General features: G+C 37.8%; 54 protein-coding genes, 1 tRNA gene and 3 rRNA genes. 9 read left to right on the top strand and 49 right to left on the bottom strand.

The genetic code is table 11. The features are described 5' to 3' along the window. The first annotated feature begins 47 nt into the window (after window positions 1-47). Both BN1225_RS07005 and BN1225_RS07000 read left to right on the top strand, forming a co-directional pair. The gene (locus tag BN1225_RS07005) at window positions 48-488 is read left to right on the top strand and encodes a hypothetical protein (RefSeq protein WP_041139118.1); all 441 of its coding nucleotides are present in this window, start codon (window positions 48-50) and stop codon (window positions 486-488) included. Between the two features lie 3 nt (window positions 489-491). Further along, window positions 492-3,653, top strand: a complete 3,162-nt coding sequence (locus tag BN1225_RS07000; protein WP_041139117.1) for a DEAD/DEAH box helicase — start codon at window positions 492-494, stop codon at window positions 3,651-3,653. A gap of 69 nt (window positions 3,654-3,722) precedes the next feature. On the opposite strand, the gene BN1225_RS06995 is transcribed toward BN1225_RS07000, so the two are convergent. The 3 genes from BN1225_RS06995 to BN1225_RS06985 all read right to left on the bottom strand — a co-directional run bounded on the left by BN1225_RS06995 (window position 3,723) and on the right by BN1225_RS06985 (window position 6,570). Beyond that, window positions 3,723-4,307 (bottom strand): HD domain-containing protein, encoded by a 585-nt coding sequence (locus BN1225_RS06995; protein WP_041139116.1) that lies wholly within the window; start codon window positions 4,305-4,307, stop codon window positions 3,723-3,725. A gap of 96 nt (window positions 4,308-4,403) precedes the next feature. Next, window positions 4,404-6,212 (bottom strand): translation elongation factor 4, encoded by a 1,809-nt coding sequence (gene lepA / locus BN1225_RS06990; protein WP_082029306.1) that lies wholly within the window; start codon window positions 6,210-6,212, stop codon window positions 4,404-4,406. A 58-nt stretch (window positions 6,213-6,270) separates the two neighbouring features. Continuing rightward, the gene (locus tag BN1225_RS06985) at window positions 6,271-6,570 is read right to left on the bottom strand and encodes a single stranded DNA-binding domain-containing protein (protein WP_041139115.1); all 300 of its coding nucleotides are present in this window, start codon (window positions 6,568-6,570) and stop codon (window positions 6,271-6,273) included. A gap of 166 nt (window positions 6,571-6,736) precedes the next feature. Here BN1225_RS06985 and BN1225_RS06980 point away from each other — a divergent pair, with 166 nt between their 5' ends. From BN1225_RS06980 to BN1225_RS06970, 3 genes are read left to right on the top strand one after another with little or no spacing between them, the layout of a single operon-like run. Beyond that, a complete protein-coding gene (locus tag BN1225_RS06980) occupies window positions 6,737-7,807 on the top strand; it encodes a hypothetical protein (RefSeq protein ID WP_041139114.1) in 1,071 nt (356 codons plus the stop codon). Continuing rightward, window positions 7,740-9,107 (top strand): spore germination protein, encoded by a 1,368-nt coding sequence (locus tag BN1225_RS06975; protein ID WP_041139113.1) that lies wholly within the window; start codon window positions 7,740-7,742, stop codon window positions 9,105-9,107. The genes BN1225_RS06980 and BN1225_RS06975 overlap by 68 nt, the downstream gene beginning before the upstream one ends. Continuing rightward, complete coding sequence (locus BN1225_RS06970) at window positions 9,104-10,180, top strand: Ger(x)C family spore germination protein (RefSeq protein ID WP_041139112.1); 1,077 nt, start codon at window positions 9,104-9,106, stop codon at window positions 10,178-10,180. The genes BN1225_RS06975 and BN1225_RS06970 overlap by 4 nt, the downstream gene beginning before the upstream one ends. Before the next feature lie 91 nt (window positions 10,181-10,271). On the opposite strand, the gene rbr is transcribed toward BN1225_RS06970, so the two are convergent. From rbr to rimP, 18 genes are all read right to left on the bottom strand, one after another. Then, window positions 10,272-10,865 carry a rubrerythrin gene (gene rbr / locus BN1225_RS06965; RefSeq protein WP_197066549.1) on the bottom strand — a complete coding sequence of 198 codons (594 nt, stop codon included), beginning with the start codon at window positions 10,863-10,865 and terminating at the stop codon, window positions 10,272-10,274. A 115-nt stretch (window positions 10,866-10,980) separates the two neighbouring features. Then, window positions 10,981-11,304, bottom strand: a complete 324-nt coding sequence (gene acpS, locus BN1225_RS06960; protein ID WP_041139111.1) for a holo-ACP synthase — start codon at window positions 11,302-11,304, stop codon at window positions 10,981-10,983. Further along, window positions 11,304-11,969 (bottom strand): hypothetical protein, encoded by a 666-nt coding sequence (locus BN1225_RS14955; RefSeq protein ID WP_041139110.1) that lies wholly within the window; start codon window positions 11,967-11,969, stop codon window positions 11,304-11,306. The genes acpS and BN1225_RS14955 overlap by 1 nt, the downstream gene beginning before the upstream one ends. Before the next feature lies 1 nt (window position 11,970). Beyond that, complete coding sequence (ytpR, locus tag BN1225_RS06950) at window positions 11,971-12,588, bottom strand: YtpR family tRNA-binding protein (RefSeq protein WP_041139109.1); 618 nt, start codon at window positions 12,586-12,588, stop codon at window positions 11,971-11,973. 8 nt (window positions 12,589-12,596) lie between these two features. Next, window positions 12,597-12,917 carry a thioredoxin family protein gene (locus BN1225_RS06945; protein ID WP_041139108.1) on the bottom strand — a complete coding sequence of 107 codons (321 nt, stop codon included), beginning with the start codon at window positions 12,915-12,917 and terminating at the stop codon, window positions 12,597-12,599. Between the two features lie 10 nt (window positions 12,918-12,927). Further along, on the bottom strand, window positions 12,928-13,563 hold the full coding sequence (gene trmB, locus BN1225_RS06940; protein ID WP_041139107.1) for a tRNA (guanosine(46)-N7)-methyltransferase TrmB: 636 nt from the start codon (window positions 13,561-13,563) through the stop codon (window positions 12,928-12,930). Between the two features lie 64 nt (window positions 13,564-13,627). After that, window positions 13,628-14,344, bottom strand: coding sequence for a pseudouridine synthase (locus BN1225_RS06935; RefSeq protein ID WP_041139106.1), 717 nt, complete (start codon window positions 14,342-14,344; stop codon window positions 13,628-13,630). 6 nt (window positions 14,345-14,350) lie between these two features. Next, the gene (locus BN1225_RS06930) at window positions 14,351-14,815 is read right to left on the bottom strand and encodes a hypothetical protein (RefSeq protein ID WP_041139105.1); all 465 of its coding nucleotides are present in this window, start codon (window positions 14,813-14,815) and stop codon (window positions 14,351-14,353) included. A 52-nt stretch (window positions 14,816-14,867) separates the two neighbouring features. Further along, window positions 14,868-15,020 carry a DUF1540 domain-containing protein gene (locus BN1225_RS14340; protein ID WP_074434808.1) on the bottom strand — a complete coding sequence of 51 codons (153 nt, stop codon included), beginning with the start codon at window positions 15,018-15,020 and terminating at the stop codon, window positions 14,868-14,870. 34 nt (window positions 15,021-15,054) lie between these two features. Then, window positions 15,055-15,255 carry a sporulation protein Cse60 gene (locus BN1225_RS06925; RefSeq protein WP_041139104.1) on the bottom strand — a complete coding sequence of 67 codons (201 nt, stop codon included), beginning with the start codon at window positions 15,253-15,255 and terminating at the stop codon, window positions 15,055-15,057. Between the two features lie 78 nt (window positions 15,256-15,333). After that, a complete protein-coding gene (locus BN1225_RS06920; RefSeq protein WP_041139103.1) occupies window positions 15,334-16,209 on the bottom strand; it encodes an aldose 1-epimerase family protein in 876 nt (291 codons plus the stop codon). A gap of 9 nt (window positions 16,210-16,218) precedes the next feature. Next, the gene (gene nagA, locus BN1225_RS06915) at window positions 16,219-17,355 is read right to left on the bottom strand and encodes an N-acetylglucosamine-6-phosphate deacetylase (protein WP_041139102.1); all 1,137 of its coding nucleotides are present in this window, start codon (window positions 17,353-17,355) and stop codon (window positions 16,219-16,221) included. A 98-nt stretch (window positions 17,356-17,453) separates the two neighbouring features. After that, entirely contained in the window at window positions 17,454-17,807 is a 354-nt protein-coding gene (gene rbfA / locus BN1225_RS06910) for a 30S ribosome-binding factor RbfA (protein WP_041139101.1), read from the bottom strand. Between the two features lie 12 nt (window positions 17,808-17,819). Beyond that, on the bottom strand, window positions 17,820-19,682 hold the full coding sequence (gene infB, locus BN1225_RS06905; protein ID WP_041139100.1) for a translation initiation factor IF-2: 1,863 nt from the start codon (window positions 19,680-19,682) through the stop codon (window positions 17,820-17,822). Between the two features lie 8 nt (window positions 19,683-19,690). Next, window positions 19,691-19,990: a L7Ae/L30e/S12e/Gadd45 family ribosomal protein gene (locus tag BN1225_RS06900; protein ID WP_041139099.1), complete on the bottom strand. Its 300-nt coding sequence runs from the start codon at window positions 19,988-19,990 to the stop codon at window positions 19,691-19,693. Further along, window positions 19,980-20,234, bottom strand: a complete 255-nt coding sequence (rnpM, locus tag BN1225_RS06895) for an RNase P modulator RnpM (protein ID WP_041139098.1) — start codon at window positions 20,232-20,234, stop codon at window positions 19,980-19,982. The genes BN1225_RS06900 and rnpM overlap by 11 nt, the downstream gene beginning before the upstream one ends. A gap of 11 nt (window positions 20,235-20,245) precedes the next feature. Next, window positions 20,246-21,628: a transcription termination factor NusA gene (gene nusA, locus BN1225_RS06890; RefSeq protein ID WP_041139097.1), complete on the bottom strand. Its 1,383-nt coding sequence runs from the start codon at window positions 21,626-21,628 to the stop codon at window positions 20,246-20,248. A gap of 16 nt (window positions 21,629-21,644) precedes the next feature. Then, window positions 21,645-22,112: a ribosome maturation factor RimP gene (gene rimP / locus BN1225_RS06885; protein ID WP_041139096.1), complete on the bottom strand. Its 468-nt coding sequence runs from the start codon at window positions 22,110-22,112 to the stop codon at window positions 21,645-21,647. A gap of 337 nt (window positions 22,113-22,449) precedes the next feature. On the opposite strand from rimP, the gene BN1225_RS14950 reads away from it, so the two are divergent. Then, window positions 22,450-23,091, top strand: coding sequence for a hypothetical protein (locus tag BN1225_RS14950; protein WP_041139095.1), 642 nt, complete (start codon window positions 22,450-22,452; stop codon window positions 23,089-23,091). A 29-nt stretch (window positions 23,092-23,120) separates the two neighbouring features. Here BN1225_RS14950 and BN1225_RS06875 read toward each other — a convergent pair whose 3' ends face one another. The 23 genes from BN1225_RS06875 to BN1225_RS06765 all read right to left on the bottom strand — a co-directional run bounded on the left by BN1225_RS06875 (window position 23,121) and on the right by BN1225_RS06765 (window position 47,288). Beyond that, the gene (locus BN1225_RS06875; RefSeq protein WP_052466432.1) at window positions 23,121-23,708 is read right to left on the bottom strand and encodes a P-loop nucleotide/nucleoside kinase family protein; all 588 of its coding nucleotides are present in this window, start codon (window positions 23,706-23,708) and stop codon (window positions 23,121-23,123) included. 12 nt (window positions 23,709-23,720) lie between these two features. Next, window positions 23,721-28,028 carry a PolC-type DNA polymerase III gene (locus BN1225_RS06870; protein WP_041139094.1) on the bottom strand — a complete coding sequence of 1,436 codons (4,308 nt, stop codon included), beginning with the start codon at window positions 28,026-28,028 and terminating at the stop codon, window positions 23,721-23,723. 39 nt (window positions 28,029-28,067) lie between these two features. Further along, window positions 28,068-29,156, bottom strand: a complete 1,089-nt coding sequence (locus BN1225_RS06865) for a M50 family metallopeptidase (protein WP_041139093.1) — start codon at window positions 29,154-29,156, stop codon at window positions 28,068-28,070. Continuing rightward, a complete protein-coding gene (locus tag BN1225_RS06860; protein WP_041139092.1) occupies window positions 29,156-30,307 on the bottom strand; it encodes a 1-deoxy-D-xylulose-5-phosphate reductoisomerase in 1,152 nt (383 codons plus the stop codon). The genes BN1225_RS06865 and BN1225_RS06860 overlap by 1 nt, the downstream gene beginning before the upstream one ends. Before the next feature lie 10 nt (window positions 30,308-30,317). Continuing rightward, window positions 30,318-31,100: a phosphatidate cytidylyltransferase gene (locus BN1225_RS06855; RefSeq protein WP_041139091.1), complete on the bottom strand. Its 783-nt coding sequence runs from the start codon at window positions 31,098-31,100 to the stop codon at window positions 30,318-30,320. After that, window positions 31,100-31,846, bottom strand: a complete 747-nt coding sequence (locus BN1225_RS06850) for an isoprenyl transferase (RefSeq protein WP_041139090.1) — start codon at window positions 31,844-31,846, stop codon at window positions 31,100-31,102. Before BN1225_RS06850 ends, BN1225_RS06855 begins: the two co-directional genes overlap by 1 nt. Before the next feature lie 77 nt (window positions 31,847-31,923). Next, window positions 31,924-32,472: a ribosome recycling factor gene (gene frr / locus BN1225_RS06845; RefSeq protein ID WP_041139089.1), complete on the bottom strand. Its 549-nt coding sequence runs from the start codon at window positions 32,470-32,472 to the stop codon at window positions 31,924-31,926. 1 nt (window position 32,473) lies between these two features. Then, window positions 32,474-33,190, bottom strand: coding sequence for a UMP kinase (gene pyrH / locus BN1225_RS06840; protein WP_041139088.1), 717 nt, complete (start codon window positions 33,188-33,190; stop codon window positions 32,474-32,476). A gap of 290 nt (window positions 33,191-33,480) precedes the next feature. Further along, window positions 33,481-34,368: a translation elongation factor Ts gene (gene tsf / locus BN1225_RS06835; RefSeq protein WP_041139087.1), complete on the bottom strand. Its 888-nt coding sequence runs from the start codon at window positions 34,366-34,368 to the stop codon at window positions 33,481-33,483. 67 nt (window positions 34,369-34,435) lie between these two features. After that, on the bottom strand, window positions 34,436-35,311 hold the full coding sequence (rpsB, locus tag BN1225_RS06830) for a 30S ribosomal protein S2 (RefSeq protein ID WP_041139086.1): 876 nt from the start codon (window positions 35,309-35,311) through the stop codon (window positions 34,436-34,438). 132 nt (window positions 35,312-35,443) lie between these two features. After that, entirely contained in the window at window positions 35,444-36,373 is a 930-nt protein-coding gene (gene xerA, locus BN1225_RS06825) for a site-specific tyrosine recombinase/integron integrase (RefSeq protein ID WP_082029305.1), read from the bottom strand. Continuing rightward, the gene (gene trmFO, locus BN1225_RS06820) at window positions 36,354-37,664 is read right to left on the bottom strand and encodes a methylenetetrahydrofolate--tRNA-(uracil(54)-C(5))-methyltransferase (FADH(2)-oxidizing) TrmFO (protein ID WP_041139084.1); all 1,311 of its coding nucleotides are present in this window, start codon (window positions 37,662-37,664) and stop codon (window positions 36,354-36,356) included. The genes xerA and trmFO overlap by 20 nt, the downstream gene beginning before the upstream one ends. Before the next feature lie 53 nt (window positions 37,665-37,717). Then, entirely contained in the window at window positions 37,718-39,820 is a 2,103-nt protein-coding gene (gene topA / locus BN1225_RS06815) for a type I DNA topoisomerase (protein ID WP_041139083.1), read from the bottom strand. Window positions 39,821-39,889: 69 nt separating this feature from the next. Then, window positions 39,890-40,636 carry a DNA-processing protein DprA gene (gene dprA / locus BN1225_RS06810; protein ID WP_041139082.1) on the bottom strand — a complete coding sequence of 249 codons (747 nt, stop codon included), beginning with the start codon at window positions 40,634-40,636 and terminating at the stop codon, window positions 39,890-39,892. Window positions 40,637-40,694: 58 nt separating this feature from the next. Further along, a complete protein-coding gene (locus BN1225_RS06805) occupies window positions 40,695-41,321 on the bottom strand; it encodes a ribonuclease HII (protein WP_052466430.1) in 627 nt (208 codons plus the stop codon). After that, window positions 41,305-42,177 carry a ribosome biogenesis GTPase YlqF gene (gene ylqF / locus BN1225_RS06800; RefSeq protein ID WP_041139081.1) on the bottom strand — a complete coding sequence of 291 codons (873 nt, stop codon included), beginning with the start codon at window positions 42,175-42,177 and terminating at the stop codon, window positions 41,305-41,307. The genes BN1225_RS06805 and ylqF overlap by 17 nt, the downstream gene beginning before the upstream one ends. Window positions 42,178-42,191: 14 nt before the next feature. Continuing rightward, window positions 42,192-42,749 carry a signal peptidase I gene (lepB, locus tag BN1225_RS06795; RefSeq protein WP_041139080.1) on the bottom strand — a complete coding sequence of 186 codons (558 nt, stop codon included), beginning with the start codon at window positions 42,747-42,749 and terminating at the stop codon, window positions 42,192-42,194. A gap of 62 nt (window positions 42,750-42,811) precedes the next feature. Beyond that, window positions 42,812-43,162 carry a 50S ribosomal protein L19 gene (gene rplS / locus BN1225_RS06790; protein WP_041139079.1) on the bottom strand — a complete coding sequence of 117 codons (351 nt, stop codon included), beginning with the start codon at window positions 43,160-43,162 and terminating at the stop codon, window positions 42,812-42,814. A 103-nt stretch (window positions 43,163-43,265) separates the two neighbouring features. Then, window positions 43,266-43,991, bottom strand: coding sequence for a tRNA (guanosine(37)-N1)-methyltransferase TrmD (gene trmD / locus BN1225_RS06785; RefSeq protein WP_041139078.1), 726 nt, complete (start codon window positions 43,989-43,991; stop codon window positions 43,266-43,268). 1 nt (window position 43,992) lies between these two features. After that, entirely contained in the window at window positions 43,993-44,493 is a 501-nt protein-coding gene (gene rimM / locus BN1225_RS06780) for a ribosome maturation factor RimM (RefSeq protein ID WP_041139077.1), read from the bottom strand. Window positions 44,494-44,528: 35 nt separating this feature from the next. Next, window positions 44,529-44,777, bottom strand: coding sequence for a KH domain-containing protein (locus BN1225_RS06775; RefSeq protein WP_041139634.1), 249 nt, complete (start codon window positions 44,775-44,777; stop codon window positions 44,529-44,531). A gap of 2 nt (window positions 44,778-44,779) precedes the next feature. Further along, window positions 44,780-45,052: a 30S ribosomal protein S16 gene (gene rpsP / locus BN1225_RS06770; protein ID WP_041139076.1), complete on the bottom strand. Its 273-nt coding sequence runs from the start codon at window positions 45,050-45,052 to the stop codon at window positions 44,780-44,782. A gap of 88 nt (window positions 45,053-45,140) precedes the next feature. Further along, window positions 45,141-47,288, bottom strand: a complete 2,148-nt coding sequence (locus BN1225_RS06765) for a Tex family protein (RefSeq protein ID WP_041139075.1) — start codon at window positions 47,286-47,288, stop codon at window positions 45,141-45,143. A 127-nt stretch (window positions 47,289-47,415) separates the two neighbouring features. Between BN1225_RS06765 and pepV the strand changes: the two genes are divergently transcribed. Then, on the top strand, window positions 47,416-48,783 hold the full coding sequence (pepV, locus tag BN1225_RS06760; protein WP_041139074.1) for a dipeptidase PepV: 1,368 nt from the start codon (window positions 47,416-47,418) through the stop codon (window positions 48,781-48,783). A 24-nt stretch (window positions 48,784-48,807) separates the two neighbouring features. On the opposite strand, the gene metA is transcribed toward pepV, so the two are convergent. Beyond that, complete coding sequence (metA, locus tag BN1225_RS06755) at window positions 48,808-49,749, bottom strand: homoserine O-acetyltransferase MetA (RefSeq protein ID WP_041139073.1); 942 nt, start codon at window positions 49,747-49,749, stop codon at window positions 48,808-48,810. A 127-nt stretch (window positions 49,750-49,876) separates the two neighbouring features. Here metA and BN1225_RS06750 point away from each other — a divergent pair. After that, window positions 49,877-49,963, top strand: a tRNA-Leu gene (locus BN1225_RS06750). A gap of 75 nt (window positions 49,964-50,038) precedes the next feature. On the opposite strand, the gene nagB is transcribed toward BN1225_RS06750, so the two are convergent. After that, window positions 50,039-50,770 (bottom strand): glucosamine-6-phosphate deaminase, encoded by a 732-nt coding sequence (nagB, locus tag BN1225_RS06745; protein ID WP_041139072.1) that lies wholly within the window; start codon window positions 50,768-50,770, stop codon window positions 50,039-50,041. A 154-nt stretch (window positions 50,771-50,924) separates the two neighbouring features. On the opposite strand from nagB, the gene ptsP reads away from it, so the two are divergent. Further along, a complete protein-coding gene (ptsP, locus tag BN1225_RS06740; protein WP_041139071.1) occupies window positions 50,925-52,631 on the top strand; it encodes a phosphoenolpyruvate--protein phosphotransferase in 1,707 nt (568 codons plus the stop codon). A 281-nt stretch (window positions 52,632-52,912) separates the two neighbouring features. Here the strand turns inward: ptsP and rrf are convergent. The 3 genes from rrf to BN1225_RS06725 form a co-directional block, all read right to left on the bottom strand. Beyond that, window positions 52,913-53,021: ribosomal RNA gene (gene rrf, locus BN1225_RS06735) — 5S ribosomal RNA — on the bottom strand. Between the two features lie 48 nt (window positions 53,022-53,069). Further along, window positions 53,070-55,978, bottom strand: a 23S ribosomal RNA gene (locus BN1225_RS06730). Window positions 55,979-56,144: 166 nt separating this feature from the next. Next, a 16S ribosomal RNA gene (locus BN1225_RS06725) occupies window positions 56,145-57,670 on the bottom strand. Together the 16S, 23S and 5S rRNA genes form the textbook arrangement of a ribosomal RNA operon. Between the last annotated feature and the right edge of the window lies 1 nt (window position 57,671).

Here is a 57,671-nt window from a genome sequence, read left to right as displayed (position 1 = left end):
ACTAATTTATTTAAAGATACGATATAATAAAGAAATGAGGTGATTTCATGAAAAAGAAAATTTACTTAATTTTATGTGCCTTTTTAGTGCTGATAAGTGTTGGCTGTACGCATAAACAAACCTATCCGCGCTTTACATTGAAACTCTTTTATTATGACAGTTGTTCAAGATGTACAGCGTTTAAAAATAGTGCCTTGCCGGCAATACGTGCTGCTTTTGACAATAATTTTGATATTGAATATTATAATTTAGACGATGATAACGGACAGGCAGTCTATCAGGATATCGTTGATCAATTGATCGATTTTGATCAAGAATACTATGGGGAAACACCGCTTGTTGTGATCGATGAAGCCTTTGCCATATTGGGATATAACGGCAGTAAGGAAGATCAGGAACTGATCAAAGAAATCAAACGGGCATTAAATAATGAACCATTAGGGAATTATTATTCGATGGGTCGATATCAATTTAAAAAAGGGGAATAGATTATGCTGATTACGGAAAGAAAAATATACATGCTGGCTGCTCGTCCCAGTCATTTAGAAGATGGCTTGGAACTGCAAAAAAAGGAACATGTTACAAATCTGCATTTTAAAAATAAAGAAAAATCGATTCAGGCAGATGTAGTGGATCATGTTCCCTATCACACGACGATTCGCTTTAATCAGCAAAACGGCATCGCTTCTTATTCTTGTGAATGTGAAGAATCTAAATATTTAAACGGTGCCTGCAAGCATATCATTGCCACTTTAAAGCAAGCTCAAGAACTTATTGAGGAATCCCGACGCAGTCAAGTTGAAATGGATCGTACCTTAAATGAGATTTTAAATTGTTTTGCTGATCCTATTTTAAGTGAAACCATCGTTAAGCAGCCTATTAAAGTGGAAATCCATTTACAGTTAAATAAACACAGCGGACGTCCGATTGGTCTATTTTCATTAAAAGTCGGGTTAGACAAAATGTATGTGGTAAAAAATATACGTGAATTCCTGCAAGCATTTGAATTCAATGAAGAGATCGAATACGGAAAAAACTTTACCCTTTATCCGGAATACCATGAACTCCCCCAAGGATTAAAAAACTTCTTTAAAACATTAGAAGATATCCAAGAAGAAGGTCATGATCATTTTAGAACGCCTAAAGAATTATTAGTAAATGAACACTATTTAAAAAAACTCATTCGCTCTTTGATGCATCAGACCATTTTTATTGATCCAATAGATGAAGCAAGCTATCAGGTTTTCGTTACCGACGATCTGTTTTCCGGATTAGTAACGATTCATGATAAGAAAAATGTGACTCAGCTTGATTTAAGCGAATTTAAAAAGGTTCTGCCAATAACTTCAGATTATCATTATGTCTTATATGACTATCAAATTTATCATTTGCAGAAAAGTCATTTGAATACGTATATGCCTTTTTTCAGAGCTGCCTCTTTAGAACAAAGCATTATTGAATTCAAAGGAAAACATCGTCAAGAGTTTATAGCGAAAGTCGTCCCTTTTCTGCCTAAAAATGTAGAACAGCCTGATTCTTTAAAAGAATCTTATATCCAGTTACCGCTTGTGGCTTCTTTATATTTGGATAAAGTCGATCAGGCGATTATTGCGACTCCGATCTTTCGTTATGGCAGCTTTGAATTTAATCCGATCAAGAATAAAGAAGAGATTGTATTAAATGATAAAATCTTGATTCGGGAAATAAAAAAAGAAGAGGAATTAATCAATATACTAGATAACGCTAAATTCAAAGTTCAGCCGGAAACCTTGTATATCGATCAAGAAGACGATGTAATTGATTTTGTTGAAAAGTATTTGCCAATCCTTAAAGCGAATATGGAAATCTTTTATTCTGACAGTTTCAAATCAATCGTTAAGCGAAGAAGTCTTTCTTCTTCTATTCGTTACAACGAGTCCTCACAACTGTTTGAAATTCGTTTTAATTACGAAGATATCCATTTCAGTGAATTAAAAGAGATTATGCGCAGTTACAAACTTAAACAGAAATATTATCGTTTGTTAGATGGTAGTTTTTTATCATTGGATGATAAGCAGACGCAAGAGTTTATCGATACCCTTTCTTATCTTGACATCTCTTTAGATCATTTAAAACAATCGAAGATCTCTCTGACATTATCGGAAGCATTATTCTTAAACAGTACAGTTGAAATCGATGATCACGATGAATATTTTGATCGTTTGATTGAAACAGTCAGCAGTCAGCAGTTAGTAGATATTCAAGTTCCCGCTCAATTACGCGATATCATGCGTGATTACCAAATCAATGGATTCCGTTGGTTAAAAACATTGAACCAATATCATTTAGGCGGTGTTTTAGCGGATGATATGGGACTTGGGAAAACGTTGCAGGCGATTGCTTTTTTAGATGATGAGGCAAAGCAAGACCCATTACCTAACCTGGTGGTCTGCCCTACGTCTCTTGTTTATAACTGGGAAGATGAGATCAAGCGTTTCGCTCCCGATCTTCGCTATTTGATTGTTTCGGGCAATGTTGCGGCCCGTAAAGAACTGATTCATCAGCTTTCTGATTATCAAGTCATTATCACTAGCTATCCATTATTGCGAAAAGATATCAGCTACTATCAGGATGTTCAATTTAATCACTGTTTCTTAGATGAAGCACAGTATATTAAAAATCCGTCGTCCCTAAATGCAAAGACCGTGAAACTTTTAAGGGCCAAAACACGTTATGCTTTAACGGGAACCCCGATGGAAAATTCATTAGATGAATTATGGTCGATCTTTGATTTCGTCATGCCGGGTATGCTTCTATCCCACTATAAATTCAGAGAGACCTATGAAATTCCGATTATTAAAGATGAAAATAAAGCGGTCAAGAAGAAATTGATTAAGCGTATTAAGCCATTTATTTTAAGACGTATGAAATCAGATGTATTAACCGAATTACCAGATAAGATAGAGTCTAAGTACACGATTGATCTCTCCACAGAACAAAAAGAACTTTATTTAGCGACATTAGAGGAAACTCGCCAATCGATCAATAAAGAGATTGCTGAAGATGGATTGGAAAAAAGTCATATCAAGATTTTTGCCGCTTTAACGCGTCTGCGTCAACTATGCAACCACCCTTCTTTATTCATTCAAAATTATTATGGTGGCAGCGGAAAACTCGATGCTTTAAATGAAATCATTGATGAAGCGATTGAAAATCATCATAAAATCCTGATCTTTTCACAGTTTACTTCTATGCTTCATATTATCGAGGATCAGCTCAAGGTCAAAGAAATCAGTTATGGCTATCTTGATGGCAGCACCCCTATGGAAGTGCGTGGAAAGTACGTCAAAGAATTTAATGACGGGGATATTCCCATCTTCCTTGTTTCTTTAAAAGCAGGCGGAACCGGATTAAACTTAACCGGTGCAAATATTGTCATTCATGTTGACCCTTGGTGGAATCCTGCCGTTGAACAACAAGCAACCGATCGTGCTTATCGTATTGGACAAACCAAAAATGTTCAAGTTATTAAGCTCGTGACAAAGGGAACCATTGAAGAAAAGATTTATGAACTCCAGCAAAGAAAACTCTCACTCATTGATTCCATCATTCAGCCGGGAGAAACTTTTATTTCAAAATTATCCCAAGATGAAATTATGGATCTCTTTAAATAAACAAAACCCCCACAATGATATATGTCCTAAATTCTATGGGCATATCATGATGTGGAGGTTTTTTATTGTTTATTTTTTCCCTTCAAGAAAGTAAGTGGCTTCCATATCTGCTGTTGATAAAGCAAAAGATAGTGGAAACATTTCAAATGAAGCCCCTACATTACGAGGTTCTTCGTTTCCCGCAAATCCCATATGATAGCGAATCGCAAAAGCTTCTTCGCGAGTTAAACGCATATATCCGGTAATGATATAGACAGATTTTTCTCCGTGTCCGTAGGGAATGGTATCTTCATAATCATAAGAAGGCACCTGCTGCCATTTTCCATTGGCATCTTTTACATTTCTAAATCCTTTTTTATAGCAGTTGATTTTGCAGAGATCATGCAAAAGTGCAACAATCGCCATGGTTTCTTCACTGCACTGAAGTCCGTAAGTCTCTTTTACTCGGGGGCGCTGTAAATAATCTGCTAAACAATCATAGACATTTAAACTATGCTCAACAAGTCCTCCGGGATATGCACCATGAAAACGTGTTGATGCAGGCGCCTCAAAGAAATCACAGTGAGCAGATAAAAGAAATTCCAATAGCTTTTCGCTCCCGGGACGATGTATATATTGTTTATAAATTGATACAAATCTTTCTTTAAAATCCATAATTCTTCTCCTCTTATAATTAAAGGATACCAAACTTACAAAAGATGTCAAGAATTAGCCAAGTAATTCTTATGAAAAAAAGAGAACCAAGTTCTCTTATTTATCATCTACGGATAAAACCGCCATGAATGCCTCTTGTGGAATCTCTACACTTCCAACCGCTTTCATACGTTTTTTTCCTTCTTTTTGTTTTTCCAACAATTTCTTTTTACGTGTAATATCGCCACCATAACATTTAGCTAATACATTTTTGCGCAATGCTTTGATTGTCGTTCTTGCAATGATCTTTCCTTGAATAGCCGCTTGAATAGGCACCTCAAACATCTGCTTAGGTATAATTTCCTTTAACTTCTCGCAAATAATTTTACCGCGGTCATAAGCAAACTCACGATGTACAATGGAAGACAACGCATCTACCGCTTCCCCATTTAAAAGAATATCCATCTTGACTAACTTACTTTCTTTATAGCCGCAAAGTTCATAGTCAAATGAAGCATACCCCTTAGAGCAGGATTTCAGTCGGTCAAAGAAATCATACACAATCTCTGCCAAAGGAATTTCGTATAATAAAGTCATACGTGTTTCATCGGTATATTGAATATCGATATAATCTCCTCGTTTATTTTGACACAATTCCATAATCGGTCCTACATAATCACTTGGCGTCATAATGGTTGCTTTGACATAAGGTTCTTCTAATCGACTGATTTTCTGAACATCCGGCAGCATCGATGGATTATCAACCGTTGTCATTGTTCCATCGGTTAAATAGGCATGGTAAACAACCGATGGTGCTGTCGCAATTAATTCCAGACCGAATTCTCTTTCCAATCTTTCCTGAATAACGTCCATATGCAATAATCCAAGGAACCCGCATCTAAAACCAAATCCCAATGCCTGTGAAGTTTCCGGATCAAATACTAAGGCAGAATCGCTTAACTGCATCTTTTCCAAAGCTTCACGCAAATCATTATATTTACTGTTATCGATTGGATACAAACCACAATATACCATTGGATTTAATTTACGATATCCCGGTAATGGTTCCGCACATTCATTTCCCACAACCGTCACCGTATCCCCGACATTAATGTCATGAATAGACTTGATTGCCGCTGAGAACCAACCCACTTCTCCAGTCACCAGTTCTTCTTTTTTTATTTCCGCAGGAGTATGTACCCCAACTTCAACGATTTCATACTCCGCATTCGATGCCATAAAACGCACCTTATCCCCAACCTTGATCTTTCCTTCAACAATACGTACCAATACGATAACCCCACGGTAAGCATCATAGTAAGAATCAAAAATCAAGGCTTTTGTCGGATGATCGACACTTCCGCCTGGTGGCGGCACTAACTTTACAATGGCCTCCAGCACTTGTTCCACATTCAAATTATTTTTAGCCGAAATCAAAGGAGCATGTTCGGCTGGCAATCCCACTACTTCTTCAATCTCTTTGATGACACGTTCAGGATCTGCACTAGGCAAATCGATCTTATTGATTACCGGAATAATTTCCAAGTCATTATCTATCGCCAAATAAACATTCGCCAGCGTCTGTGCTTCTACTCCTTGAGCAGCATCTACCACCAATACAGCCCCTTCACACGCCGCTAATGAACGTGACACTTCATAAGTAAAATCGACATGACCCGGAGTATCTATCAAATGCAGCAAATAGGTTTCATTATCCGAAGCCGTATATTGTAATTGAACAGCATTTAGTTTAATTGTAATGCCGCGTTCTCTTTCTAATTCCATGCTGTCGAGCAGCTGTGCCTTCATATCTCTGGTAGCCACAGCTCCGGTTAACTGTAAAATACAATCCGCTAAGGTCGACTTCCCATGATCGATATGGGCAATGATCGAAAAATTACGAATCTTTGACTGATCTATTTTCATCTTAACACCCACTTTCAGATGTTAATTATACCAAATCTTTTTATTAAACACAATAATCCTAATTATGAATCATACTATCTAAATATTTAATTTTCTCTGCCATCACATACATCTGATCGTTATGCTTTTCCAGTCTGCCTTTGAGACTGAGCCAATGGCAGTCTTGCAAAAGTGCCAGCAGCCGATCGGCTTCTCCCTTCCAAAGCAGACAGTCAATCAGATCTTTTTCATAAATCCCGTCATTATTGATAAATGCTTTTTCTACCTCAACGGTTATATGTAAATATTTTTTTCCATTCAGCTGTATGAATCCATCCTCACTCTTATATGTTCCAATGATAATTACTTCATTAATCATTTTCATCACCTCAACATCACTTTAGCAAAGATTCCATGATTCGACAAACCGGATATTTTTAATATTTATAATGAATTTATTCTTTCATTTAAACAAACTCTATTCAAATTTAAAAATATGGTATTTTTTCTAAATAAAAGTTAACAATTATTAAAGGTGATATAAAATGAATAAAATTAAAAACATCAATAAAAATTATATAGTGGCAGCGGTACTATCCAACCATTTTTTTATAACGAAGTACTTGCTTTATAACTTATATACCCATGCAACCATTTACAGTTTCATGTATCTTTTTATCATATGCTTGATTATCACAGCATTAAGCCCCATTCTTTATCACTATACTAAAAAGAACTTTTTAAACAAAAGATCCCCTTTGGTGGCTTGGATTCTAAGTGTTTACTTACTTATTTCCAGTATTTTGTCACTGATGACTTTAGGCAACTTCGTCAGTATACACTGGCTCAACGCAACAAATCAAACATTGATTATCGGGTCAATTTTAATGCTGATTCTGTTTATTGCCTTTGTGGACAATAAAGCAGTTTACAAAACATTATCTCTATTGTTTTTAGTACTGCTTGCTATTTTATTAATCTATGGTATATCTAAATATCAGTTTTTATCCATCCGTCAAATCACCACCTATATTTCTTTGTCTAAGATAAATTTTGAGGTCATTATATATTCTGCTTTTATTATCCTGGAAACCTTCTTTATATTCTTTATTCCTAATGTGGAAGAAGCTCCTTTGACAAAAAAGAATTATTATACGTATATCGGGTTTATGATTTTTGTTATTTTATTTGAGGGTATTATAGAGTTAAATGAATTTAATGGCATCATCCAATATGTTACCTACCCTTTCTTTGAAAGTTTTAATATTATTTACTTTGGTCAATATATCGGTTATCTTAACTTCCCGGTCCTGTTTATCTATGTCATCGGCTGTTTCAGTAAAATAGCCCTTAATCTTAAAGTATTGCAAAAAAATTTAGGCAGAAGCAAATGGAACGGTATCTTCATTGCGCTTTGTTTTATCGTCCCTGTGGCCTTACTAAGGAATGCCAATGATTATGCCGACATCCGCTTATTCTTTGTTATTCCCGCTCTTACTGCCCTATTTTTAGCTATATTGCTTTACAATCTGAAAGGAGGATTATTTAATGGAAGAAATACAAATTCTGCAAGAGCACTATCAAAAAAGCGCCGACGTCAAGTTCAAGGTCAATAAAAACTATGCCTTGATCTACTGTGAAGGACTAAGCAACGTCAAAGAAGTCGAAGAAGAACTGCTGCGACGTATTAATCGTCATATTAAATTCAATCCTACTCATCTGACTTCTTCATTGCTTACTATTGAAGAAATCAAAGATACTTCTTTTGAAAAACTAGATGATCTTGTCTACAGCGGAATGTGTCTGCTTTATTATCATCGTCAATACTACAGCATCAATGTCATCAATGTGCCAAAACGTACCCCCGATCAATCGATTATCGATATTACCATTACCGGACCACGTGACAGCTTGATAGAGAACTTGGAAACAAATGTTGCTTTAATCCGTAAACGTTTAAAAAGCTCAGATCTGCATTATGAAAAATATACCTTAGGGAAACATTCAAAGACGCAAGTCGGTCTCTTATATGTGGAAGATAAATGTGATCAAAAAGTGATCGACCACATTACTCAGCAATTAGAAACCATTAAAGATGAAGATATCGTCAGTACCGGGCAGTTTCGTAATCTGATGTTCAGCAAAAAGAAAAAAATGCTGTTCCCTCGTATGACCAATACCACACGTCCAGATTATTGTGTTTATAGTTTGCTGGCAGGGAAATTCATCTTGATCTTAGATAACTTCAACAGTGCCAATATCGGACCTGCAACCTTACCGTTATTTATTGATTTTTCAGATGATGTCAACAATCACTATCTGACTACTTTTATTACACGGGCCCTTTATATTGCCAGTGCTTTTATCGCTATCTATTTAATGCCCTTTATCTTAGCGATCTATTCTTATCATCCGCAGGAGCTCTCCTTTTTATGGTTATCCAATATCCTAAGCATACAAAAAGGATTGATTATGCCCATCTATCTTGAAATTATTTTCGCAACTTTTCTGTTTGAATTGTTTCGTGTAGCAGGAACCCGTTTTCCTGCCGGTATCTCTACTACCCTCCTTGTAATCGGCAGCGTACTCTTAGGTCAAAATATTACGTCGAGTGGATTTATCGGATATGATATCATGTTCCTTTCTGCACTCTCCATTATTTGCAACTACTCCATTTCCAACAGTATTTCATTTAACAGTATGATTACCCTGTTCAAAGGATTCGCCTTCTTATGTTCATTATTTTTAGGATTATATGGTTTCATGATTGCCTTTATTACGATCACTATTTATATATGTCAGCTCAAATCGTTTGGCAAAGATATGCTGGATGGTGAAATTGCCATCAGTCTGAAATCCTTTACCAATTTATTTAAGTCTGCCAACTATGACAAGAAGGTGGAGAAAACAAGATGAAAAAAATACTCTGCTGTTGTTTACTGATCTTTAGTTTATGTGGCTGTGCCGCTGATATGAAAGATATGTATAACTTAGCTTTCCCGACATCAATGGCATTAGATTTTAAAGAAGATCAGTTTGAAGTCACACTTCAAATTATTAATGCCAACTCTCTGTCCAAACCGGAATTAGAATCTTCAATCAATAAAGGTGAAATTCTTATTACTTCAGCACAAGGCGGTTCAATCAGTGATGCTATTCAGAAGTTGGAAAATAAATTGCGTATGGAAATTGTTTTAACCAATATCAACACCGTCTTTCTAACAGAGAAGATGACGGCTAAAGAGCCTTTTGATGCTTTCTTAAATTACTTATTAATCAATCCGGAATTACGTCTTACAACCAGTATGTTTATTAATGATGGGGATATGAAAGATATTTTTGAAGTTAAACATAATATCACCAGTTCGCCCTACTTTTCCTTAGTCGCCTATACTTCACAGGATCGAATGAGTTCTTTGGAACTTCCCGATAAAGCCTTATCCATCTTGAAAAATTACTACAATAATACGGAAGTATCCATTATTCCAAATATGGATACCGATAAGGATTCTACCCTATTTAGCGATGGGGAAAGTAATGAACAACTGCGCTATGATATCAATCGGCTGACCTTGTTAGACTGCCAGACCTTTACTACCTTTGATATTGAAGAGGTACAAGGATTGGAATATTTAACAAACAAAGAAAGCAAGAATGCTGTAGAAATGATCAAACAGGAAAACAGCACTATCAACTTCTTAATCGAAGGAATCAAGAAATCAACATTCTATAAAGAGGGCATGTTTCATGTACGTCTGGATACCATTATCTCCATTGGAGCCAGTGAACTGGATATGGACGAACAAGAAATCGTCAATCTAATAACCGACCATATTAAGACATCGGTGACAGAAACCTATGCAACCTTATTGGATCATCAGATTGATTACCTGCGCCTTCAAAACCTTAATGAAGATCCACTCACGATAGATAAGATTGCTTTTGATGTCAATGTCTCATTACAAACAAAAACTAATTATTTAAAATAGAAAAAAGAACTGCGGATTAAATCATTCGCAGTTCTTTTTCAATAAGAAAATGCAAGCTTTTATTCTTGTGCCTGCATTTTAATAGATTATTTTATTTTGTATAAGGGGCTAATTCAATTCTGATAAAATACCCTTGATCGTGATCACATACCGGGCAGCGTTCCGGAACAGCGGTTCCTTCATAAATGAACCCACAGTTTAAGCACATCCAACGACAGGTGACATTCGATACATATAATTGATTTTTTTCCAATAAAGCCGCTATTTCCAGAAAACGATCTCCATGTGTTTTTTCAATATCCGCAATATTTTTAAAATCCTGAGCTACTTTTAAGAACCCTTCTTGTTTTGCAATCTCAGAAAAGTTTTGATAGACATCCTGATATTCTTCATATTCGTTGTGATGTGCACTCTTTAAAAGTGAAATCACATCATCAGATAAATCAATAGGATATCCGCCATCAATAAAAATTGTTTCACCGGCGAGCTGCTGTAAGTGGTTATAAAAAATTTCAGCATGTTCTTTTTCTTGATTGGCTGTAAATAAAAATACATCCGCTATCATATGCTGTTTTTGTTTTACTGCAATGCCGGCAGCAAATGTGTAACGATTTCTTGCCTGTGATTCACCAGCAAATGCACGCATTAAATTATCTTTTGTTTGACTTGTTTTAAAATCGACCATAATCATTCTCCTTTGCTCATATATTATGAACAGGATCACAAAAAATATTCTCTGATATCCTTAAATTAGGCTGATTTTAATTTTCCGTTAAAAAATCAGGATCAACAGACCCTGATTATAATATCACAACAAATGCGACCGCATATTCTTTTTCATGAGAGATTGAAATTTTAGCATTGACGCCATTAAGATATGGCTTCCCCAATTCGTCATTCAACACTTCGATCTGCTGAAAACTGATCGGACCAATGCCCGTTCCCAAAGCCTTTGAATAAGCTTCTTTGGCAGCAAACCGCCCGCCTAGAAACTCTGCCTTTTGCTGATCTGTTTTCTTTTGCTCAAACAGCTCTCTTTCACTTGGCGTTAAAATACGTTCGATAAAATGGCGGTTATGAATATTTAATCGTTTTAAATCAACGATGTCTACCCCAATTTCCATTATTCTTTCAACTTTTTCTTTTCGTAAAGACTCATCAGTTCATCTAAGGTCATCTCATCATTGATTTCATCAATCAATGTTTTTTCTTCTCCCTGAACACCGGAAAAATCTAACTGAAATTCTCCCGTTCTTGCCTCAATGATCTTCAACTGGTTTTCTTCTTCTTTAATAATATTGGCTAGATTGCGTAAATTTTCAGTTACTGAATCCGGCTTTTTATTTTCTGTTTTTTCTTTGCTTTTTTTAACGATGACTTTTTTAGTGGACAGTTCTTCATCGACTTCGATCTGCTCTTCTTGAGCCCCGTAAAAAGGTGAAATTACCGGTACTAATTGTTCTTTATAATTTGTTGTACGCTTTTTCTTTATCTTTTTAACTGCTGGACGATACTCAGATTCCGCTTCTTCTTTTTTTCCAGTCATCGGTGATATAATCTCTGACATACTGTAAAACGGCGTCACTGCTGTATCAATCTTAGGTTTTTTAATCTGAACTTTTTCAACCGGTTTTGCTTTTTTAGCTTCTGCTTTCACTTCTTCTTGTTCTTCATTGTAAATTAATGGTGAACTGAATTTTTCCTTACGGCGCTGTTCGATGACCGGATCAATACGTTCTTCGATTGCTTCTTCTTTTTTGAATTTTTTCATCAAATCTTTTAACGCCATTCTATTTTCCTCCCGTATATTGTTTTAAAAAGGATTGTCCTACCCGATAACACTCATCCAATACCAAAATACCTCTGACCTGCGGAGCATTGGGCAATAATAATTCTCTTGCTGAACACAACATCCCGTTTGACTTCACTTTACGTAAAGTTGAAGGGACAATCAACAGACCATTAGGCATCATTGTTCCTGGTGTAGCAACCACCACTTTTTGATGAAGGGCAACATTAGGTGCACCGCAAACGATTTGTGTTGTTTCTGCTCCCAGATCCACCTGACAGATATGTAAATGATCTGAATCCGGATGATTTTCAATAGCGACAACTTGACCGACAATCAAACGTTCCTGATCATCTTTTTCCACTTGAATTTCTTTAGTCGGATCGAGTAACAGATTAATTCGACTTATCATTTCATCGGTGATCTCAACCTGTCCATCTTTTAAACCTGATAAATGCTTTGAAGCATTGAAGATATTTAACCCGATCATTTCACCTTTTTGATCATAAAGATAGCAAATATCATCAATACGTTCAGCATGATCTGTTTGTCCGTTTTGAAAACGGCAAAGCAGGATATCCCCTACTTCTGCTTTATTGTAAAATGCATGTAATATCATGGTCACACCTACTTTACTGAATCAATAAAATTCTGAATTTCCTGTTTTGTCTTTCTTAATTTACTTACAAAACGTCCGGTTTCAATTCCCTTGTCATAAGCCACAAATGATGGAATCCCCATAATATCCAAATCCTTGCACAAATCAATAAATTGATCACGGTCTACTTTATAAAACTTAAATTCAGGATTATCTAACACGATTTGACCGATAAATGGTTTCACAAAAACACAATCCGGACACCATCCTGCCGTAAACATAAAAATACTCTTTTCCTGTGTTGCTTTTTCAAAATCTTCTAAACTTAAAATATCCATTAAATTTTCCATTGTCTTTCTCCTATCTAAAATTAGCTTGTATTTTGTAAATCGGTCCAAAAGGACTGAATTTTCTTTCATATTCTGTCATGATATTGTCTTCATAGCCATCTGCATGATGTAAATCTAAACAAATATCTTTAAAATCCATTGGATACTGATTCATTGAAACAAGAGAGAATTCAAATAATCCTCGGTTGTCCGTTTTAAATTCAATATCGCCACCCTCTTTTAATAATAACTCATAGATTCTCAAATAGCTTCTATAGGTTAAGCGACGCTTATCATGCTTTGATTTTGGCCATGGATCACTGAAATTCAAATAGATCTTCTCAATCGAATGAGCGGGAAACAGCTCTTGCAGATGAGCCGCATCAAAACACATCAATCGCAGATTCGGGAGTGGTTCCTCATCGATTAGTTTTTTTAGAGCTGCCACAAGCACACTATCATATTTTTCAATACCAATAAAATTGATCTGGGGGTATCGTTTCGCCATTTCAATAATAAAATCGCCTTTCCCCATCCCAATTTCGATGCGCAGCGGCTGATCCTGAGTAAAAATATTTTTTAAATCGAAAGGTTCATCTGTTTTAAGAACGATCTCTCGATGATTTTCTATTAATTCTTTTGCTTTTGGATTATTTCTTAAACGCATGTTTTCCTCCTCATAATTCTTTTTCCATTATAGCACATATCTGCTTAGAATAAATTGCAAATTCTTATTTTACATCGATTTTCATAAGATTTTCCAATTCATCATTTGTTAATTCGCGATATTGTCCTTCTTCTAACTGAGGATCTAATATTAACTGTTTCATTTTTATTCTTTTTAAATACGTCACTGTTTTACCAACAGCTTCAAACATACGTTTAACCTGATGAAACTTTCCTTCAAAGATTTCGATTTCGACTTCGCTTTCTTCGTCATTTGCCGACACAATCTTCAAGTTTGCCGGCAGTGCCGTAAAATCACCAAGATTAATTCCCTGTTTAAAGACCGCTATATCTGTTTCATCCACTCTTGCATCGATTTTTGCATAATAGATTTTCGAGATATGTTTCTTAGGGGATAAGATATGATGTGCCAACTGTCCGTCATTGGTTAAAAGCAGCAGCCCAACGGTATCAATATCCAATCTTCCGACCGGAAACAATTCATAATGCTCATATCCTTCGATCAAATCAATCACTGTAGGATGCACCTGATCCATCGTCGCACTGATATATCCTTGTGGCTTATTGAGCATTAAATAGACAAAACGACGATACTGAATTTCTTCATTATCCAATAAAATAATATCCTTTATTTCATCAACCTGGTAATCATCTTTTTTAATTATCTCACCGTTGACTTGTATATGTCCCTTACGAATTAACTGTTTCATTTCCTTACGGCTTCCCACTCCGCAGTGAGCTAATAATTTATCTAAACGCATCTTGTTTTAAATTCCTTTGCTTAATTTTATATATTCCTGATGAAGCTTACCTTGACTATCTTCAAACTCAACCAAAACACGAACTTCCACTTCCTCTTTTCTAGTTATTCCTGACAAATGAACCCCTTTATAGGTGAGCGTTTCTGCCTTAGTATAGGAATCCAAATTAACCGGATCATCATAAACCCCAATGCTGGGATAATAGTCTGACAGACTGTCATCTTTACAGACAATACGAACATTTTCCAAACGTTGAGTTACATTTCCGATAATTAAATCATAACGATAATGTTCATCCACCTTATTCATCACTAAGGTCATATCGTAATACAAAGATTCATCTTGAAATTCATTTTGATTGTCAATGGCTTCAACAAACTGGTTATAATCAGCAAGTGACACTTGGGGGACTTCTTTTTTACAACCGCTTAGCATGAAGCAGCAGAGTATTAATATCCATATTTTTTTCATTATAACCACCTATATAAATTATATCAAAAAAAAGGGCTTAACGCCCTATATTTTATAATTCTTTCTTTCTGAATGTTGCACATTCAGTTTGTTCACAACAATGTGCTTCTTTACAATTACAATTGTGAACTGCGATTTCTTCTGCTTCACATTTACAATCGCTGTTGTAAACACATTCTTTAGCTGTACAGTTAATTCTGTTCATGTTGTTCACCTCCACACAGATTAGTTTGGGCGTTCTAATCTTCATTATTCATGCATTTGTAAATTAACATTGCCGAATAGGAGTAAATCGTTTCTTCTTCCTCTTTATTGTCTAAAAAGGCAGTTTGGTATTCAACCGATAATAAATCTTCATCCTGAATTGTTTCTAAAAATTCATTGATTTCATCTTCTAAATCCAATTCATGACAGCAGTCAAACATCTTTACTTTTATCATTTGCATCACCGCTGGTATCATACCAATAAAATATAAAAAAATAAGTCGGATTTACGACTTATTTTCATCATTTTTTAATTATTGTGTAATTTCGATCTTGAAGCAGCATTCAAATGTTTCATTAACAGGCAGTTTTACAATATCTTCCTTATCTTTTAATTCACCAGTAAACCCTGCTTCATCCGCATGAGAACGCCATGGTTCTAATGCAAGTAATCCGCCAACCTGACGGGTTGCCCAAATTCCTAAAAAGTTAAAGTTTTCCATGTGCAAAGTGACTGCTTTATTATGATTAATCGATTTTAAAGCCACGGATTTCGATTTAAAATCCGTTACTACTACAGCATCATCTTTAAACATTTCCTGTCTGACAAAAAAGCGTCTTTCATTTTCTAATAATGGCTGAGTTTTTCCGTTATAGACAGAATTTTCAACATCCAATAAACGACGGCTAACTGTTTCCGGCTGTTCAAATTCAACATAATAGTCATTGCTTGATTCATTTTCATACATCGGACAAGCAAATGCCGGATGCCCGCCGATACCAAAATAGATGGTTTTATCATCTTTATTCTCTACTTTGATATGACAGCTCAATGTATTCATTTCTAATGTATACGTTACAGTTAATTTAAAGCTGTAAGGATAAACATCTCCGAATTTTTCATTATCTAACGTTAAGACAACGTGATCTTCTCCAGTTTCCTCTACAGTAAACTCATTATGACGAGCAAAACCATGCTGTGTTAAATGATATTCTTTTCCTTCCGCACGATACGTATCATTGATGACCTTTCCGACGATTGGAAAAAGAATCGGAGCACTGTTTGCCCAATATGCCTTATCTCTTTTCCACATATAATTCATTTGGTCAGATAGGCCAACCATTTTATGAATTTCTGCTCCCTTGGGATGAATAGCGACTTCTAAAAAATCATTTTTTAATGTTATCATAAGTTTCTCCTAATAGATTAATTTACCATTTACAAAGGCATGTTTCAAACGGACTTGTTCATCAAAAATGATGATATCCGCTAATTTTCCGACCGCAATACTTCCCAACTGATCATCTACTTTAATAGATTTCGCCGGATTTAAAGAAGCTAATCGCACGGCTTTAATGATGTCAATATGGAAATAGTCCATTGCATTTTTAACTGCGTCATTCATGCATAAGATACTTCCCGCTAACGTCCCATCTTTTAAGCGAGCAGTCCCGTTTTCAACAGTAACGCCTTGTCCCCCTAATTGATAAGTTCCCGGTTCCTTCATGCAGGCTTCCATCGAATCGGTAATCAATGTCAGATAATCCTCTCCTTTAGCATGATATAAAATACGTGCTGCCGGTGCTGAAACGTGATGTCCATCTAAAATCAGCTCTGCATACGTCTGTTCACTGTCCAACGCCAATCCTACAATACCCGGATTACGATGATTCAATGGTGTCATAGCATTATACGTATGGGTAAAATGATCAGCACCTAAGTCAAGCAGTTTCTTCCCTTCGTCATAGGTTGCTCCGGTATGTCCCAAAGAAACGGTAATGCCTTTTTCTAATAAATATTGAGTTAAAGCTGCTGATCCGGGCATTTCCGGCGCCAATGACAATAATTTAACCACTGCACTGTATTCCCCTGTCATCTTATCAAACATTTCAATAGAAGGATCTACGATATATTCTCCTGGCTGAGCGCCTTTATGCAAGATATTAAAGAATGGTCCTTCCATATGTGTCCCAATGATTCTGGCTCCATTCACTTTATCTTTATTTTCAGCAATGTTTTTAATGGCTGCATAAGTGCTTTCCTGAGATTGTGTCATCGTTGTTGGCAAGAAGCCCGTAACCCCTGTTTTTACATTGGATACTGACAGATTATCTAAATCTTCAAAAGTGGCATTCATCGCGTCACTTCCATTTTTTCCATGCGTATGCACATCGATAAATCCCGGTGAAACAAAGTTCCCCTGTGCATCAATGATGGTGGCTGTTGGATCTGTCTCCGTTGTAATGTTAGTGATCATCTCATCTTGAATCCATAAATTCTTTTCGACGATCTGATCATTTAAAATAATTTTCCCGTTAACAATACAATATTTCAATTTTATCACCTCGTGCTTATTATAACAAAAAACCTATTGTTAGTGTGAACAAAATGCTTGTTTCCATAAAAAAAAACTATCCGAAAATCGGATAGTCTCTATTCATTTGGCTCATTCGTATGAATCTCTTTAATGATCTTTTCAATTTTATTCCCATAATCTAATGATGTATCCAATAAGAAATGTAATTCCGGTACACGACGGATCGTTAAACGCTTCGCCAACAAGGTACGAATAAACCCTTTTGAACGATTGAGTGCTTCTAATCCATCACGCGTATCATAATCTTTTCCTAAAAAGGTTACATAGATTTTAGCGATTGAAAGATCACGTGTCACATCGACTGCAGTGATTGTGCAAAATCCAATCTTCGGATCTTTCACTTCCATTTGCAGGATCTGTGTTAATTCTCTTTGAATGATCCCATTTAATTTTTCTTTCTTTAAAACCATAAAAGCCTCCAACTATCTTGCGACTTCTTGCATTTCAAATCCTTCGACAATATCGTTTTCTTTGATATCATTGTAGTTTTCGATTGTCAGACCGCATTCATACCCTTGTGCTACTTCTTTTGCATCGTTTTGGTAACGTTTTAAAGAACCTAGTTTACCAGTATAAATCACAATACCGTCTCTGATCAAACGAACGCCGCAATCTCTGCGCATCACACCATCTGTCACATAACATCCAGCTACCGATCCGACTTTAGATACTTTGATAACTTGTCTGATTTCTGCCTGTCCGATGATGACTTCTTCGATCTCCGGTGCAAGCATTCCCTGCATTGCCGCTTCAATTTCTTCTACCATTTTATAAATGATGTTGTGTAAACGAATTTCTACGCCTTCTTCTTCCGCTTTCTTACGTACATTTGCTTCCGGTCTAACGTTAAATCCATAAATAATTGCCTGTGAAGCACTCGCTAAAAGGATATCAGATTCAGAAATACTTCCGACAGTTGAACGAATAACATTTACTCGAATGCCGTCAATATTGATTTTTTCCAATGATGATTTCACAGCTTCAGCCGTTCCCTGAACATCAGATTTTACAATGATGTTTAAGTCTTGAACAGCACCTTCATTGATCTTAGAGAATAAATCATCCAATGATAAAGCACTTGTTGTTTTTCTATCTTTATCTTGTTTTAATTTACTTCTTTCTTCACCAACATGACGTGACATTTTTTCAGTTTCAAATGCCATAAACTTATCCCCGGCAACCGGCACTTCATTTAAACCTGTAATTTCAACCGGTGTTGAAGGTCCTGCTTCCGTAATTTCTTTTCCTTTATCGTTCAGCATCTGACGCACACGTCCATAAGCGGCCCCTACAACGATTGGATCTCCCGTTCTTAACGTTCCGTTTTGTACAAGTAAAGTCGCGACAGGACCACGTCCTCTATCTAGTTTACCCTCAACAACAGTTCCATATGCATAACGTTTTGGATTCGCTTTTAAATCTGCCATTTCTGAAACAACCAAGATCGTTTCCAGTAAATCTTCAATTCCCATGTTCATTTTCGCTGAGATTTCACAATATACAGTATCTCCGCCCCATTCTTCAGGCGTTAATCCTAAATCTGCCATTTGTGATTTGATATTGTCAGGGTTTGCTCCTGGTTTATCGATTTTATTGACCGCGACAATGATGGGAACCCCAGCTGCTTTGGCATGGTCAACCGCTTCTCTTGTTTGAGGCATGACACCATCATCAGCGGCTACAACAATAATAACGATATCCGTCACCTGAGCTCCACGTGCACGCATCGCCGTGAACGCTTCATGTCCCGGTGTATCCAAGAAAGTAATTTTCTTATCATTGATCAACACTTGGTAAGCCCCGATATGCTGTGTAATTCCACCAAATTCACCGTCGACAACACTTGTTTTACGAATCGTATCCAACAAAGTTGTTTTTCCATGGTCAACATGTCCCATGATCGTTACAACCGGCGGACGATTCATTAAATCCTTTTCATCATCAACAATTTCAATTTCTTCAAAGTTAACTTCACTGACTTCGATATGTTTCTTGATTTCATAACCATATTCCATACATACCAATTCAACGTTTTCATCATCCAATGAAGAATTGATCGTTACCATTTTCCCTAACATAAATAAAACTTTAATAACATTTGCAGGGGTTTGATTGATTTTTTCAGCTAATTCACCAACCGTAATGCCTTCCTCATAAACAACGATTCCGTCTCCTACCTTCACTTCTTCTTTTTTATTTGGCACGTTCGAAATCAATGTTTTCTTTTTAGGAGCCATTTTTTTACCAGAACGATTTGGTCTCTTATTTTTATTCATCTTTGCCATATAACCACCTACCCTATCTTTTCTTTTAATTTTTCAGCAAATTTCTTATCCAGCACAGCGATTGCCATACGATTGCTTTTACCGATGGCATTCGATAATTCTGTACTATCACCTATTATTATATACTCAATTTTGTAATGTGTACACTTATCTATTAAACGTTTCTTCGTGTTATCACTAGCATCTTCAGCAATAATAACCAATTTCGCTGATTTATCCCGAATACTTAACAATACGCCTTCACCACTGGCGAGGTTTCTCGAACGCATTATCAAACCAATATAATGAAGAACATCTTTATTCAACATTCTTCAGTAATTCCTCATAGATCGCTTCTGATACTTTCGTTTCCAATGAGCGATCTAAAGACCCTTTTTTCTTTGCCAGTTCAATCGCTTCTTTTGATTTTTTCAGATAAGCACCACGGCCGTTTTGCTTTCCTGTATAATCAATAAAAACTTCATTTTCTTTGTTTTTAACGATTCGGATCAATTCCTTTTTAGGACATTGTTCTCCCGTCGCTACACATTTTCTCAGTGGGATTTTTTTCATCTAAAACCCTCCTAATCTTCATCGTAATATTTATCAAATTCATCGTAATCGATTTCTTCGTCATATTTACTGTATTCATCATCAAAGTAATCATCTTCATCGTCTTCTTCAACTACCGGTTTCTTTGTTTCCTGTACAGGTGCCACTGGTGTTTCTTCTACGATTTCCTCAACGACCGCTTCTGCCGGCATTGCTTCAATCACATCTTCATTTACATCGGATTCTTCCGCAATTTCCTCTATTACTTCTTCTGCCGCTTCCACTTCTTCCACAGTCGTTTCCGCCAACATTTCTTCTTCGATATCTTTATATTCTTCATGTTTAACTTCTTCTAAAGAATATAACCCTTCACTAATAGCATCACTCAATGATTTAATATCAATCTTCCATCCTGTTAAACGTGCCGCTAAACGAGCATTCTGACCACGTTTCCCAATGGCTAAAGACAATTGATTATCCGGCACTACAACAAACGCAGACTTATCTTCTTCATTGATACTGACATTAATGACATTAGACGGAGCTAAAGCATTGGAAATGAAGGTTGCCGGATCTTTTGAATATTCCACAATATCAATCATTTCTCCGTGCAGCTCTTCAACGATGTTTTTAACACGGGTTCCTTTTGGACCAACACATGACCCGATTGGATCAATATCGTCTGCTTTTGTATAAACGGCAATCTTGCTTCTCTCTCCAGCTTCTCTTGAAACTGAGAAAATCTCCACGATACCTTCATAAATTTCAGGGACTTCCATTTCAAATAAACGCTTAACTAACCCGGGTTCCGTTCTTGAAACAACGATATGCGTTCCTTTTGTTCCATGATCGACTTCGGAAACATATACTTTTAAATGTTGTCCTTCAATCAGTTTTTCACCTGGAATCTGCTGATTCGCCGCTAAGAAAGCTCCTGTTTTGCCTATGTTGACAATCGCAAAACGATCTTCTACACGATCCACGATTCCGGTAATAATTTCATCTTTCTTATCAATAAACTCATTATATAAACTTTCTTTTTCTGCTTCTCTAATCTTTTGACGCAAGATCTGTTTAGTCTGCACCGCCGCTAAGCGTCCAAAGATATCCGGCGATACGGCATTTTCAACCACATCACCAATTTTATAATTAGGATTGATTTCATGAGCTTCTTCCAATGAAAGTTCGATATCTTCATCTTCGACTTCTTCCACCACCGTTTTAATCTCATGCAATGAAATCTTCGCTGTTTTAGGATCGATATCCACACGAACGATTGAATCCGGACTTAAATAGTTTTTCTTATAAGATTTTTCTAAAGCTTCTTTTAATGCATCTAATACGATTTCTTTTTTAATACCACGTTCATTCTCTAATATTTCTAAAGCTTCAATAAACTTTTTATTCCCAGCCATTTTGTTTTATTCCTCCTTAAAATTTGACAGCCAATCGAATAAACTTAATACGATCATAATCTATTTCAATACGTTTCTTAATATTTTTCACTAGGTATTCTAAATGAATGATCTGATCGTTGACTTCTAATATTGTCCCATACACTTCGTCTAAACCTGCCATTGGCATCGCTAGTTTAATATAAACATATTTACCAATCGAATGGCTGATCTGTTCCAAGTTCTTTAACGGCTTTTCCGCTCCCGGTGAAGACACTTCTAAATAGTATTCACCTTTAATTGGGTCTGATTCATCAAGAAGCGCACTGATTTGTTCTGATACGTTGACACATGTTTCCATATCTAATGCACCGTTTATTTTTTCAATAAAGATTCTTAAATACCATTCATTATTTTCTTTTTCATAAACGATTTCATCTTCATAGCACTGTGCTTCATTTAAAATCGGTTTAATCATATCAGAAATCTGTTGAATTAATTCCATTTTATCTCCCTTTCCAATAATAAAGAGTGGGTCCCCCCACTCTTTTAGATTCGTTGCTTTAGTATCTAAATGACATTTTCATTATAGTATATAATTACTGTTATGTCAATTAAATACTACTTTTTCATTGGTTTTATCGACTATTTTTTAAATTAAATAAAATATTCATCAAAAGTGGAATAATTTTGAAAAAGATCAGAATTAAGATTGAATATTTATCTCTATTATTCTATGATAATGGTGATAAGTTTCTTTAAGTGTCATTTCCCCAACATTTCAAATGAAAAAGAGGTGAATCCAATCAACACTCTATACAACAATCATGGAGGAAATGCTTATGCAACATAAAAAAATCATCAGAATAATGTTTCTTTTATTTATTGTTTTCTTTCTTGGCGGCTGTTCCGCTGAGACAAAAATAAAAAGTCTTCATATTGACAGTCAAGATGTTACTTTAGATTTTGACCAAAGTCAGACTTTTAATGTTAATATCGAACCTGCCAAAACCAACATTGAAGAGGAGGATATCGTTCTAAGCGATAATACACTTATCACTTTGACAAAGGTCAGCGATCACTCCTTTACGATCAAAACTCATCAAAATGAAGGACTCGCAACACTTTACATAATGAAAGATGATGTAGAAAGCAATAAAATAACCATCAATGTAGTAAATACTAAAAAAGCAAAGGAAAAAGCGGCACAGGAAGAACAGGCGGCTAAAGAAGCGGCAGAAAAGGAAAGACAAGAAGCTGAAGCAGCTGCGAAAGCGTTGGAAGAGCAGAAACAGGCAGAGGCATCACAAGCGAATGAATCCACTCCAAACAATGCCGTTCCAAACACCAGCACGGTTTATCTGCCAAAAAACGGAAAAAAATATCATTCAAACCCGAATTGCAGCAATATGAAAAGCCCGCGGGCTGTCAGTCTTGAAGAGGCGCAGAGTCTAGGTTATGAACCTTGCTCTAAATGTTATTAAAAAACGTAGGTCGATGATCTACGTTTTTTTTATTCCAATTGTGCTTTGATATTGACAGCAATCTCTTGATAGTCGAGACTTTCCAAGTGAGTAACATCTATTTCTACGATCTTTCCCACTCCATTAAAATCGTCCATGCCACGATGTTGAATTCCCTTTTGATAATCCTCAAAAGAAGAAGGACAAGGAAATATTTTTTCATTAGTTGGATAATGATCATTGACAATATGCCCTCGATGTCTTGAGGGATGAAACTCACGTTTCACATAACGTTCATAGATTGTGAAAAGATCCCCTGTCAGTTTTAATGTAAGACATTGATACTTACTTTTTTCAAATAATTGCTTCAAATCATCTTCGTCGCTCTTTTCAAAATTATTTTCTAAAATAAAATCCTGTTTTGCCTGCATCATCCTGCCAGCAAAATAGTACAACAGCTTTGTACTTCCCACACCAAGCTTCACTTTTTCTTTTCGATTGTCAAAACCAACTGTGTCAAATAATATTTCTTTCATTTCATCTTTTGAAACCATTGGAATATGCAGTATCTGACTCAAATAATGCGCTAAAGTTGTTTTCCCTGATGCCGGTACTCCGGTAATGATAATACAGTACATAAGCAGGCCCTTTTAAAATAAAGACAACTGATTTTCTTCTTCCATTCCCTCAAAGACATTTAATTTACTCATAAATTTGATATGTGTATTATTTAAACGCGTACGTTTTACGACGTCTTCTTTTGATAAGAACGGATTTTCTTTTCTTGCTTCAATCACGCTGATTCCAACTGCTTCACCTAAACCATCGATAGCGGTAAACGGCGGAATTAAAGCTTTGTCATCATCAGGATCTAAAATAAAGTCCGTAGCATCCGATTTATCTAAAGAGACGTTATTGAAATGGAATCCACGTTCATACATCTCTAATGCAATTTCAAACATTCCTAACAAATCTTCATCTTTCTTAGTAGAATTGTATTCTTGTTTGCTTTTTTCGATTTCTTGCTTTCTAAGCAGGATGGCTTCTTTACCTTTGATCATTGTTTCAATATCATAGGCATCGCAGCGAGTCGTAAAATAAACAGCATAATATTCTCTTGGATAATACAGTTTCCACCAAGCTACACGAATTGCAGACAATACATAAGCTGCCGCATGAGCTTTGGGGAACATGTATTTGATTTTCTTACATGATTCAATATACCAATCCGGTACATTGTATTTTTTCATTAAATTTTCATAATCTTTTTCCGGGAAGACTTTTGGAGATTTTCCCTTACGCACACATTCCATGATATCGAAAGCATCTTTATTAGGCAGTCCCTTTTCAATTAAATATACCATGATATCATCACGACATCCGATAACTTCGGATAAGGTGCAGGTTCCTGATTTGATTAAGGATTCAGCATTTCCCAAATAAACATCGGTTCCATGAGACAAACCGGAAATAATCAATAAGTCGTTAAAGTTTTTAGGCTGTGTCTGTTCCAACATTCCACGAACGAACTGGGTACCAAACTCAGGTAATCCCAATGCCCCGGTCTTGCAGTTTAAATAGCTAAGATCAATTCCCATTGCTTTTGTTGAAGTGAAAAGACTCATTACCTGTGGATCGTTTGTCGGAATGTCTTTTGGATCAATTCCGGTTAAGTCCTGCAGCATTCTCGTTACGGTAGGGTCAACATGCCCTAAAATATCCAATTTCAATACATTGTCATGGATGGCATGGAAGTCGAAATGGGTTGTTTTCCATGAAGCGCTGACATCATCTGCCGGGAACTGGATCGGCGTAAAATCATACACATCCATGTATCCCGGAATAACGATGATCCCTCCGGGATGCTGACCACTGGTACGTTTAACCCCTGTACATCCCATGGCAATGCGTTCCAGTTCGGCTGAACGAATCGAATTATCAATTCCCAGCAATTCAGCATATCCTTTCGCATAGCCATAAGCCGTCTTATCCGCTACAGTAGAGATAGTACCGGCACGATACACTTTATCTTCACCGAACAATACCTGCGTATAATTATGCGCTTTCCATTGATAATCCCCGGAGAAGTTTAAATCGATATCCGGCACCTTATCAGCGTTAAACCCTAAGAATGTTTCAAACGGAATATTATGTCCATCCCCTTTTAAAGGCTTTCCGCATTTTGGACATAACTTATCTGGCAGGTCATAGCCATCGGCAATTCCTTCTTCTTCAACAAACTCACTATACTGGCAATTAGGACAGTAATAATGGGGAGCTAATGGATTCACTTCGGTGATTTCTGCCATTGTGGCAACAAACGAAGAACCAACGGAACCACGTGAACCAACCAGATAACCATCATCATTTGACTTTTTAACTAATTTATGTGCGATATAGTAAATAACCGCAAATCCATGTTTAATGATATTTCCTAATTCTCTTTCTAAACGTGCCTCGATGACTTCAGGAAGTGGATCGCCATACATTTTATGAGCATTTTTATAGCAAAGTTCTGTCAATAATTCATCTACTCCCTCAATCCCCGGAGTAAACAACTGATCATGGACTACGCTGAAATCCCCATCGATCATATCCGCAATTTTATTGGTATTTTCCACTACATATTCATAAGTTTCATGATGATCTAAATATGGATAGCATTCCATCATCTCATCGGTCGTTCGGAAATACTGAGAGGGTGTAAAAGCACGGGGATCTTTACGGTTACACAATGGATGTGCACGGCGGTTGATCCCAATCGTTGGATTCGCAATAAAAACATCACGATAAATTTTATCAGTTGGATTTAAGAAGTGAACATCGCCTGTTGCAACGATCAGTTTATTCAATTTTTTTGCCATTGCGATCAATCGTTTTAATGAAATGATTAAATCTTCTTCACTTTGCAGATTACCGCGATCAATCAGATGATAATAGTCCGCAAACGGCTGAATCTCAATATAGTCATAGAATTTCATATATTCTTCCAGTTCGTTATCCCCTAAATTCAGTGCCGCTTCAAAAACATCTGAACGATAACAACTGCTTCCAATCAATAGTCCATCACGATATTCTTCCAAGACTTCTTTAGGGATACGAGCATCGCCATAATAAAATTCTGTACATGATTTTGAAACAATTTTAAACAGGTTTTTTAATCCGATCTTATTTTTCACTAACAGTGTAGCATGATATGGGAAAACTAACTGATATGTATTCATTGTTTGAAGACTGTTCAATTCATCTAAATAAGCAATCTTTTTCTTATCCATTGCATCACTGATAAGGAGATTAAAGACGCTTCCCAACACTTCCGCATCATAGTCGGCACGATGGGCAACTTCTTCATCGTAACCTACCTTATAATGGCGGGCAACCGTTCCCAAACGATAGGACTTCATGGGTTTCATGATGGCTCTTGCTAGAGGAAGGGAATCGATATAAGGATTATGGATTAATTCCATGCCATGACGTTTGCAGGATTCATTGAGAAAGCCAACGTCAAAGGTCGCATTATGGGCAACGATAATATCATCACCAAAGAACGCTTTAATAGTAGGTAAAAATTCTTTAATAGTAGGTGCATCTTTCACCATTTCATTTGTAATACTGGTCAGCTGAGTAATTTTAGCGCTGATTTCTTTTTCCGGATTGATAAATGATTGTAATCGGTCAATAACTTCTCCGTTTTTAATCTTTACCGCTCCAAATTCGGTAATGCCATCATGAATAACGGAAAGTCCGGTTGTTTCTAAGTCGAAAGAGACATACACAGCATCACGTAAGGGTGCTTTTGTCGCATTGCGTACGATATGCAGCGTGGGATCAATCATATTGACCTCACACCCATACAGCATCTTAATTCCGGCTTTGTTTGCTGCCTGCTGTGCTTCCGGAAAAGATTGAACATTCCCATGATCGGTAATAGCGATAGCTTGGTGCCCCCATTTTGCAGCTTGGTCAATATAATCACTGACATTGGCAATTCCATCCATCGTTGACATTTTAGAATGGGTATGCAGTTCTACACGTTTCTTTTCTGCTTTATCCGTACGGGCCAAGGGTGCCGGAATAATTTCCAGCTGATTTGCCATCATCACGGTTTCTCTGGCGAAGCTGTCAAATTTCACTTCACCGATTACTTTGATCCATACCCCTTTTTTTACTTCATTCAACGCGTCTAAATCCATGCGGGCATTTTCAAAACGCTTGCACATAATAGAATCCGTATAATCGGTCAGCCAAATAGACTGGATATGCTTGCCTGAACGAATCTTTGTCAATTCTACTTTAAACACATAGCCTTGAACACTGACATTGGGAAGATCCCCATTGATTTCATTTAATTTTAACGCAATGACATCATTAAATTTCTTAGAATTATAAGGTACATACTTGTTTTCTTTTTTCGTCGGTGCAATCGGTGTTGGCTTTATGTAGACCTCCTGAGTACGCTGAGTTTCCATTTCTGCCAACATTCTTTGATAATCCGGATTTTCTTTATTCACATAAAAATCAATAAATAAATCAATTCCCAAAGTATGAAAAAATGCAACGAGTTTGGGCTTTAAAGGTTCGATACTGTTTAACTGAATTTCATTCACCAGTTCGATACGTAAAAGATCACGGTCTAATTGAATCTGTGATGGTTCCACACAGCTTAACTGCGGATAATCCTGAGCATGGCGCTTGCAAAAATATAAGAAATAATTAGCGATATCATCTTCACGATAAAATAACTTATTTAAACTAAACAAAAAATCACAAGGATAAGGGAAACGATCCAAATGGGATTGCAGTTGTGTAAATTCATGATAATCCAATAAGGATTCTAATCGTATATAAAAAGTAAAGGCATCATGTTCAATCTCTACTTTTTCAATGACAGCCGTTTCTTTTAATTGTGTTGTATTCTCTAATTGCAGTTGTTCTAAAAGAATCTCCATTTTATTCATAATATATCCCCTCCAAAAAAATAAGCACGACTGTGCTTATTAAAATAATCGTGTAATATCATTGACTGTGACAATAATCATCAAGCCAAACACTAAAGCTAAGCCGGCAAGCTGCAAGGCATATCGGAATTTGACCGGTATATCCCGCCCTATGGCTTTTTCAACGACAGCAAATAATACCTGACTTCCATCCAATCCCGGAATCGGCAACAGATTAAATACCCCAATATTGATTCCCAGCATGGAAACTAATAATAAGACATTGGCAAAGTTTCCTGACTGAGTGACTTCTCCGACAACATTATATATTCCGACCGGACCTGACAGTTGCCCAATTGTTTCTTTTGAATTCGTAATCAGTTTTCCTAATGTTGAAAACACTAGCAAAGAAGCATCTTTAAAATAATTCGCTCCATATTCCACACTTTCCACAAAAGTCAAACGACGTGTTGTAGGGGAAACCCCGAGAAAATAACTGTCGGTTTCAGAACGATATGTCGCATTGACATTATAATCAAAGGTAGTATGATCTCTTTCAATCGTAACTTTCAATGCCAATGTTTCTCCACTGTAATTATTCTGACCTTTACTTAAAGCGCCTTGTAAATCGGAATAAGATCCAATTAAAAATTGCTTTCCGCTATCGACTACAGTAATTTTGTTGATGGTATCCTGAGCCTGAATTCCAGCTGTCATCGCAGGAGAATTGTCGACTACTTTCCCAATTGTAGAAGAATTGCTTTGTACCGGTACAGAAATCGCATATACAGCGACAATGATGATAAATGCAGATAAGAAATTCATGAAAACGCCAGCTAAATAAACAACTACCTGTTTCCATGTCGCAATTCCTTTTAATGTACGTTCAAAAGGAACATCTTTCATATCTTCATTTTCTTCCTGATCTGCTTCTCCTGCCATGGCAACGAATCCACCGATTGGCAAGGCTCTTAATTCATAGTTGGTCTCTCCAATCTTCTTTGACCATAATTTTGGTCCCATCCCAATCGAAAATTGTCCGCAGTAAACACCGAAATGTTTTGCGGCAATAAAATGTCCTAATTCATGAATCGTAATGATGAACCCTAATACTAGGATAAATACAATAAAGATTAATATATGTTGCATTACTTTCCTCCTATTTGTGCTAAGACGTGTTCTCTTGCCCAATGATCGATCTCCAACAATTCTTCAATTGTCGGATCTTCAACCCATTGATGATCTTTCAGTGCACTTTCCACTAATTCTTCAATCTGTAAGAATTCGATTTGATCATTTAAAAACAAACTGACCGCCTGTTCATTTGCCCCGTTTAAAACACAAGGCATGCTTCCCCCTTTGCGCCCGGCTTCATAGGCAAGACGTAAAGCTCTGTAACGTTCAAGATCCGGTTTACTAAAATGCAGAGCACCGATCTCTTCTAAATGCAAATGCTTCGCGTTGCTGATTTCAAAACGATCCGGATAAGTCAAAGCATATTGGATTGGCAGACGCATATCCGGCGTCCCTAATTGAGCAATGATGGCAGTATCATTATATTCCACCATTGAATGAATAATACTTTCCGGATGAATATATACTATAATATCATCATAATCCATATCAAACAACCATTTCGCCTCGATCACTTCAAAGCCTTTATTAAACATGGTAGCAGAATCAATCGTAATTTTTGCGCCCATTGACCAGTTTGGATGACAAAGCGCCTCTTTTTTACTTACTCCTTGTAGTTCATCACGCGTTTTATCACGGAAACTTCCTCCCGATGCGGTAATCATCAGCTTGTGAATCTGCGAATGCTTTTCTCCGTTTAATGATTGGAAAATCGCCGAATGCTCACTATCCACCGGCAATAATTGCACGCCATATTCTTTTACTAAACGAGTGATGATATGCCCGCCGACAACCAGTGTTTCCTTATTGGCAAGTGCGATATCTTTATGTTTTTTAATAGCTTCGATGGTGGGTACCATCCCAACAAACCCAACTACCGCATTTAATACTAAACTGATTTCATCCAATGTCGCAATCTTGATTAATCCTTCATCACCATAATAGATTGTTAATGAAGGATATTGATGTTGTAATTGCAATGCATCTTTTTGATCCATCACACACACATATTGAGGATGGACTGTTTCAATCACTTCTATTAATTTTTCAATATTACGTCCGGCAGAAACACCGATAATACGAAATAAGTCGGGATGATTTTTTACGACATCGACAGTCTGCATACCGATCGAACCGGTTACACCTAATACAGATAATGTTTTCATATAAAACTCCTTATAATAAGAAATACGTTACAAATAATGCAAATACTAAACAGTTAAATAATAAACTGTCAATACGATCTAAAATTCCCCCATGACCGGGTAACAGATTTGAGAAATCCTTGATTTTGAAATAACGTTTCACACTGCTGAATGTCAAGTCACCAATCTGAGCAGTCATCGTTAAAATGAAAGCCAAAAAAGCACTTTGCAGCAATGTTAAATCTAAGGGATTAAAATAGACAAAGACAGTCGCTAAAATGGTTCCCAATAATATTCCGCCTATAGACCCTTCAATCGTTTTCTTAGGAGATAATCTGGGAATTAATTTATGTTTACCTAAAGTTACCCCGGCAAAATAAGCCCCTGTATCACTTCCGTAAGTCGCAATCGCAATAAACAGAATTGATGAGAACCCAAATTTTAAACGGATATTTAGAATACAATGAAGTCCTATACAGACAAAAGTCGTAAACCCTAAAAGGAAATTAATTTTACTAATATCCAGACATTCCAACACCATGCTGAAAGCAAATAACAAAATAGCAAACAGCACGATCGCAAAACTACTGACAAAAAACATAGAATCATCAATAAAGACAACATAGAACGCATAGAGATACACTGCAATATCTAAAAAGATATTCCAAGTCGAAAGATGCATGATCTTTAATAACTCATAAATCGCAAGTGCCATGATCATGCCGATCAGAAGCGTAAAAACTCGTCCGCCGATAAGAGCCGCCGGAATGACCAGCGCCATTAGGATCAAGGCGGTGATAATACGCTGCTTCATTATTTTAAGCCTCCGTAACGACGATCACATTTTTGATAATGATCCAACGCTTTATATAATTCTTCAACATCAAAATCTGGCCAATAAACATCACTGAAATACATTTCCGCATACGCCATCTGCCAAAGCATAAAGTTTGATAAGCGACATTCTCCACTGGTTCTGATCATATAATCCAATGGTGGAAGATCAGCACTCATGAGATAACTTTCAAACAGTTCTTCACTAATTTCATCTTCGCTGATTGCCCCTTCTTTGACATCTTTGACAATATCTTTCACTGCACATAGAATTTCGTCTTGTGCTCCATAGATAAAGGCAAAGCAAAGAATTAAGCCGGTATTGTTTTTTGTCTGTTCCACAGAATCTAAAATGACATCTCGTGTTGACTTAGGTGCCTGTTCAATATGACCGATATAACGCACCTGAATATTGTTCTCTAAGAAATCTTTTAAATAGATTTTGAAAAATTCCTTAGGTAATTTAAAAATAAAATCCACTTCACTTTGCGGTCTTTTAAAATTTTCCGTTGAAAACGCATAGACCGTCATCGCCTTAATCCCTAAACGATTGGCTTCTAAAGCTAAAGTACGTATATTTTTCGTTCCTTCATGATGCCCATAAGTTCTCGGCATTCCCTTTTTTTTTGCCCAACGTCCGTTACCATCCATAATAAACGCAATATGCTGAGGAATCAGTTCTTCCATTAATTCTATATTACTTTCATCTTTTCTCTTAAAAAGCATTGTTCACACCTCACAGTTATTGGTATTATACCATAGTTTTATTTTAAACAAAAAGAAAAAGATGTAAATACTACATCTTAAACGGTCATAATATCTTTTTCTTTAACTGCTGCGATTTCGTCAATCTTTTTTGTATAACGGTCAGTTTGCTTTTGGATATCTTCTTGTGCACGTTTCTTTTCATCTTCTGAAACATCACTCAACTTTTTGATATCATCATTCGCATCACGACGAATATTTCTGATTGCTACCTTTGCATTCTCAGCGTATTTTTTTACTTGCTTAACAAATTCTTTTCTTCTTTCTTCTGTTAAAGCGGGAACATTTAAACGAATCACAGATCCATCGCTTTGTGGATTTAATCCTAAATCTGATTCTAAAATGGCATGTTCGATATCTTTCATTGTTGAAGTGTCATAAGGCTTAATCACCAATTGGCGCCCTTCTTGTACACTGATGGAAGCCATTTGATTAATTGGTGTTGGTGTTCCGTAATAATCAAATTGAACTCTGTCTAACATCGTAGGATTAGCACGCCCTGTTCTTACTGTCGCCAAATCTCTTTCATAGCTTTCAACTGCTTTATCCATTCTTTCAACTAATTCTTCTTTAATCATTGAGATCATCTTATTTTCCTCCTGAAATGATTGTTCCGTTTACTTCACCAGTAACAGCTCTGGCAATATTGCCTTCTTCTTGCATGTTGAAGACGCATAAATCAATATCATTATCTTTACATAATGTGATCGCTGTCTGATCCATGATTTGTAAATTCTTATTTAATACATCCAAGTACGTAATATGATCAAAACGGGTTGCTGTTTTATCCAGTTTAGGATCAGCTGAATATACACCGTCTACTCCGTTTTTAGCCATCAAAATAACTTCGGCATCCACTTCGGCAGCACGTAATGCCGCTGTCGTATCCGTCGTAAAGAAAGGACTTCCTAAACCGGCACCAAAAATCACGATTCTTCCTTTTTCTAAATGTCTGACTGCTCTTCTACGGATATAAGGTTCGGCAATTTCCTGCATTTCGATAGCAGATAACAAACGGGTTTCCACATTTAATGTTTCCAACGCATTTTGAATTGCTAACCCATTCATCACGGTGGCCAGCATTCCCATGTAATCGGCTGTTGCTCTTTCCATTCCCATCTCGCTTCCGACTTTACCGCGCCAAATGTTTCCGCCACCAACAACAATAGCGATTTCTACGCCTTTATTTTTAGCGTCTACGATTTCTTGAGCAATTTTAGCTACTGTTTTAGCGTCAATCCCAAATTTCTGTTCTCCCGCTAAAGCCTCTCCGCTCAATTTCAATAGTACTCGATTGTATTTCATATTATGTAGTATCCTTTCTTTTTCCAATATTTGGACTCACATCTTTTTTATCTTTATCATTATACCCAAAATCTTCTCGATTTTAAGGATGAATTAGGAATTTTAGGATAATCATTGCTGTTTTGCAGCTTATACGTCATCTTCCTAACCTTTTTAATTATACCCAATTTAATAGGGTGTTGCAACTCTTTTTTAGATAGGAACAAGCAAGAAAAAACACCGTTATTCTCCTTTGTTGACATAAAAAAACTGCGGTAGAAGACCCTCTATCACAGTTTATATTGGAATGATTATTTCCCCATTTGTTTTGCTACTTCTTCAGCAAAGTTTTCTTCTTTCTTTTCGATTCCTTCACCTACTTGGAAACGAGCCATTTCTACAACTTTTCCGTTACCAATGTATTGAGCGATTGTAACATCAGGGTTTTTAATGAATTCTTGGTCAACTAAACAAATATCTTTTAAGTTTTTGTTTAAACGACCTTCTACCATTTTTTCAATGATATTTTCTGGTTTTGGTTTTGCTGCTTGTGCATTTTCTTCTAATGCCTGAGCTAATAATACTTCTCTTTCATGAGCTAATTCTTCTGCAGGAATAGCTGTTCTGTCGATGTATTTTGGTGATTGAGCGGCTACATGCATTGCCACATCTTTAGCTGCTTCTTCACTGGCACCGTTGATTTTAACGATCGCACTCATTTTACCACCCATATGGCTGTAAGCTCCGAATACTTCATCACTGTTTTTGTTCATCACAGCAAATCTTCTTAAGCTTAATTTTTCTCCGATTTTTCCAGATGCTTCTGCGATTACGATTTCCAATGGTTTACCATCAACATCGATTTTTAAAGCTGCATCTAAGTCAGCAGGTGCATTTTTCACCATTAAGTCTGCACATAAAGCCACTAAATCTTGGAATTCTTTATTTTTTGCGACGAAATCAGTTTCTGAGTTTACTTCGACTAAAGCGGCTTTGTCTCCATCAATTACAAATGCAGTTAATCCTTCAGCTGCGATACGATCTGCTTTTTTAGCTGCTTTTGCAATTCCTTTTTCTCTTAACCAGTCGAAAGCCTTTGCAATGTCACCTTCACAAGTTTCTAAAGCTTTTTTGCAGTCCATCATCCCTGCACCTGTTTTTTCACGTAATTCTTTTACTAATGCTGCACTAATTGCCATTTTATTTTATCCTCCATTTTATTTTTAATAAAAAAGGAAAAGTAGTGATTACTTTTCCCTTCGCTGACTATTCACTGACTTTTTTTTCAGGGCTTGTTGCACTCACAGTTCTGTCATTATTTCTGTTATCGTATCTAGGACGTCTTGGACGATCATCTCTATAACGAGGTTTTCTTCTTTCGTTATTTTCTACTGAAGTGATAGCATCATTCATTGATACTTCTTTATCATCTTCATCTTTAACGTAAGCGACTGTTAAAGGTTCACCTTTTGCTTCACAGATTGCATCAGCCATAGCGGCAATAATTAATTTAACTGCTCTGATGGCATCATCATTTGCTGGGATTACGTAATCCACTTCATCAGGATCACAGTTTGTATCAACAATACCAAATACAGGAATACCTAAGATTCTTGCTTCCGCTACTGCGTTGTGTTCAGCTTTTGGATCCACAACGAATAAAGCGTTTGGTAATTTTTTCATTTCTTTGATACCACCTAAGTTCTTTTCTAACTTAGCGGCTTCTTTTTTAAGTAAGATGACTTCTTTTTTAGGTAATACATCAAAAGTTCCGTCAGCTTCCATTTTTTCTAATTCTTTTAATCTTCTGATTCTTTTTTGGATAGTTTTGAAGTTTGTTAAAGTTCCACCTAACCATCTGCTGTTAACATAGAAAGATTCAGATCTTAATGATTCTTCTCTAACTGCTTCTTGAGCTTGTTTTTTAGTACCTACGAACAGTACTTTTCCACCTTTAGCGGCGATTTCACCCATTGCTTTGTAAGCTTCATCAATTTTCTTAGATGATTTTTGCAAGTCGATGATATAAATCCCGTTTCTTGATGTAAAGATGTAAGGCGCCATTTTTGGGTTCCATCTTTTTGTTTGATGTCCAAAATGCACACCAACTTCAAGTAATTTTTTCATTGAAATTACAGACATAGTAACTTCCTCCTTTTGTTTTTTTCCTCCACCACTTCCAACGCCTATCACCTTTCGGCACTCGATAGTCGAATCCATGATGTGTGTATTTTTTTAATACCTTGTTGATTATATTATAAAATCATGAACTTGTCAATCTTTATCTTTCCCTTTTAATGGGCTTTTATTCGCTAAAGGGTGTGCGGACATATAGGTTTTTTTCAATTTATCCATCGTCACATGCGTATAAATTTGGGTAGAAGATAAATCAGCATGTCCCATCATCTCCTGAACGATACGAATATCTGCTCCCTGATCTAATAAGTGCGTAGCAAACGTATGACGCAGCATGTGCGGATGTACTTTCTTTTTCAAGGGAGAATTTAGCGATACTTTTTTTAGCATATCATAAACACCGCGCTCCGTTATTTTACCACCATATTGATTCACAAATAAGTAAGGATGAGCTTCATTCCTGTTTTCCATTAATTCTTTGCGTGTATCTTCAATATACTCTTCCATATACTGCTGGCAGATTGGATTAAAAGGAACATAGCGTGTCTTTCCTCCTTTTCCTTTCACCACAATCAGTCCTTGAGCAAAATCAATGTCTGCCAATTTTACGTTAATCGCTTCACTGACTCTTAATCCGGTAGCATACATTAACTCAATAATCATTCGATTGCGTTTTCCTAATGGTTTAGAAAGATCAATACTGTCAATCAACGCCTCAAATTCATCATAGTAGAGAAATTCCGGCATTTTTTTGGTAATTTTAGGCTGAGAGACTAACGCAAATGGATTTGCTTTGATCACATCGTTTTCCAATAAATATGCAAAAAAACATCGCAGTACACTGATATGATGACGAATCGATAAATTAGAGAGATCATGGTCATGCAAAAAGACGATATAGCCACGAACATGTGGATAAGTAATCTGATCATAACTATCAAACGCCTCTTTTTTACAGTAAAGATAGAACTGCTCGATATCATTGGAATAGGTCTTAATCGTTAATTTGGAATATTGTTTAAGATTCGTTAAATAGTTTAAATAATGATCAATCCATTCTTTCATCATTTTTACCTAGCTGTTCTTTCATAATCTCAATCGCACGAGCAGCATAAGCTGCCTTCTTTTCCTTCTTTTTCACTTTCATTTCCAAATCCGGTACAATTCCAAAATTAGCTTTCATCGGCTGGAAATTTTGACTGTCACTATGTGTAATATAATAAGCCAATGCTCCGGTAATCGTACGCGGATCAAAAGTTATCAATGTTTTTTGTCGGAGCAGTCTAGCCATATTTAATCCGGCAACAATACCGCTGCTGGCAGATTCCACATAGCCCTCCACCCCCGTCAGCTGTCCGGCAAAGAACAGATCATCACGCAGGCGATACTGATAAGTTTGACGCAAATGAAGCGGTGAACAGATAAAAGAATTACGATGCATCACCCCGTAGCGTACAATCTGACAGTTTTCCAATCCCGGAATCATCTGTAAGATACGTTTTTGCTCCGGCCAAGTCAAATGGGTCTGAAATCCGACAATGTTGTAGAGGCTGGCATTGGCATTATCTTGTCGCAACTGCACCACTGCATAAGGACGCTTCCCATCCGGAGTTTCTAAGCCCACCGGTTTCATGGGACCAAACAGTAATGTCTGATTTCCACGACGAGCCATTTCTTCAAACGGCATGCAGCCTTCAAAGAACTTTTCTTCAAAATCTTTTGGTTTCACCACTTCCGCATGAATCAAAGCCTCATAGAATTGTTCAAACTGTTCTTTATCCATCGGACAGTTGATATATTCTGCTTCCCCTTTATCATAGCGTGATTTATAGTAAGCCTTCGTGAAGTCAATGCTCTCTTTAGTAACGATCGGTGCCGCTGCATCAAAGAAATAGAAATAATCATCTCCCAACAAGGTCTTAATCGCTTCGCTCAATGGCTGAGAAGTTAGCGGTCCGCTCGCTATAATCGTCGGTCCTTGAGGAATCTCTGTTACTTCTTCATGAATGACTTCTACTAAAGGATGCTGTTTTATGTACTGTGTCACGGCATTTGAAAAGCCATGACGATCCACTGCTAACGATCCTCCGGCCGGTACAGCATGAATTCTGGCAAAACGGATAATAAGACTGTCCAGCATTTCCATTTCTTGTTTTAATACTCCCACAGCGTTCCCCAATCCATCAGCACGCAGTGAATTTGAACATACTAATTCGGCGAAATTTTCTGTTTGATGTGCTTCAGTTGATTTGATGGGACGCATTTCATATAAACGAACCGGGATTCCTTCTTTAATTAATTGATAGGTTGCTTCACAGCCGGCCAAGCCAGCACCAACAACATTTACTTTCTGTTCCATAAGATTCCTCCTTCTAAGCTAAAGAAAGGCTAAACGTTAAACGAATAGCCCTATTATTTGATGATCGTTTTACATTTAGGATAGTTGATACAGGCTTTGAACTCACCATAACGGCCTTTTTTCAAAACCACTTCTCCTCCGCAGTTCGGGCATTTTTCCCCTTCAACAATAACCGGTTCACTTTTCTTCTTTGCTGAAGCTGCAGTACTTTTTTCTTTTTTCTTGATATGTTTACAGGTCGGATAGTTGCTGCAAGCCTCAAAGCGGCCAAAACGACCCTGCTTATAAATCATCGGACTTCCGCATTCCGGACACATTTCACCCGTTTCTTCCACCTGTACTTCCGGCTTTTTAATATAACGGCAAGCCGGGAAATTACTGCAAGCTACAAAAGTCCCATAACGGCCTTTCCTTTCCACGAGATCATGTCCACATTCCGGACATAACTCTCCTGTTTTCTTATCTTCGATTTTTTCCATGTTCTCATATGCTTTTTCAAGCAGTGGATCAAACTGATTGCAGAACGATCTCAAAGCAGACACATAGTTATCTTTTCCTTCTGAAATCTCATCGAGTTCATGCTCCATATCAGCTGTATATTCAACATTAATAATCGAATCAAAATATTCCGTTAATTTATCACTCGTCAAATATCCAGACTCCGTTGGTGAAAATTTCTTATCCTCATAGCTGACATAACCACGTGTCTGAATCGTATCAATGATACTGGCATACGTACTTGGACGTCCAATTCCAAGTTCTTCAAGAGTTTTAATTAGTTTCGCTTCACTATAGCGAGCCGGTGGTTTCGTAAAATGCTGTGTTTTTTGAATATCTTGAGAAATTAAAGTTTCTGTTTCAACCAATTCCGGCAACAGCATATCTTCCGATTTATCATAATCACTATAAAGACGTAAATACCCGTCAAACTTGATCACAGAGCCGGTTACCTTAAATTCATAGCCATTGTTGTCTAAGCTGACAGAAGTCGCATCAAATACTGCCGGAGCCATCAAAGAAGCTACAGCACGGCTGTAGATTAATTTATACAGACGGAATTCATCATGGGATAAATACTCTTTGACAGATTCCGGTGATCTTTCCACACTGGTCGGACGAATCCCCTCATGGGCATCTTGTACGTTTTCCTTTTTCTTCGATACTTTTCTTTTTCCAACATATTTTTTACCATAGACTTTTTCAATATACTGATCAGCATCTTGAACAAAGCTGTCTGATAAACGAATGGAATCAGTACGCATATAGGTAATCAGCCCGACAGTTTCACTTTTCAAATCAATCCCTTCATAAAGCTTTTGAGCGATTGACATAGTTTTCTTCGCACTAAATCCTAATTGCGAAGAAGCTGCCTGCTGGAGTGTTGACGTTGTAAACGGTGGCTTTGAATCACGATTTCGCTTTGTCTTTTTAACATTGCTGACAATGAACTCTTTGTTTAAACGTTCGTAAATAGAATTTGCTTCTTCTACATTATGAATTTCAATCTTTTTATTCTTATATTTTGCAAGTTCACCGCTGAATTCAATTTCATCTTTCAAGAACTTTGCATTAATATGCCAATATTCTTCTGGTTTAAACGCATCAATTTCACGTTCTTTTTCAACAATCAATCGTAAAGCAACCGATTGAACACGTCCGGCTGATTTGGATTTGATCTTCTTTTGAAGCAGTTTTGAAAGTTTAAACCCAATGATACGGTCAAGCACACGTCTTGTTTCTTGAGATTTTACTAAATTTGTATCAATCTGGCGAGGATGATTTAACGCCTCTACAACCGCATCTTTTGTTACTTCATTAAAAACGATACGATTTTCTAACGTTTCATCTAACCCCAGCACTTCAGCTAAATGCCATGAGATTGCTTCTCCCTCACGGTCGGGATCGGTAGCCAGATATACAAAGTCTGAATCTTTGACTGCTTTTTTCAAATCTTTCACAACATCTTTTTTATCTTTACTGATGACATATTTAGGTTCAAATTCGTTTTCAACATCGACTCCTAAACCATCTTTTCCGGAAGTGGATAAATCTCTTATATGTCCTTTTGACGAAGTCACTGTGTAGTCACTTCCCAAATATTTTTCAATCGTTTTAGATTTAGAAGGGGATTCCACAATCACCAATTTCTTTTTCATGTTTATTCCTTCCTTTCTTACATACTTATCCATTTATTACACTTTTTTTATAAATTGTCAACAAAAATATTAAAACAAATCTTCGACATCTACTAAAATATCAGCACCTTGACTGATCAAACGATTACAGCCGTCATACTCCCCAATGCGGTTAGGCACACAATAAATATCCTTCCCTTGATTTAATGAAAAATTCACTGTAATCATTGTGCCTGAACGCTGTTTGGCCTCTACAACAATCAGCTTATCACCTAATCCGGCAACGATTCGATTACGTACCGGAAAACATTCTTTTTTAGGGATCATCGCTCCCGGATACTCACTTATAACCAAGTGTTCCTTTTTTAATAATTGATAAAGTGCCAAATTTTCTTTAGGATAGCAATAATCGATCCCACTGCCTAATACCGCAATGGTTTTCCCTTGTGCCTTTACCGCTCCTAAATGACTATATGCATCGATGCCTTTTGCCATGCCACTCACGATTACTTTTCCTTTTTGCGCTAAATCAGAACTGATCGATAAAGCCATTTTTCTTCCGTAGTCACTGCAAGCACGCATCCCTACCATACTGATACATTCTTTATTGCAAAGTGAAAGGTCTCCGTAATAAAACAATACAAATGGCGGAGAATCTATCTCTTTAAGCCGCAAAGGATAATCGTTGCTAAGGAGTGTTGTATAGGAACAAGTTAATGTTTCTTTCATTTTTGTCAGTTCATTTTTATTAATGGATTCATGTTTGGCAATGGCTTGATAGATTCGTTTAAAGTTCCCTTGATATTTAATCGCATAATAAAGGAGTTGTTCTTCCATGTTTTCACCTCACTTATTTATACCGCTTTAAAAGTGAGAATACTAAAAAAAGATTTCTTTATAAATCTAAAGAAATCTGCTTATGTATAATGCTTTTTATCGGTTCAAAAGTGCGGCGGTGAATAGGCAGCACACCATATTCCAATACCGCTTCTTTATGTTTTTTAGTTGGATACCCCTTATGATTTTTAAAACCATATTCAGGATATAAGGCATCATACTCACGCATGATGCGATCACGTGTTACCTTAGCGAGAATGCTGGCAGCCGCAATCGTAATCGACTTCGCATCTCCTTTTATGATCGCCTCTACAGGGATTTCCAGATTCAATGGCATGGCATCGCTTAATACCGCATCTGCTTTGAGTGTTAACCCACGAACACCTTCTTCCATCCCTAATTTACTGGCTTGATAGACATTGAGTTCATCGACTGCTTTTTCATCATAAATTATGATTTTATAATCAAGTGCATGTTCTATGATCACATCATATAACAGCTCTCGTTTTTTCTCCGTCAATTTCTTTGAGTCATTGATGCGCTCATCGTTGAAATCATTGGGCAGCACACAGGTCGCCACTACCAACGGTCCGGCAATCGGTCCCCGCCCCGCTTCATCACACCCGGCAATGATTTGCTGTCCTTTTTGAATACAGGCATTTTCATAATCACGCATGGAAGCCATAATCTTCTATAACCTCCCATGTTACTTTTGCAATCGCAGCATCCAACAAATCTTTTAAGACAATCTCAATCACGCGATCATAGTCCGTTTCCCCATTGACTTTTTTCAAATGACGGCTTTGAGCAATTTTAGTAAAAGCCTCCTCTATCCAATCACCATCAAAATCAATCGTTCCCATTTGATAGCGATCATTTAAACTGCCGGGATAATGTTTTTCTAAATATTCCAAGGCATAAATGATTAATTCATCCAAAGGCAGTATCGTACTTTTAATCGATCCAATCAAAGCGATATTACGAGCTACTGTTTCATTTTCAAACTTAGGCCACAGTACCCCCGGAGTATCAAATAATTCAAAATCATTATTGACACGAATAATTTGCTGCGCTTTCGTCACCCCGGGACGATTTCCCGTAATCGTTGCTTTGCGTGAAGCCAAACGATTGATAAAAGTAGATTTCCCTACGTTTGGAATACCGACTACCATGGCACGAACCGGTCTTGGCTTGAGTCCGCGGGCACGCTCTTTTTCCATCTTCTCTTTTAATGCTTCCTGACAAAGTTGGATAATCGTCTTATAATCATTAAAATTCTTTAAATTGACACTGATGGCAAGATATCCTAATGACCGATAGTATTTCATCCATTGATCGACCCTTTTTTGATCTGCCAAATCTTTTTTAGTTATCACGATCAAACGGGGTTTATTCTTAATCATATCATCAAACATTGGATTCTTAGAAGCAAAAGGAGCACGTCCGTCCACTAGTTCGATAACAATATCTATTATTTTCAGACGTTCCTCAATTTCACGTCTGGCTTTTGCCATATGACCTGGAAACCATTGTATACTCATTATTCTTTTCCTCCTTATTTAATCCAATTAAAATGATTGAACGGGTAGATCACAACCCCTTCTTTTCCGATAAAATCACTGAAACTAAAACATCCGATCGTTCGTGAATCCGCCGAATTCAAGCGATTATCTCCTAATACAAAGTATTGTCCATCCGGTACGATATATTCAAAATCAGCAGTAAACTGACTGACCCCTCTTGATGCTTTTGCTCGTGCCACGTAATCCCGATCTAAATAATCTTCTTCGTAAAGAACCCCATTAATATAAAGTGCATCATTGACAAACTTAATATGATCGCCTGGAAAACCAATCAATCGTTTAATGATATTTTCATTGCTTTGTTTCCAGTCAATGATGACGACATCAAAACGTTTTAATTCACTCTCTTTCAACCCGATAACATTTATCAACGCAATATCTTGATCCGATACCGTTGGATACATCGATGAACCAATAATGGATACGGGGCGAATCACCTTGGTGAAAACAAGCTGTGAAGCGGCAATGATGACTAACAACTCGATTATATAAATAACAACACTGCGTGCCGTCGATTTTTTTTCTTTCATACTTTCACCTCTTTCCTTATTATAAAGAAAAAGGAGGCATATTTCCATATGCCCCGTTAAAATTATTTTCTAAGTTCTTTGATTCTAGCTGCTTTACCAGATAATCCACGTAAGTAATGTAATTTAGCTCTACGTACTTTACCCACTTTAACAACTTCGATACGATCGATGATAGGTGAATGAATTGGGAAAATTCTTTCAACACCAACTTGGTAAGAGATTTTTCTTACTGTAAATGTTTCAGAAATTCCTCCACCGTTACGAGCGATACATACACCTTCAAATAACTGAATACGGTGTTTTTCCCCTTCTTTGATCTTTACATAAACTTTTACAGTATCCCCTGGTTTAAATTGAGGGATGTCAGTTCTTAATTGTTTTTTAGTGATTTCTTCAACTAATCTTAAGTTCATCTTATTTCTCCTTTTATCAAATTTTCTCTTCAAAGTTCATACGTTTATAACCAGCGGAACTTCTGTAGTCCACAAAGACTTTAATATATTAGCACTTTTCCTTTTATAAATCAACATTATTTTTAATTTTCTCTAATAAAACGGCTTCTTCTTTATTCAGTATCCTATTTTCCAGCAGATCCGGACGGCGTTCCCACGTTTTTTTCAAAGACTGATATAAACGCCAACGACGAATATTTTCATGATGACCGCTAAGCAAAACCTCTGGCACGCTTTTTCCATCATAAACAGGCGGACGCGTGTATTGTGGGAACTCCAACAGGCCATTGGAAAAACTATCATCTTGATGACTTTCTTCTGCAATCGCACCATCCAATAAACGAATCACAGCATCACTGATGACCATACTTCCCAACTCTCCACCGGTCAATACATAATCTCCAATGGAAATCTCCATATCGCAATAGTCACGGATTCGTTCATCATAGCCTTCATAATGTCCGCAAATCAAGATCAGATGCGAACAGTTAGACAGCTCAGTGGCGGTCGTCTGTTTAAACTGCTGTCCGGTCGGACACATTAAAATAGTCAAACTGTCTTCGGTCCAAATCGCTTTTAAACAATCAATGACCGGTTGGCACTGCAATACCATGCCTTGTCCGCCTCCATAAGGATAATCATCCACTTTCTTATGCTTATTAACAGCGTATTCACGAAAGTCATGGATTTCAACAGTCACCACACCGTTTTGAATCGCTCTTGAAATGATCGATGTTTTTAAAAAGCCCTCAAACATTTCCGGAAACAAAGATAAAATATCTATCTTCATACTACATGCCTTCCAATTGATTGAAGCGGATATACTGTTCACTGATTCTTTCTTCTAAAATAAAAGCTTCAATATAAGGAATCAGCATCTCTTTTCCATCTTCCTTTTTTACTACTAAAATATCATAACGTGGATTTTCCATAATTGATGTGACAACACCTACATACGTTTCCAATTGATTATACATTTTACAGCCAATCAGATCCTTATAGAAGTATTCATCTTCCCCTAACAAATTCGGATCATACTCTCCATATATGTCATAGCCACGATACTTTTCAACCAGATTAATATCTTCATGGTCTTTAAACGTTACCAGTTCGACCCCTTTATGCTGACGATGACGAAGACACTCCAAAGTCAATGTTTCCCCGTCTTTTGTCAGTGTGATCATTTTTCCTTTTTTAAATCGTTCCGCTGCAAACGATGAAACAGATTTGATCTTCACTTCCCCTTTGATGCCATGAGTACCTACAATTTTTCCGATATATAATTGTTCCATTGTTCCTCCATTAAAAAATAGATGTGAGGACACATCTATTCATATGATTCAAACTTGATCGTTACTTTCTTTTCTGACAAAACACCAGTAACTGACATTAACTGTCGAATGGCACTTGCCATTGCCCCTTTTTTACCAATCAGCTTTGCGATGTCATCATGTGTTGCATAGACATGCAAAATAATTTCATGTTCTTCTAATGATGGCATTTCTTTTACTTTAAGATGTTCTTTATCATCGACTAAATCTACACAAATGTCATGTAAGATTTTTACATAGTCCATCATTATTTTCCAGCTTTTGCGTCAGCGAATTTTTTGATGATTCCAGCTTTTGATAATAAGTTTTTAACTGTATCTGAAGGTTGTGCTCCAACGTTTAACCATTTCATTACAGCTTCTTCATTAATCGTTACTTGTGCTGGATTTTTAGTTGGATCGTAAGTTCCTAATTGTTCAATGAAACGACCATCTCTAGGTGATCTTGAATCTGCTGCTACGATTCTATAAAATGGTGCTTTTTTAGCTCCCATACGTTTTAATCTTAATTTTACTGCCATGTATTTTCTCCTTTATTTTAAATGTTTACTGGTATATAATAGCATATTATTTTCTTCTGTCAAGTGTTTTTACTTAACACCATGAATTTTACGGCTGAATCATCGTTAATGCTACTTTTTTCTTAGCTGTATCCACACTATCCACCCAAACTGTAATAATATCGCCTACATTCACTTTATCTAACGGATGTTTCACTCTTGTTTTTGCCATTTTGGAAATATGAACTAATCCATCATTTTTTAGACCAATATCCACAAACGCACCAAAATCAACTACATTTCTGACAGTCCCCTGTAATTCCAAACCAACGGATAGGTCATCAATATTTAATATATCTTTTTTCAAGATGGCACTTTGATAATGATCTCTTGGTGTTCTCAACGGACTTTTCAAACAATCGATGATGTCTTCTAAGGTATACTTGTCAATTCCCAATTTGTCAGCTAACATTGTCAAATCCACTTTTGTTAAGCTGTCATTTAATTCTTTCGTTCCGATTTGCTGAACCGTAAATCCTAAATCATTTAATAAACGTTGTGTCGCTTCATAGCTTTCTGGATGAATAGCTGTCTGATCCAAGGGGTTGCTCCCATCTAAGATTCGCAAAAAGCCAATCGCCTGCATGTAAGATTTCGGTCCCAACTTAGGTACTTCCTGAATTTGTTTACGATCATTAAAGCGCCCGATCTTTTCACGATAACCCACAATATTTTTGGCGATCGTCGCCGAGCATCCGGAAACATATTGCAGTAACGAAGGCGAAGCCGTATTGATATTGACTCCTACCTGGTTTACAGATTTTGTTACTACAAATTCCAGTTGTTCACTCAAGCGTTTTTGGTTCATATCATGCTGATACTGCCCGACACTGATTGCTTTCGGTTCGATTTTCACTAATTCTGCCAAAGGATCTTGCAGTCTTCTGGCAATCGAAACAGCAGAACGTTCCTCTACCTGATAATCAGGAAATTCTTCTTTAGCGACTTTGCTGGCACTGTATACCGAAGCCCCTGCTTCTGAAACAATCACATAAGCTACGTCCAAGTTTTCTTCTTTGATTACTTTTGCGATAAAAGCTTCTGTTTCACGGCTGGCTGTTCCGTTTCCAATCGCAATCACTTCCACCTGATACTGTTTTACCAGTTTGACCACTTTGCGAATATCCAAAGAATAATCCGCTTTTGGCAAGGTCGGATAAACCTTATCAATCGTCAATACTTTTCCGGTAGGATCAATAACCGCCAATTTACATCCCGTTCTAAACGCCGGATCGACGCCTAAAATTGTTTTATCTTTTAACGGTGGCTGCATCAATAATTTCTCTAAATTAATGGAAAATACTTCTAATGCCTGCAATTCTGCTTTTTCTGTCAGCTCGCTGCGAATTTCTCTTTCGATAGAGGGATATAACAAACGTTTAAATCCATCTTCAACCGCTTCTTTAATCACTTCTTTTGCGATGGTTTCCTTATTACGAATAAATCCGAAAAGAATATAATCCAAAAAACGTTCCTTATCATAATCAAATGAAACACTGATAACTTTTTCATTTTCCGCACGGTTAATCGCTAAAATACGATGAGGGACAATATATTTTAAACGTTCACTGAATTGATAATACATCTCATAGGTTTTGTTTTCATCTGTGTGCTTCTTCTTCTCTTTGGTGACAATGACACCGGTCTTATACAGCATATCCTTCACATATTTACGATATTTTACCTGATCTGCCATATTTTCCGCAATGATATCTTTTGCTCCGTCAAGCGCCGCTTGGGCATCCGCCACATTTTCATTCACATATTTCTTTGCTTCCATCATGATATCACCGCTTCTAGGCAGCAAAAGCAGCCACTGACTCAATGGTTCTAAGCCATTTGCCTTTGCGGTAATCGCACGGGTTTTCTTTTTTTCTTTGAAAGGACGATAAATATCTTCTAGTTCACTTAATTTTTCACATTTAAGAATATCTGCTTTTAATGTATCATCCAACATCCCTTTTTCATCAATTAAACGAATGATATCTTCCTTACGTTTATTTAAGCTGATGCCATACTCATATATTTTTTCAATTTCTCTGATCTGATCTTCATTTAATGCACCGGTTACCTCTTTACGATAACGCGCAATAAAAGGAACAGTATTTCCTTCTTCCAATAAAGTCAATACTTTTTCAACTTGACCTTTCGTGATTTCCAACGTTTTTGCAACTTGTTCTATGACTTGTTTATCCATTTCACAACTTCCTTTCTTGCCTTAAAATCATAGCATTCTCTTATCATGAATACAAGTCTTGACATCTTCAAACTTTTTGAATATTTTCATTTAATTTATGATACAATAATCATCAAGAGGTGATAATATGATAGATTTTAAAAAAGTGATTGATGATCAATTCGATCAATTAATCAAAGATATGGCAGATTTAGTTTCCGTAAACTCTGTTTTTGATGAAACAACAGCAAAAGAAAATCAGCCATTTGGGAAAGCTAACCGCGACGTTTTAGATAAGATGTTAGCGATTGGTCAGCGTGATGGATATGTAACTAAAGACGTAGATGGTTATGCCGGACATATCGATATCGGCAGCGGTGATGAAGTGGTCGCCGTATTAGGACATCTTGACGTGGTTCCTGTGAACGAAAACGGTTGGGCTACGCCGCCGTTCGAATTAACTCAGGTTGGCAACAAATATTTTGGACGCGGAACCAGCGATGATAAAGGTCCCTTGCTTGCGGCATACTATGCGGCTAAGATCATTGAAAAAAGCGGACTGGAAACACGTAAGAAAATGCGCATTATCTTTGGCTGTAATGAAGAATCAGGATCTAAATGTATGAAATACTACTTTACTAAAGAACCTTTCCCCGATATGGGATTTACTCCTGATGCCAACTTCCCTGTTGTTTACGGTGAAAAAAAAGGTGTTCAGTTCCATATCAGCGGACAAGTTCAAGAAGATACATTGATCTCGCTTCATGCCGGGACAGTTGTCAATATCGTTCCAGAAAAAGCCACTGCCATTTTAAAAGGAACAAGCCAGCACTATGAACAAGCGTTCCAACAGTTCTTAAAGGATAAAGAATTAACAGGTACAATTCAATCGGACGATACAACCACAACCATTGAATTAATCGGAAAATCAAGTCATGCGTCATTGCCGCATTTAGGACGCAACGCCGTTGTCTTGCTTTCAGAATTTTTAAATACTGTTATTTCAAATCCGATCGTTGATTTTATCGCAAAATACTTTACAGATGACTACTATGCGAAAAAGTTGGGATTTGGCTTTACCGGTCAGATGGGTCCGTTAACACTTAGTGTCGGTATCGTTCATTATGAAAATTCTCAGTTAGATATCTATTTGGATCTTCGCTGTCCGCATGAATTAGATAGCGATAAAATGCTGTCATGCATGCATGAAGCCATTGCTCCTTATGGATTCAAAGAGGAACATCATATAGGGTCTCATCTATTTGTCGATCCTAATTCAGAATTAATTCAAGGACTGCATCGGGCTTATGTCGATTGTACCGGCGATCAAGATGCCCAACCACAGGCTATCGGCGGAGGAACTTATGCTAAAACAATGCCTAACTGTGTTGCGTTTGGACCTGAATTTCCTGGTACCGATAATCAGATTCATCAAAACAATGAGTTTGTTGATATTGATGAATTAAAACTGGCAATTTTGATTTATGCTAATGCATTATATAATTTAATTAAATAGAAAAGGCGCATCGGCGCCTTTCTTTTATTTCATATGAGATTTATCTCCGACCATATTCAAGTCATACGGAGTCTGCTGATAAACATAGTAATTGAGCCAGTTGCTGAAAAGTAAGTAAGCGTGAGATCGCCATTTTACTTGAATCGCTTTGGAACAGTCATCATCCTTATAGTAATTCATCGGAATATCGGGATGCAGTCCTTTATTTACATCACGGATATATTCATTATGTAAGGTTTCCGGATCATATTCGGGATGCCCGGTCACAAAGAAGCGTGAACCATTGACAGAACCGATTAAATAAGGACCAGCCTCTTTAGAAGACGCCAAGATATCTAAATCATCAAATTTCAAGATATCTTTTTCTAATAAAGTGGTATAGCGAGAATGCGGCGCATAAAACTGAAAATCAAACCCACGTAAGATTTTTCGTTTCATTTTTTTTACGTTTGTTTCATGATCGTATACTCCAGATAGTTTTTTATCTAAACGATATTTATTGATGCCATAAAAATAATGCAGTGCCGCCTGAGCTGCCCAACATATATAGAAGGTACTAAACACATTGGTTTTGGACCACTCTAAAATCTGCGTAAACTCTTCCCAGTAATCTACTTCTTCAAATGCCAGCTTTTCTACCGGCGCACCTGTAATGATCATTCCATCATACTTGTTTTCTTTAATTTCATCAAAGGTATGATAAAAGGCTAATAAATGCTCCTGAGAGGTGTTTTTTGATTCATGACTCTTCATATGAATCCAATCTACATCAATCTGTAACGGTGTATTTGACAGCATACGGAGCAACTGTGTTTCTGTCACTATTTTAGTTGGCATAATATTCAAAACAATAAGTTTTAAAGGACGGATATGCTGTGAATCCGCTCTGGAAGTCGGCATCACAAAGATGTTTTCACTTTCCAATATTTTTTTAGCTGGTAAGGCATCGGGTATTCTAATTGGCATCCTATCATCCTTTCTTTTAGCTATTGTAACTATATCATTAACCCCTCACCAATTCAATAAAAAATCCATCAACTTCATCTAAAAATATTGCATATTTTATGAGAATATGATATAAATTTTATGTATTGCAACTGTGGTGGAATTGGTATACACGTAAGTTTGAGGGACTTATGAACATTCGTTCGTGCAAGTTCAAGTCTTGTCAGTTGCACCAATATACTATTTTGAGAAGCTTTGTCTTCTTTTTTTTGTTATAAAAGAAGACAAAAAAAGAATCTTGCGATTCTTCTTATTTATCTAATTTACTTGCAGCACCTTCATCAATGATCAAAGTAAAATCAGGATGTGTGCTTAAGATTGAAGCCGGTAAAGAAGTTGTCGGTTCATCTTCAACCAATCCTTTAATAGCAGTGGCTTTATTGTCACCGCAAGCGATTAAAACAACTCGTTTTGCTTCCATGATATTTTTAATTCCCATAGTCACGGCATGTGTTGGTACATCTTCTAAGACTCCGTCAAAGAATAAACGTGCATTGTCTTTACGAGTAGATTCATCTAATTCAATATAATGCGTCACTGAATCAAATGGTGTTCCAGGTTCATTGAACCCAATATGTCCGTTAGATCCAATTCCTAATAATTGCAGATCAATCTGATTTTCTGCCAACATTGTGTTATAACGGTCACATTCTGCCTGAATATCTTGATTTCCTTTAGGTACATTGACATTATTCAAATCAATATCTAAGAACTTAAATAAATGTTCTGTCATGAAATAATAATAACTTTGCGGATGTGTAGGGGCTAACCCATAATATTCATCTAAGTTAAACGTATGAACATTTTTATAAGATGTCCCGTTCACCTTATGATCTTCTGCTAATAATTCATACATTCTGATCGGTGTAGATCCTGTTGCCAATCCTAAAATTGAATCCGGTTTTTCTTTAACCTGATCTCTAAAAATTTCAAATGCTTTTTGTGATGCTTCCTCGTAATTTTTTACTTTAATTACTTTCATACAATCCCTCCTATCACATAAAAAGGATAACATTTTTACAGAAAATTTCAAGTGCTAGTTAAAAAAATGTAAACGTTTAAATAAATACACATAATCTCTTTATTTTTAAACCATTTTAAGGTACAATAGTAACATATATGGAGGTGTTTTACACATGATAAAAGGTATAGCTGCATCTAGTGGAATTGCAATCGCAAAAGCTTATAAACTAGTAATGCCAGACTTAACAGTTACAAAAACAACAATTGAAGATGTGGAAAAAGAAATTGCTTGCTATGAAGAAGCAATGACTAAAACAGCAAAGGATCTGGAAATGATCAAAGAAGCTGCTTCTAAAAACTTATCAGCTGAAGAAGCGGCAGTATTTGATGCTCATGCATTAGTATTGAGTGACCCAGAAATGAAATCTCAAGTTGAAGACAAGATTAAAAACGAAAAGATCAACGCTGCTGCTGCTCTTGATGAAGTAGCTAATACGTTTATCGCTATGTTTGAATCAATGGATGATGATTATTTCAGAGAAAGAGCTGCTGACATTAAAGACGTTTCTCGTCGTTTATTAGCTGCGTTATTAGGAAAACAACTGCCTAATCCTGCTTTAATCGATGAAGAAGTTGTTATTATTGCAGATGACTTAACTCCATCTGATACAGCTCAATTAAATAAAAATTTAGTCAGAGGATTTGCTACTAACATCGGAGGTAGAACTTCTCACTCAGCAATCATGGCAAGAAGCTTGGAAATCCCTGCTGTTGTTGCTTGTAAGACAATCACTTCTGAAGTAAATGATAACGATATGATTATCTTAGATGGTAGTGAAGGTTTAGTCATTATTAACCCTAGTGATGAAGAAATTACAACTTACGAAAAGAAACGTGATGATTACGTAGCTTACCGTGAAGAATTAAAGAAATTAAAAGATGAAAAAACAGTAACGACTGATGGACATCATGTTGAATTAGTAGCCAACATCGGTTCACCAAAAGATATCGAAGGTGTTTTGGAAAACGGTGGAGAAGGTGTTGGACTTTACAGAACTGAATTCTTATACATGGAATCAGCAGAACTTCCTACTGAAGAAGAACAATTCAATGCTTACAAAGCAGTTCTTGAAGGAATCAACGGTCCTGTCGTTGTAAGAACATTAGATATCGGCGGTGACAAGGAAATTGCTGCTATCGATTTACCAAAAGAAATGAATCCATTCTTAGGTGTTCGTGCAATTCGTTTATGTTTCCAAAGAGAAGATATTTTCAGAACTCAATTAAGAGCCTTGCTGAGAGCTTCAGTTTACGGAGATTTAAGAATCATGTTCCCAATGATCGCTACTCTGCAAGAATTTAGACAAGCTAAAGCATTGTTATTAGAAGAAAAAGAAAAATTAACAAACGAAGGGGTTACTGTTTCACCTAATATTCAAGTAGGTATCATGATTGAAATCCCTGCTGCTGCAGTATTAGCAGATCAATTCGCTAAAGAAGTAGACTTCTTCTCAATCGGAACTAACGATTTGATTCAATATACTTTTGCTGCTGACAGAATGTCATCTTCTATCTCTTATTTATATCAACCATTCAATCCATCAATCTTACGTTTAGTTAAAAATGTTATTGATGCTGCTCATAAAGAAGGAAAATGGGTAGGTATGTGTGGAGAAATGGCTGGTGAAGCTATGGCCGCTCCATTATTATTAGGATTAGGACTTGATGAATTCTCAATGTCTGCTACATCTGTACTCGGACAAAGAAAATTAATCAGAAGCCTGTCAAAAGTTGAAATGGAAAAATTAGCTAGTGAAGCACTTCAAAAAGGAACAATGGAAGAAGTTGTGGAGTTAGTAAAAGGTGCTACTGAACTTTAATAGAAAACGAAAACATAACCTTGATTGAGGTTATGTTTTTTTATACTCATTTTTCACTCTTGTATTCTTTCACTGTTCTGCTTTATATATAGCCTTATGAAAAAGTATGGTATGACCCAACTTCCTTATTACACACAGCTAATCAAGAAAATCTATGGAATTTTCACTATAGTTTGATTAGACAATTTAAAGTTGAAAGTTTTATTATTGCTTATCTATAAGTGACATTATCCAAAGTTCTTTCCAATACATAAAAAAAAGGAGGAACTCCTCCTTCTCTTACCCGGCAATCTGCTATTTTCGCGATCGCTCACTATCTTCGCCGTTGATATGCTTAACTTCTGTGTTCGAGATGGTTACAGGTGTCTCCATATCCCCATCATCACCGGATTCCTCTGAGCTCTCACTCAAAACTGGATAATAAGTTCTTTCTTCTTCTAGGTTAAGTTCTCGACCTATTAGTATCAGTCCGCTCCATATATCACTATACTTCCACTCCTGACCTATCTACCTTATCGTCTTTAAGGGGTCTTCCAACTTGCGTCCGGAAGTCTCATCTTGAAGGGGATTTCACGCTTAGATGCCTTCAGCGTTTATTCCTGCCACACTTAGCTACCCAGCTGTGCCACTGGCGTGACAACTGGTCCACCATTGGTGTGTCCATCCCGGTCCTCTCGTACTAAGGACAGCTCTTCTCAAACTTCCTGCGCCCACGACAGATAGGGACCGAACTGTCTCACGACGTTCTGAACCCAGCTCGCGTACCGCTTTAATGGGCGAACAGCCCAACCCTTGGAACCGACTTCAGCTCCAGGATGCGATGAGCCGACATCGAGGTGCCAAACCTCCCCGTCGATGTGAACTCTTGGGGGAGATCAGCCTGTTATCCCCAGGGTAGCTTTTATCCGTTGAGCGACGGCCCTTCCATTCGGTACCGCCGGATCACTAAGCCCGACTTTCGTCCCTGCTCGACTTGTCTGTCTCGCAGTCAAACACCCTTTTGCCTTTGCACTCTGCGCTTGATTTCCATCCAAGCTGAGGGTATCTTTGGGCGCCTCCGTTACTCTTTGGGAGGCGACCGCCCCAGTCAAACTGCCCACCTGACACTGTCCCGTTGCTTGCTTCAAAGCATCCGGTTAGAACCCCAATCAAGGAAGGGTAGTATCCCAACGTCGACTCCTCACACACTGGCGTGCATGTATCCCTGTCTCCTACCTATTCTGTACATCCTTCATCAAAGTCCAATATCAAGCTACAGTAAAGCTCCATGGGGTCTTTCCGTCTAGTCGCGGGTAACCTGCATCTTCACAGGTACTAAGATTTCACCGAGTCTACAGCCGAGACAGCGCCCAAATCGTTACGCCTTTCGTGCGGGTCAGAACTTACCTGACAAGGAATTTCGCTACCTTAGGACCGTTATAGTTACGGCCGCCGTTTACTGGGGCTTCAATTCATTGCTTCGACCTTACGATCTTACAACTCCTCTTAACCTTCCAGCACCGGGCAGGCGTCACCCCATATACTTCGCCTTGCGGCTTCGCATAGAGCTGTGTTTTTGATAAACAGTCGCTTGGGCCGTTTTACTGCGGCTTATTTTCATAAGCACTCCTTCTCCCGAAGTTACGGAGTCATTTTGCAGAGTTCCTTGGCCATAGTTCTCTCGCTCACCTTAGGATTCTCTCCTCACCCATGTGTGTCCATTATCGGTACGGGCTAATAAAAATTTGCTAGAAGCTTTTCTTGGAAGCTTGCTTCGACAGCTTCTGTACTTGGGTCGCCCCTTTCCATACGCTTCACGTCTTCTCCTTGCGGTATGCGCATTTTTCTACACACCAGATATCCCGCTTGCTCCGGCTCTTCCATCCGCCGGACCTGTCTAGCCTTCTCCGTCACTCCATCACTCTTTATTAGGTACAGGAATCTCCACCTGTTGTCCATCGACTACGCCTTTCGGCCTCGCCTTAGGTCCCGACTTACCCAGAGCGGACGAACCTTCCTCTGGAAACCTTGGGTTTTCGGTGCGTGGGATTCTCACCCACGTTCCGCTACTCACACCGGCATTCTCTCTTCTATCCTCTCCACATGTCCTTACGATCATGCTTCTCCGATGATAGAACGCTCCCCTACCACTCACATTTTTCAATGTCAATCCATAGCTTCGGTATATTGCTTAGCCCCGGTAAATTTTCGGCGCAGAGTCATTCGACTAGTGAGCTGTTACGCACTCTTTAAAGGGTGGCTGCTTCTGAGCCAACCTCCTAGTTGTCTGGACATCTCCACATCCTTTTCCACTTAGCAATAATTTTGGGACCTTAGCTGATGGTCTGGGCTGTTTCCCTTTTGACAATGGACCTTATCACCCACTGTCTGACTGCCAGGTATGTTTTCGTGACATTCGGAGTTTGATTATGTTCAGTACCCCGGGATGGGGCCATCACATATTCAGTGCTCTACCTTCACGCTACTTTACCCTGACGCTAGCCCTAAAGCTATTTCGGGGAGAACCAGCTATCTCCGAGTTCGTTTGGAATTTCACCCCTAGCCACAACTCATCCGCCAACGTTTCAACGGGGGTCGGTTCGGTCCTCCATCGGGTTTTACCCCAACTTCAACCTGGTCATGGCTAGATCACTCGGTTTCGGGTCTATGACATCCAACTATTCGCCCTTTTCAGACTCGCTTTCGCTTCGGCTCCGCATCTCCTGCTTAACCTCGCTGACTATCATAACTCGCCGGTTCATTCTACAAAAGGCACGCCATCACCCCTTAACGGGCTCTGACTTCTTGTAAGCATATGGTTTCAGGTTCTCTTTCACTCCCCTCCCGGGGTTCTTTTCACCTTTCCCTCACGGTACTGGTTCACTATCGGTCACAATGGAGTATTTAGCCTTTCGAGATGGTCCTCGATCCTTCCGACAGGATTTCTCGTGTCCCGCCGTACTCAGGATCAGTCTTGGCTTCGCTCTACTTCGAATACGGGGCTCTCACCCTGTCTCGCATACCTTCCCATGTATTTCTTCTGTAAAGTGTCTTGCCTTTCTTGACTGTCCTATAACCCCAAGATAACTCTTGGTTTGGGCTCCTTCCCTTTCGCTCGCCACTACTCAGGAAATCATTCTTTATTTTCTTCTCCTACAGGTACTTAGATGTTTCAGTTCCCTGCGTCTTGCTTCCTATGCATTATGTATTCATGCATGGATACTATCTCGTAGATAGTGGGTTCCCCCATTCGGATATCAGCGGCTCTTGCGTGTGCTTACCACTCGCCGCTGCGTTTCGCCGTTTGCTGCGTCCTTCTTCGCCTCATTGTGCCTAGGCATCCTCCATACGCTCTTCTTTTCTTATCCTAGATTTGCTTTTGTTACTTTTTCTTAGTTTTTTCGACTATTAGGAAAGATCCTTGATTTCTCCTGATCTTTCTAATATTTCTTTTCATCTTATTATCCAGTTTTCAATGATCTCTTTTCCTTGAGTGTCTCCACTCAAAACTGAACAGAACCTTTTTCTCCTTAGAAAGGAGGTGATCCATCCCCACGTTCCCGTAGGGATACCTTGTTACGACTTCACCCCAATCATCGATCCCACCTTAGACAGCTCTCTCCTTTCGGTTAAGCCACCGGCTTCGGGTGTTATCAACTCTCATGGTGTGACGGGCGGTGTGTACAAGGCCCGAGAACGTATTCACCGCGGCATGCTGATCCGCGATTACTAGCGATTCCATCTTCATGCAGGCGAGTTGCAGCCTGCAATCCGAACTGAGAACGGGTTTTTGAGTTTCGCTCCAAGTCGCCTCTTCGCTTCCCTTTGATCCGTCCATTGTAGCACGTGTGTAGCCCAGGTCATAAGGGGCATGATGATTTGACGTCATCCCCGCCTTCCTCCGGCTTGTCACCGGCTGTCTCGTTAGAGTCCCCATCTTACTGCTGGTAACTAACGACAAGGGTTGCGCTCGTTGCGGGACTTAACCCAACATCTCACGACACGAGCTGACGACAACCATGCACCACCTGTCTTGGATATATCTATCCCTCTATCTCTAGAGTCTTTATCCAGATGTCAAGACCTGGTAAGGTTCTTCGCGTTGCTTCGAATTAAACCACATGCTCCACCGCTTGTGCGGGCCCCCGTCAATTCCTTTGAGTTTCATTCTTGCGAACGTACTACTCAGGCGGAGTACTTATTGCGTTAACTGCAGCACTGAGGCTTGTCCCCCCAACACTTAGTACTCATCGTTTACGGCGTGGACTACTAGGGTATCTAATCCTATTTGCTCCCCACGCTTTCGGGACTGAGCGTCAGTTACAGACCAGATCGTCGCCTTCGCCACTGGTGTTCCTCCATATATCTACGCATTTCACCGCTACACATGGAATTCCACGATCCTCTTCTGCACTCTAGCTATTTGGTTTCCATGGCTTACTGAAGTTAAGCTTCAGCCTTTTACCACAGACCTCCATTGCCGCCTGCTCCCTCTTTACGCCCAATAATTCCGGATAACGCTTGCCACCTACGTATTACCGCGGCTGCTGGCACGTAGTTAGCCGTGGCTTCCTCACAAAGTACCGTCACTCTAATACCATTCCCTGTATTAGCCGTTCTTCCTTTATAACAGAAGTTTACAACCCGAAGGCCTTCTTCCTTCACGCGGCGTTGCTCGGTCAGGGTTCCCCCCATTGCCGAAAATTCCCTACTGCTGCCTCCCGTAGGAGTCTGGGCCGTGTCTCAGTCCCAGTGTGGCCGTTCACCCTCTCAGGCCGGCTATGCATCGTCGCCTTGGTAGGCCTTTACCCCACCAACTAGCTAATGCACCATAAGCCCATCTGTTCCCTATCCCTTAGGATATTTAACTTTATCTAAATGCTTAGTTAAAGCCTATGCGGTCTTAGCGCATGTTTCCACGCGTTATCCCCCTGGTACAGCCAGGTTGCTTATGTCTTACTCACCCGTTCGCCACTCATCACCAAGGTGATGCGTTCGACTTGCATGTATTAGGCACGCCGCCAGCGTTCATCCTGAGCCAGGATCAAACTCTCCATGATA

The sequence above is a fragment of the Beduini massiliensis genome (assembly GCF_000829905.1).
GTDB classification, from domain to species: Bacteria; Bacillota_I; Bacilli_A; order Erysipelotrichales; family Coprobacillaceae; genus Beduini; species Beduini massiliensis.
The sequence above is the reverse complement of the archived record's forward strand: the minus strand, read 5'-3'. Positions and strand labels throughout refer to the sequence as shown.

Bases quoted from the DNA above. Each gene is read 5' to 3' on its own strand.
- BN1225_RS07005 (WP_041139118.1), top strand. From the start codon at position 48: ATGAAAAAGAAAATTTACTTAATTTTATGTGCCTTTTTAGTGCTGATA.
- BN1225_RS07000 (WP_041139117.1), top strand. From the start codon at position 492: ATGCTGATTACGGAAAGAAAAATATACATGCTGGCTGCTCGTCCCAGT.
- BN1225_RS06995 (WP_041139116.1), bottom strand. From the start codon at position 4,307: ATGGATTTTAAAGAAAGATTTGTATCAATTTATAAACAATATATACAT.
- lepA (WP_082029306.1), bottom strand. From the start codon at position 6,212: ATGAAAATAGATCAGTCAAAGATTCGTAATTTTTCGATCATTGCCCAT.
- BN1225_RS06985 (WP_041139115.1), bottom strand. From the start codon at position 6,570: ATGATTAATGAAGTAATTATCATTGGAACATATAAGAGTGAGGATGGA.
- BN1225_RS06980 (WP_041139114.1), top strand. From the start codon at position 6,737: ATGAATAAAATTAAAAACATCAATAAAAATTATATAGTGGCAGCGGTA.
- BN1225_RS06975 (WP_041139113.1), top strand. From the start codon at position 7,740: ATGGAAGAAATACAAATTCTGCAAGAGCACTATCAAAAAAGCGCCGAC.
- BN1225_RS06970 (WP_041139112.1), top strand. From the start codon at position 9,104: ATGAAAAAAATACTCTGCTGTTGTTTACTGATCTTTAGTTTATGTGGC.
- rbr (WP_197066549.1), bottom strand. From the start codon at position 10,865: ATGGTCGATTTTAAAACAAGTCAAACAAAAGATAATTTAATGCGTGCA.
- acpS (WP_041139111.1), bottom strand. From the start codon at position 11,304: ATGGAAATTGGGGTAGACATCGTTGATTTAAAACGATTAAATATTCAT.
- BN1225_RS14955 (WP_041139110.1), bottom strand. From the start codon at position 11,969: ATGGCGTTAAAAGATTTGATGAAAAAATTCAAAAAAGAAGAAGCAATC.
- ytpR (WP_041139109.1), bottom strand. From the start codon at position 12,588: ATGATATTACATGCATTTTACAATAAAGCAGAAGTAGGGGATATCCTG.
- BN1225_RS06945 (WP_041139108.1), bottom strand. From the start codon at position 12,917: ATGGAAAATTTAATGGATATTTTAAGTTTAGAAGATTTTGAAAAAGCA.
- trmB (WP_041139107.1), bottom strand. From the start codon at position 13,563: ATGCGTTTAAGAAATAATCCAAAAGCAAAAGAATTAATAGAAAATCAT.
- BN1225_RS06935 (WP_041139106.1), bottom strand. From the start codon at position 14,344: ATGCGTTTAGATAAATTATTAGCTCACTGCGGAGTGGGAAGCCGTAAG.
- BN1225_RS06930 (WP_041139105.1), bottom strand. From the start codon at position 14,815: ATGAAAAAAATATGGATATTAATACTCTGCTGCTTCATGCTAAGCGGT.
- BN1225_RS14340 (WP_074434808.1), bottom strand. From the start codon at position 15,020: ATGAACAGAATTAACTGTACAGCTAAAGAATGTGTTTACAACAGCGAT.
- BN1225_RS06925 (WP_041139104.1), bottom strand. From the start codon at position 15,255: ATGATAAAAGTAAAGATGTTTGACTGCTGTCATGAATTGGATTTAGAA.
- BN1225_RS06920 (WP_041139103.1), bottom strand. From the start codon at position 16,209: ATGATAACATTAAAAAATGATTTTTTAGAAGTCGCTATTCATCCCAAG.
- rbfA (WP_041139101.1), bottom strand. From the start codon at position 17,807: ATGGTTTTAAAGAAAGAAAAATTAAATGGGATCATTCAAAGAGAATTA.
- infB (WP_041139100.1), bottom strand. From the start codon at position 19,682: ATGGCAAAGATGAATAAAAATAAGAGACCAAATCGTTCTGGTAAAAAA.
- BN1225_RS06900 (WP_041139099.1), bottom strand. From the start codon at position 19,990: ATGTTGAATAAAGATGTTCTTCATTATATTGGTTTGATAATGCGTTCG.
- rnpM (WP_041139098.1), bottom strand. From the start codon at position 20,234: ATGAAAAAAATCCCACTGAGAAAATGTGTAGCGACGGGAGAACAATGT.
- nusA (WP_041139097.1), bottom strand. From the start codon at position 21,628: ATGGCTGGGAATAAAAAGTTTATTGAAGCTTTAGAAATATTAGAGAAT.
- rimP (WP_041139096.1), bottom strand. From the start codon at position 22,112: ATGGAATTAATTCAACAGATTTCTGATATGATTAAACCGATTTTAAAT.
- BN1225_RS14950 (WP_041139095.1), top strand. From the start codon at position 22,450: ATGCAACATAAAAAAATCATCAGAATAATGTTTCTTTTATTTATTGTT.
- BN1225_RS06875 (WP_052466432.1), bottom strand. From the start codon at position 23,708: ATGTACTGTATTATCATTACCGGAGTACCGGCATCAGGGAAAACAACT.
- BN1225_RS06870 (WP_041139094.1), bottom strand. From the start codon at position 28,028: ATGAATAAAATGGAGATTCTTTTAGAACAACTGCAATTAGAGAATACA.
- BN1225_RS06865 (WP_041139093.1), bottom strand. From the start codon at position 29,156: ATGCAACATATATTAATCTTTATTGTATTTATCCTAGTATTAGGGTTC.
- BN1225_RS06860 (WP_041139092.1), bottom strand. From the start codon at position 30,307: ATGAAAACATTATCTGTATTAGGTGTAACCGGTTCGATCGGTATGCAG.
- BN1225_RS06855 (WP_041139091.1), bottom strand. From the start codon at position 31,100: ATGAAGCAGCGTATTATCACCGCCTTGATCCTAATGGCGCTGGTCATT.
- BN1225_RS06850 (WP_041139090.1), bottom strand. From the start codon at position 31,846: ATGCTTTTTAAGAGAAAAGATGAAAGTAATATAGAATTAATGGAAGAA.
- frr (WP_041139089.1), bottom strand. From the start codon at position 32,472: ATGATCTCAATGATTAAAGAAGAATTAGTTGAAAGAATGGATAAAGCA.
- pyrH (WP_041139088.1), bottom strand. From the start codon at position 33,190: ATGAAATACAATCGAGTACTATTGAAATTGAGCGGAGAGGCTTTAGCG.
- tsf (WP_041139087.1), bottom strand. From the start codon at position 34,368: ATGGCAATTAGTGCAGCATTAGTAAAAGAATTACGTGAAAAAACAGGT.
- rpsB (WP_041139086.1), bottom strand. From the start codon at position 35,311: ATGTCTGTAATTTCAATGAAAAAATTACTTGAAGTTGGTGTGCATTTT.
- xerA (WP_082029305.1), bottom strand. From the start codon at position 36,373: ATGATGAAAGAATGGATTGATCATTATTTAAACTATTTAACGAATCTT.
- trmFO (WP_041139084.1), bottom strand. From the start codon at position 37,664: ATGGAACAGAAAGTAAATGTTGTTGGTGCTGGCTTGGCCGGCTGTGAA.
- topA (WP_041139083.1), bottom strand. From the start codon at position 39,820: ATGAAAAAGAAATTGGTGATTGTGGAATCCCCTTCTAAATCTAAAACG.
- dprA (WP_041139082.1), bottom strand. From the start codon at position 40,636: ATGGAAGAACAACTCCTTTATTATGCGATTAAATATCAAGGGAACTTT.
- BN1225_RS06805 (WP_052466430.1), bottom strand. From the start codon at position 41,321: ATGGCTTCCATGCGTGATTATGAAAATGCCTGTATTCAAAAAGGACAG.
- ylqF (WP_041139081.1), bottom strand. From the start codon at position 42,177: ATGAGTATACAATGGTTTCCAGGTCATATGGCAAAAGCCAGACGTGAA.
- lepB (WP_041139080.1), bottom strand. From the start codon at position 42,749: ATGAAAGAAAAAAAATCGACGGCACGCAGTGTTGTTATTTATATAATC.
- rplS (WP_041139079.1), bottom strand. From the start codon at position 43,162: ATGAACTTAAGATTAGTTGAAGAAATCACTAAAAAACAATTAAGAACT.
- trmD (WP_041139078.1), bottom strand. From the start codon at position 43,991: ATGAAGATAGATATTTTATCTTTGTTTCCGGAAATGTTTGAGGGCTTT.
- rimM (WP_041139077.1), bottom strand. From the start codon at position 44,493: ATGGAACAATTATATATCGGAAAAATTGTAGGTACTCATGGCATCAAA.
- BN1225_RS06775 (WP_041139634.1), bottom strand. From the start codon at position 44,777: ATGGACTATGTAAAAATCTTACATGACATTTGTGTAGATTTAGTCGAT.
- rpsP (WP_041139076.1), bottom strand. From the start codon at position 45,052: ATGGCAGTAAAATTAAGATTAAAACGTATGGGAGCTAAAAAAGCACCA.
- BN1225_RS06765 (WP_041139075.1), bottom strand. From the start codon at position 47,288: ATGGATAAACAAGTCATAGAACAAGTTGCAAAAACGTTGGAAATCACG.
- pepV (WP_041139074.1), top strand. From the start codon at position 47,416: ATGATAGATTTTAAAAAAGTGATTGATGATCAATTCGATCAATTAATC.
- metA (WP_041139073.1), bottom strand. From the start codon at position 49,749: ATGCCAATTAGAATACCCGATGCCTTACCAGCTAAAAAAATATTGGAA.
- nagB (WP_041139072.1), bottom strand. From the start codon at position 50,770: ATGAAAGTAATTAAAGTAAAAAATTACGAGGAAGCATCACAAAAAGCA.
- ptsP (WP_041139071.1), top strand. From the start codon at position 50,925: ATGATAAAAGGTATAGCTGCATCTAGTGGAATTGCAATCGCAAAAGCT.